Here is a 53,464-nt window from a genome sequence, read left to right on the forward strand (position 1 = left end):
ACGTTGAGCCTCTGAAGGTGAACGTTGAGCCTCTGAAGGTGAACGTTGAGCCTCTGAAGGTGAACGTTGAGCCTCTGAAGGTGAACGTTGAGCCTTTGAAGGTGAACGTTGAGCTTTTGAACTCGGAATTTTCAAAATTCTAAAACAACAAGTGAAAATTTTGTTTGAACTAAAATGAAATTTAAACTACATATCACCTTGACAGGACTACTCCCCACTCCCCACTATATGCACACCTTATCGATTCCCACCTGGATTATTCATGTTTCTAGCGTTATTGAGTGGATTGTCGCCATTTGGTTAATCTGGACTTACGGCGAACTCACTAATAACCGCAGCTGGTGGGGATTATCCCTTGCCATGTTACCAGCTTTAGTCAGCGCAATGTGTGCCTGTACCTGGCATTATTTCGAGAACGCCGAATCTCTGGAATGGCTGGTAACGCTTCAAGCTACCATGACTTTAGTTGGTAATTTTACACTTTGGGCAGCCGCGTATTTGATTTGGCGTTCTACCAAATCTGTTAACACTGTTGAACCAAAACCTATTAAATCAGAGCAATGATTTCTAAAGAAACCCTGTTTGCACTTTCACTGTTTCCCTATTTGGGTTTCTTGTGGTTTATCAGCCGCAGTCCACAAATGCCGCGTTTAGCGCTGTATGGATTTTACGGCACTCTCGTTTTTGTTGCCATTACCATCCCGGCGGGGATTTATGCTGTATTGCATTATGGCAAGTCTTTGGCCAATGTGGATTGGTTGCACGGTGGTGCAGAACTATTTTTGACGCTTTCTAACATCTTGCTTGTGCTGGGTTTTGGGCAAGCTGTAAGGCAATTAAAAATGAAAAATGAAAAATCGTAAATTCAGCTATAGCTAGCGTTTTGATTGCAATGAGGAAGAGTTAAATGGACGTAATTCCAGCGATTGATTTACTAGAAGGCCGCTGTGTGCGACTGTATCAGGGAGACTACGATCGCTCGCAAGTTTTTAGCGAAAATCCTGCTGATATTGCCAAACAGTGGGTAGATCAAGGTGCTACTAGATTGCATATAGTTGATTTAGACGGTGCGAAAGCAGGTAAAGTAGTAAACCTAAAAGCAATTGAAGCGATCGCTCAAGCAGTATCAGTACCGATTGAAATTGGTGGAGGATTGCGCGATCGCACCAGCGTGCAACAGGTATTCAATCTAGGCATACAGTGGGCAATTCTTGGAACCATCGCCGTAGAACAACCCCAGTTAGTCCAAGAACTGTGTGAAGAATTTCCCGAACAGATTATTATCGGTATTGATGCCCGTAATGGCCTAGTTGCAACTCGCGGCTGGTTAGAAACCTCGGAAGTTTTAGCAACTCAACTGGCTGTACAAATGCAAGAATTGGGTGCAGCCGCCATAATTTACACAGATATCCACCGGGATGGTACACTTACAGGCCCAAATTTAGAAGCTTTGCGAGAACTTGCAGCAGCAATTTCCATCCCGATAATTGCCTCTGGCGGGGTAAGTTCTATCACCGACTTGTTGAGTTTGTTAGCGTTAGAACCTCAAGGCGTGACTGGTGTGATTGTCGGACGTGCTTTGTATACTGGGGATATTTTACTCAAAGAAGCATTACGAGCGATCGGGCCTGGGCGGATTCAGGATATTCCACCGAATCTCGGTTTTTCTAGCTTTGCTTGACATTTTCTTGGCAAGACCGCTATCAAAATTTAGAATCACCCTGGTTGCGCTGGTGGGATAATCAGGGTAATTTGCTACATACAGGATGGGAGCGATGTCTCCGACGGGCTACGCCTACGCAACGCTTGGCTGCTAAACTGAGAGAATTAAATATTAACCCCGACCAGTTAGTTTAATTATTTTGGCAACTATCTTTAGATAGATAGGGTAAACACTACGCGATTTCTCATTAGAAATCCCTTGCTAGTGGGAAAAAATCTGTGTTTCATATTGAATTCATTTTGTCAAGGTGCAATTCCTTGTATAGTTTAATAAATCAGCAAGGCCCTCTATGGACTGAATCTATATTCATGCTTTCAGTAGATGCAGTTATGACTTTACAAATGTGATTATATATATGTTCTCAAACAATAAATAGTTGCTGTTGTTCAGATAAAAAAATCAGATTTTATCCGAGTTCAGTAACTTTGGTTTTTAGCAAATTGTTTGATGTTTTGAGAAGGTAAGACAATGAATAATATCCTAAAGCGCACACTTCTACCCAGCTTGATGGCTGCCAGTTTAGCTGGTGTCACCTTAGTTCCCGCAAAACCCGCTGCTGCCGATGACCAAGTACTAAGAGATGTAGGTATTGGGGCTGTTACCAATGTGGTAACAGGAGCTGTTAGGGGAAATGGTAGTGTATTAGGCAATGCTGTTAAGGGTAGTGTGACTGGCGCAGCCGTCAATAGTGCAAATGGTCTGAGAAGCACCCATAATCGCCGTCACCGGAACGCTGCTCAAGATGTCGGTGTCGGGGCAGGGACTAGTGCATTGACTGGTGTAATCACTGGCGATAGCAGAGATACCCTTGGCAATGCTGTTGATGGTGCTGCTGTAGGTGGAGCAATCCATCTATTAACCAATCACAAATAATTCCTAAATTCATCAACTGAAGTACTTTACCAACAGTTAACGCACTTATCTCTCCCTAACTCCTCTCCCTCCTAAAAGCAGCAACCTCCCTTCTCTATTAGAGAAGGGAGGTTGCTGGCTTATATTTATTTGAGATATATGCCACCGTTAGATCGGATGACGTTAGGTTTAATAGTAATCCTTAGCCCTTCAACGCCTTTCTAAAGTTTCGACGATAAGATTGATTTGTAATAAACAAAGCTGGCCATAGCAAAGATAAACCAATCCGATTGGTGAAAGTTGGATTAAAATTAGTTCGTCCAAACCCATTCCAAAACTTCCAAGCGCCGCCTCCGTAAACCACTATCAAGCCAATAAAAATTAAGGTACCCATTCCTATCAACTCCGTTAGTAACTGACAGAATTTAAGTTAAGTTTTGCCACACGAGGTAATCACCTCATAAGCAACACCGAGAAGGTATGACAAAACTCCCCAGTTTTTCATATCTAAGTAAGTTAAACACACATCTCTTATTCCAGTGTAGAATAGCCTCATGGATTGCAGCCAGTTGAAGCCTCATGGATTGCATTTTGTTGTCTCAACATTAGAAGTCTTGGTCTAAATGCACAAAGCCACAGTTGTTACTGAAAGCTTGCTGGAGTTCTAAAAAGCGATAAATTATGCTGAGACAAGACCAAAACTTCATCTAAAATTTAGAGGTTTTTGATTGATCGCTCTCAAAAACTGATAGAAACACCTTTGACTTTAAATGTTGCTACAAATGGGCAGCAGAAACATTTATTCTACTTATCATAACTTTCTGGTATACCTACTGGTGATAAACCTGCGATCGCTCGTAAGTTTTGGCAACGAATCAACTCAGTAAAATTGAAACTGGAACGCCCTTCAATTTTGGCTACCGCTTCAATTGCAGATAATAGGTGCTGTGCTGCTTCAGCTTCTGAATAACCGCGCCGTTGTGCGATCTTAATTGCGGCTGCATCGGCATTTAACTCTGACTCTTGAGATTTATTAGTGCGCCAGATCCTCCAAGCAGCGATCGCACTTAATCCCCCAGCTACGGCAACGCCCACCACATCTGACTGTGCTGCTTCCAAGAATCCGCCTAACAGCCCAGCTAACACCACACCTTGATAAATGTCGGGTTTAAACCACTTCACCCCCGTCAACCAGCTAACCATTTGCAACAGCAGCAAGTCTCGTTGCGGCTTTGGCAAGCGACGCCACAAATCAAAATTAATATATATCGGTCGCGCTTGGTTCCAGGGTTGGGGAAAGGAAGCATCAATCACTTTTGCTTGCTCTGGCTTACTGACGATTTTTGTCGTCATCCGACCCGAAGCAGGCATCACATCTAACAAACGGCGAATTTCAACATTTGGCTCCATAAATTTAATTATTAGCCATAATGTGCATAGTAACTAGGTGTGTAAAAAATAAAGTTTTCATGTTAACCTTTGATTTATGAGATGCTTTGGCAGTCTTGAATAAATTCAGAACGAGCCATAAAAATATTGATGAAGCAGTTTGATAGTGTGGCGGGATTTTATAGTATTCGTTTGCCGCCAAATTCAAAACTTCAAAGTTTTGGCTTGCCATTAAGACTATATTTGTTAACTACATGGACGCTTTTGCTACCCTCCCACCTGAATGGACAAATAAGGCAATACATGCATACAACTTTTGCTGTCCTAACTGCCACTCAAGTAGCCTAGAAGCTGAAAAAGTTTGGCTAAATCGGCGATCGCCTGTACTTACAGAAGACCGTCGTCGCAAATGGCAAGAGTTTTACTACTGTCACTGTGGTTCTGTGTGGTGGGCTTGGAGTAGCGATCGTCCCCCAAAAGATATATCCAATCAGCCAGATTATAATCCTACATAGCTAATTTTCTTTTTAAATAAAACCCCACCTAAAAGTGGGGTTTTGTTTATCTAATTCTGAGCTTTGCCAATTTTAGAAGGTGAAGGTAGTACGTAGAGTCCCTACGTATTCAGTGTCGTTAGCGTCGTTGTGCTCTGGATTGAAGATTACCAACAAACCAGGTGTTACCTGAATATTATCGGAAACCTTGTATTTGTAAAGACCCTCTAAGTGATAAGAAGTACTGTCGTCGAAGGTAGTATTGCCGGCGACATTTTTGATGCTACCACCAGTAACTCTGGGTGGTTGACCAAAGATGATACCTAAAACGTTGCCTTCTCCACCAAAGTCTTTCAAAGCAAGCGAGCCAGCCCAGTACCAAACATCTGCGTCTGTACCCGCATTAGCACCAGTAAGAGCATCAGCAGTTGTATAACCCCCCCAACCACTAATAGCCAAGGTAGAGCCTAGTTGGAAGGTAGCTTCTATACCGTAGTTATTGGATTCAGTGCGAGTACCAGCCCCAAAGGGATTATTGGCAAAGGCGCTACCTGTTCCTTGGAAGAGACTGTTAGCTGCATTACCAGCGAAGTAACTACGGGCGTAGGTGAGACCAATATTGAAGGCTTTGCTAGGTTTGAAAGTTAATTGACCGAAGATGGTGTTATCACCATCGAAAAGCCCATTATTAAGACCGGAATTATTAGCACCAAAGATGTTACCAGCACCACTTGAAGGTGCTAAATAAGCACCAGTCAAACTGATAGCTTTGTTGGGATTTAAAGTAACAGTCAAAGCAGCAGAATTTTGACCTTGACGGTAAATCGGGCTAAAACGTCCATAGCGAGAGAGCGCACCTCTAGCAGAGCTTGTAAAATCAGGGTTGAAGGTGTTTACGTTTTCGTATAATTCACCACCACTAGCGTCAACTTTGACACGCGCCGCGTCAGAAAAGTTGAAAGCGTAGTTGATTTTATCAATCACAACCGAGTTGCCGTTATCTCCATCAAAACTCAAACGGGTCATGTTAGTACCAGTACCGGTTGCAACACCACCAACAACGTTACCAACATTAGAAACGGTATTGTTAGCATTCAAACGGATTTGCAACTGGTCTGTACCAGTGAAACTGCTCAACAAGTTCAAACGAACGCGATCGCTAAAAGTGGTGTTAGAATTCAAGTCTTGAGTAGGAGCACCACCAGGAACTGCTCTAGTGTCGCCAAAAACATCAGACACGGCGAAAATTGCTTCTCCAACCAACTTGGTGGTAGTGGAGAACTGGTTAGCTTCCAACTCAGAAGTGCGGGCTTCTAGGCCATCAACACGACCACGCAGAGTTGCTAGTTCAGCAGCATATTCTTCTTGTAAGCGCTGTAAAGTAGCTAAATCTTGTTTGCTAACCAAATCGGCAGTAGCTGTAGCAATCAGTTCATTAACCCGGTCTAGACAGGCATTCAAACCTGCGGCAAATTCATAACGGGTTAAAGCACGGTTCCCACGATAAGTACTGTTAGGATAACCTGCAATACAGCCGTAGCGTTCAACTAGAGATTGTAAAGCTTGGAACGCCCAATCTGTAGGCTGCACATCCGAAAACTGAGAAACTGATGTTACCTGACTCATGTCGTTAGACTCTTGAGTTTCAGATAACTGACCAACATTTGTTACCTGTTCGTTGACTTCAGCAGCTAAGGCACTATTAGCAACGAAAAATGTAGCGGCTAATACAACCGGACTAACCTTAAAAAGATTCCAGAATCGTTTTTTCATGTTTTTAATTTCACTCACACCTACAATAATCCAGCCATGAGAAAATGCTTTAAGCACTTCTGTTTTGTGGATTTCACACACAATCACAGCAACGATTATACCTTTATCCTGTGATTATTACAAGCAATTAGTTAGCATACTGCTGAACTATAATTTTTAATTAATTTATTTGGTAAGCGCAAAATAATGCGGCGTTTGTGACGTAAAACTGTTCCTTCTTCCTCTAACTGTTGTAAGAGTCGGGTAACTGTTACTCGCGTAGTATTTAACACTTCAGCAATATCTTGATGGGTAACATTTAAATCAATAAGCTTGCCCTTATCTACGTCACGTCCAAATTTTTCACTTAACCATACTAAAAACTGCCATAAGCGTAGCGAAATTGGTTTTCGATGCACAATGCTTAATAGATCCTCTGCTTGTTGAATATGAGACAACAAAGCATTAATATCCTGATGCCACAAATGAGGTGGCACAATGCTTACTTCCACACCCGTGAGACATTCAATCTGGTAGGGCTTGACTCTAGACAAAGGATAGCCAATCAGATCCCCTAATCCCCAATAACCGAGAGTGATGAATGTTCCATCTTCACTCCACGTTAAGGTACGAACTGCACCGTATTCAATCCGCCAAAGCACGTCATTGTGAGGTGGAATTACCTCCCGACGGGTAAATATCTGCTGGGGTAGTTGTCTGCTGAAAGCAGAGCTATTTGACAAGGCAGAAGAGTTTAAAGTAGAACTTGTGGAATACATCATTAACCGTAACTACATAATTATCAGGGAATCTCGCTATTTACAATGATTAAGAAACTCTAATAATTTGTATTAAAAACTACCTGTATATCTGAAAGTCTATTCTTCTCAATCAGAGCTAGAGACTAACTCAAAATCTTCTAATGATAACAACTTTTGCTTAAGGTATTTATCAGTGAGATATAGCCAAAATTTTTAGTTGTTTATCTGTTACTTTAATTGTGTAAGTTTAAGAATAGGTAAGCTTTTAGTAAAATATTGAATTAACTTATTTTTAATTATTTGGTATTTTCTGAAAACCAAGTAAGTATGGAGGCGCAAATAATTATCAAGATAGTAGGGTGGAATGGCGCTTACTAAATCGCTGGATTTAGATCCCCCGACTTCTTGCAGACTCCTGGAGGGTAGAAGTCGAGGATCTGGGCGGCATCAATTAGGAGCGTTGACCGGTGACAATATATGCTACCCTTTGACCGATATTCGTAGCGTGATCTGCCATACGTTCCAGACAACGAATTGCCAGTGCCAGCAGTATAATTGGCTCGACTACACCAGGCACATCCCGTTGTTGGGCTAAAGTCTGATAAACGCGATCGTAGGCATCGTCTACAGTATCATCCAGATGCTTTAAACGGCGTCCACCGGCTTCATCAAAATCCCCCAAAGCCTTTAAGCTAGTTGCTAGCATCGCCTGCGCGTGAAGGGACATAGCTTCAATATCGGGCATTGACGTATGAGGCGCGTAAGGAAAAATTTTAATCGCAATCTCAGCTAAATCCTCAGCATAATCGCCAATGCGCTCTAAGTCTCGCACCAGCTGCATAAAGGCACTCAAGCAGCGCAAATCTGGAGCTGTAGGCGCTTGTAGCGTCATAATCGCCGTACAGTCTGATTCGATTTGACGATAAAAGCGATCAATCTTTTTATCTAATCGGGGGAGTTCCTCAGCTGCTGTTAAGTTACGAGCAAATAACGCTTGGTGGCTGAGGCGAAATGATTGTTCTACCAAGGCACCCATGCGTAATACATCCCGTTCTAAGCGCCTAATGGCGCGTGCGAGTTGTGGTCTTTGAGGATTGGGAGTATAATCGACAGCTTTCACACTTGTTGTCTCAAAGGTGAAGATATTACTAACTATAGTCTTGGCTTACGGAGTTTGCCATAACTTCCGAAAATTGGAGTTGCATCCACGCACCCCCAGTTTCTGGATGGTTCATCGCTTTGATTGAACCACCGTGGGCAATTACAATTTGCTCAACGATCGCTAATCCTAATCCATTGCCAACGATCGCTCCTATAGAGTTACTATCTTGGGGGGAATGAGTTCGCGCTTTATCTCCTCGATAAAATCGCTCAAAAACGTGGGGTAAATCTGCCTCCGAAAACCCAACTCCAGAATCAATAAGACTTATTTCCAAAATTGAGGATGCAGGATCGTTATCCTTTGTTGATAAGATTTTCGCTTCAACGTAAATGCTTGTACCAGGAGGACTGTACTTAATGCTATTGTCTAGCAAGTTGAGAAAAACCTGGTAAATCCGGGCTTTATCTGCCTTAATCCAAAGATTTTCTGGGCCAGAATAAGAAAAAGACAGATTTTGGCGTTGTGCTAAGGGTTCTAGTGTTTCCCAAACAGATGCAATGAGTGATCGCAATTCTACAGCTTTAGCTTGCAATTGCATATTTGGGTTTGCTTCCATTTGGGTCAGGTCTAACCAGCTTTGCACCAAGTTAATCAGCCGATCAACTTCTTGCATGAGGCGGTTAACCCAGCGATTTAAAGGTGGTTCTAAGCGGTTTTGTAAAGTTTCTACAACTAAGCGAATCGAAGTCAAGGGCGTTCTGAGTTCGTGTGCTAGATCGGAAAAAGAGCGATCGCGTGCTTGATTTATATCTAATAGGGGTTGACGATTTTCTAAAAAGACTCCCACTTGTCCATTGGGTAAAGGCAAGCTAGAAGCCCGCAAAGCTAGAGATTTGATTGTTGCCATCTCTGCTGCATCATCACAAGATGGATGAAATATCCATTCTCCCGTTTGTGGTTTTTGGCGATCGCGAGTTTGCTCAATTAAATGGTCAAGTTCGTAAGACCGTACCAACTCCAATAACAAGCGCACTTGTTCTGGTTGCCACCTTTGCAGATACAAAATTTCCTGCGCCTGTCGATTACACCACAGTAGTTGATTTTCCTCATCCACCTGCAAATATCCCACTGGGGCAAAATCTAGCAGGTCTTGATAAGTTTGCAACGACTGTTGCAAATCTTGCTGCTGCTGTTTCACCATCGCTATTTTCTGCTGCAACCCAGGAATCAGCAGCAGTCCCATCTTGTCAGAATGAGAGGTTAGCGGTCGGAATAAGCGCCCCAGGTAGCGGTTAAGTTGAACCTGTTGCCAAACCCAAAACCCAATGCCTACCGTTAAACCCAGAAAAAATCCCAATAAAAGCATTTGAGTTGTTAGTTTCTTGGTGACTACTAAAAACTAACAACTATCCCAACTAATTATCCAAACCTATAGCCAAAACCTCGTACAGTCACAATATATTCGGGATGACTGGGGTCTTGCTCTAATTTTTCGCGCAACCACCGAATGTGAACGTCTACAGTTTTACTATCGCCGACGAAATCTGGTCCCCAAACCTGATCGAGTAACTGTTCCCGTGACCATACCCGGCGAGCGTAACTCATAAACAGTTCCAGCAAGCGGAACTCTTTAGGAGAAAGACTCACTTCTTGACCGCGAACCAGCACCCGACATTCTTGAGGATTCAAAGTAACATCTTTGAATTTTAATACAGGTATTTGTGGTAAATTACTTAGGCGTTGGCGGCGGAGTAAAGCGCGACAACGAGCAACTAACTCGCGCATACTAAAGGGTTTGGTCAGGTAGTCATCTGCACCCACCTCTAACCCCAAAACACGGTCAGTTTCACTACCCTTAGCACTGAGCATTAAAATAGGTACTGGGTTGCCTTGATGACGCAGTAAACGGCAAATATCTAGCCCATTGATTTGCGGCAGCATCAAATCAAGAATGACCAGATCGAAGGGAAGTTCCCCTGAATTGGTTTCAAAACTTTTGAGATACTCTATAGCAGACCGCCCATCGCGAGCTGTTATCACCCCGTAGCCTTCTTCTTCCAGAGCTACAGCTAGCATTTCCTGAATTAATTCTTCATCTTCTACTACTAGAATACGGCTGGTTTGTCCAATGTCCGTTCTGGCAGAGTATTTGGTCGATTCACTGGTATACATTGATATCACAAAAGTCTAGGACTGTGCTTGTATCAATTAGGATTATTAAATCTATTATCTCGCCTTACTGCAACCACACTTCTACTAGGGTTAATTCTTTTAGATTTTCTTTACAAAAAGTAACATACACCACAGCAGTCTCCTAAATCATAAATAACTGTGCCTGCAAGCTTCTAAATAGTTTTTTTAATTAAGGACTTTAAATTTTCGATTCTGTCTTCACAAGATGGAAAGACATTATTGCATGAAGAATTATCTTGACAGAGGAAATTAATTTAGGTATATTTATTTTAGTACAAAAGTACTATCAAGACCTAAAGGGAAAACTATACCTGAAAAATAGAAAGACATATATGTGGAAAATTCGTACCCACTAAGTCTCAGATGTAGATCATTTCAGTATTTACACCGCGTTAAAAATGTTGATTCACAGGCTACTCTGATGTCTGCATAGGGTAGTCATTGGTATGGCTTGCTACCCAATAAATAATTTGCCTATTGAAGGGAGTTGGAAGATGACTACAGTTGGAGTCAAGGACAGCAAACAACAACTAATGCAAGCATTTCAACAAATTATTATCCAAAGAAAAAAACTTGAATCTAAAATAGCAACCAAACAAGAGGAAGCAGAAAAAGCAAAAAGTCAAGGAATTCTGCAAGCAGCTTCTGCATATACAGTTGATAGTATTGTCAAAGGTTTAGCTGATTTACAATTGGAGTTTGGCAGTATTCTCAACGGATTATCTGAAAAACTAACTCAGGAAAATTCCAAGTTAGATGAATTAAACCGAGCTATAGAAATTGAAACTCAACGCCTACAAGAACTGCAACAAATTAGAGTTGTAGCGGATACTCTAGACGTTTTAAGTCAAGAACACCAAGAAAAACTAAAAATTCTCGAACAAGATACTATTAGCAAAAGGGAAGTACTAGAGAAAGAAATTACAATTAGACGGAAAGAATGGCAAAAAGAGCAAGCAGAGTATGAAGAAAAACTCCAATCATACAATGATTCATTAACCAAAGATCGCCAGCAACAACAAGAAGAATTTCAGTATAAGTTACAAACTACTCGTAAACTCAATACAGACAGCTACGAAGGCATAAAGCGCCAACAACAAAGGGAAATACAAGAAAATTCTCAAAATAAAGAGAAAGATTGGGCAGAACGAGAAAAAATCTTCGCTGAACGCCAACCACTCTTTGCAGATTATCAACAAAAAGTAACTACATTTCCTAGCGAACTGGAAGAAGCCGTTAAGAAGGCTAGAGAAGAAGCAATTAAAGAAACAAGCCAAAAAGCTAAAATTGAGGCTGATTTATTTGAAAGAGAATGGGAATCTAATAAACAGAGCTATGAACAAAAAATTCAATCTCTGGAAGAAACAATTAAGAAACAATCTGAGCAAATAGAAGGCATTTCTGCTCAATTGCAAACTGCATTAAAACAAGCACAAGACTTAGCTATGAGGGCTTTTGGTAGTTCTAACCCTAAATAGTTGTGAGTTCGTAGCATCTTAATTATTTTTAATTCCTGAAGAGGAGGTTTGTTGTGGTGGGGAAAAAACCGACTGATAAGAATACTAAAGTAGAAATTCTTCAGGCGTATGAGGAGTTAGCAAAAGAAAAAGTAGCACTGAAATCAGAACTCGATAAAGTTGCCAAAGAAAACCAGTCTGGAACTAAAGAACAGCCTAAATTAGAACAAAAAACAGTTATGAATCAGCTTTCTAGTATCCAACAAAAAATGAACAATACAATTGAAAGCTTGGCGAAGGTTCAATTAGGTTTTGGCAGTGCTGCTAATGAATTATCGGAACAGCTAACCACAAAAGCCTCTAAACTAGAAGAAATTAGGCGAACTTTAGAAGAAGAAATCCAACAATTAATACAGCTGCATAATTTAGAAATTTCTGATGATATCTTGGATACTCTCATCCAAGCCTATGAAGATAATACTAAAGCTTATCAGGAAGAATATAGCCGACGTTCTGAAGTGTTATTCCAAGAAATACTAGAGCAAAGAAATACTTGGGTAAAAGAACAAGAGGAACAGCAAAGGGCGATAAAAGAACGCAATGAAAACTTAAATAAAACTCGGCAACGCGATGCAACAGAGTATAAGTATAATTTAGAACTCCAGCGACAACTGCAAAATGATGAATACGAACAAGGGCAGAAAGCGCTATATAAGCAACTGGAAGAATCACTACAAGAAACAGAAAAGCAGTGGGCTGAACGCGAGAAAGCAATTTCTGAGAGAGAGAAACAATTTGAAGAGTTAAAAGCCAAGGTAGAGGCTTTTCCAAAAGATAAAGAAGCAGCCATCAAAAAAGCTACAGAAGAAGGCAAAGGAATCGCCCACTACCAAGCTAAAGTAAAATCAGATTTATATTCTAAGGAAGTGGAAGGGCAAAAGCGTTTCTATGAACAAAGACTGCAATCTCTAGAACAAACTATTACTAATCAAGAGACACGGATTCAAAATCTTTCTAAACAACTTGAATCTGCTCTCAAACAAGTTCAGGATTTGGCAGTTAAAGCTATTGAAGGTACTTCAAATGTTAATTCTTATCAGGCAATCAAAGAAATAGCTTTAGAACAGGCAAAGACTCAAGCAAAAAATAAATAAGCTGATTTATTTTTGATAAAATTGCAGAAACTTAATTTAATTTAAGTCTCTGCAAGTAACTCTAATGCTTTTTATTCGGTTTTATTTGGTTTTTTGATATCTGGGGGAGGTTGTATTTTCTTCTTCTTTGTTGGGCTAGCCTGCGTTTGCTTTAATGCTTTGTTGGAATTTTGTTCTTGACTAGACATAATACTAAGTTTTGATATTTAAATTATTGGTATCTTTTATTACATCAATATATCATAGAAAATTTAAGTTTAACTAAAAAAAGTTAGTAAATAATATTACCCCTGTAGCAACCTTCACTTTTAACGGGATAAAGACAAATCTTAATAGGCATCTGGTAAAAAAGAGACTTAGCCCTGCTAAGTCTCTACAGCGGTTCGTTTCCTTATCTATATTTTTCACGACTCATTTAGGATTGCTATATTCTTGCCAAAGTACATAAGAACAGCAGGCTTAATATAATCATTTAAAGTTGGCGATACATTTGCCACAAAAAAACAATCTGGGGCTTTTGCTCCTTTTTCTGGTAGTTCAGTTGCTTCTGATTGATTAGTTATTTGTCACGTAGTGCTTCACGAGTGTAGGAGTTTGCGTGTAAACCCCAGTAGCTCCGCAAGTCGTCATAAACACTATCCGGGTCAGAGTGCATATTCTCAGCTTTAGCATAAGCCATAAACAGAGCATCTAAGGCTACCTCAACTTTCCTAGCAAGCCTAATTGCATCTTCCGAACTAATTTCTGTAGGAGCTTGACCTGCTAATTCTTTGATGGGATCGTAAATTTCTCGGAAAAAAGGATGGCGGTGATTGTATGTAATGATCGCTTTACCATTTAGATGAGCGATTTCAAAAAGTTCCTTCCCAGACCATCCTGAATCAAATATTGTAATGGGCAGATCATGTATTTTTTGTTTGACTTCTTCTGCTTTCTCTGGGTCTGTATCTGGGTTGACTCCGATATCATTTAGTAAATTGTTGACAATTTGGTTTGCTGTCTCTGGGTTAATATTCATGCCACCTTTGCCTTGAGGTGAGGTTTGCTCTGCTTGTTTGACAGCAGCATGAGCTGAATCGTGTGCATCTGAAACGTTTTGCTCTTGTGTTTCAGTATTAACCCAAAGTGCCTGTATATCTTTGAATGCTTTATTAATTGGTCGTTCCAAGAACTTACGCAATTCCTCACGGAGTTTCGATACTGGTTCAGCACCCCGCTTGACGTGTCGAACCTGTAAATACTCGTCTAAGGCAGCAGGGAAGCTAACTTCTACCCCAATAAAACGATATGGGTCATTATTATCAATCCTTCGTGGGAATAGTCGAGGGATGATGTCGTAATAAATTTCTCGACCATTTCGGAGTAGACTAACTCGCCCTTGATTATCGGGGATATTTAAGCCTTCAAACCTTTCATCTCTATGTTCTCTACCTCCAGGCCCCCGTTTTTTACGAAATTCCTTTGGATAGAGCGTGACAGTAACCTTTACCTCATGACCATCAATAGAAATTTCTTCAGGCTTTGTCTCCTGTATAATTTCTGCTCTAAGATCACGACCAAAGTTCTGTGTTACTCGCGGGTTCTCCAGTAGAAATAATGGGTCGTGAAGAGTAATACGAGATTGATTGATTTCAATATAAAGCCCTTGGTCAATAAACTTGCGATATGCACGAGCAAGAAATTTAATAAAGCCTATGCGGCGTTCATCAAGAGATGAACCATACTTACCACCTTCAGTCAGACGGTCAACTTTAGACCAAATAACCAATGTGCCGGACTCAAAGGCAGTACCTTTCTTTGGGTGTTGCATTAAGTCACTGTACTCAGGGGGATAAGCATCAAGAATGTCAGCCTGAATATAAACCTGCTGACCTGATGCAACCAGATCCAAATCAAGGTATGCATGGGATATTTGATTGCTACCCAAAGGTTGGGTATAAATGTCTATTCGTCTTGCCTGACTAATCGCAGCAAGCTTCATTCCTACACCAAATCGACCTAAACCATCACGCTGATTGTAGCGGGTCGAAAAACCAAGCGTTAATACATGAGGTAATGTATCATACGGTATTCCAATACCATCATCAGCAAACGCGATCGCTTTAATAGCTTTGGAAAACTTGGTTTTACTTTTGGCAGTCGTCGTAACTTCATTAGCTACAGTACCCTCTACAGTATGAATTCGGATAAATTGTGCTTTAGCTTCAATTGAGTTGTCAATGACTTCACCTCCTGCCGTTGCTAGGTCAAAGCCAGAATCACGCATACTTTCTAGGGCTTTATCGACCTGAATTAATTCTGCTGTGTTATTTTGAGGCGAAGTTACAGCTTGATTCATAATTTTCTTTTTCCTCTGATATTCAGATGACTAATTTTGTTAATTTCTGGCGAATTTTTAGTGATACCCTTCTATAATTTGGAAGGTTTGTAAAGTAGCTGATTCTGCCTGTTACTGCTGAAGAAGCTCAAACATTCGTATCCTCTTTCCAAAGAGCTTTGGCTCGTCTGCGAGCTTGACTGATCCGAACACGAGCTTGTTTAACAGTAAGACCAAGATGTATAGCTATGTCTTCTGCTTCATAACCCTGCATGAGGAGAGATAAGATAGTCCGGTAATTGCTGTTAGGAGGAGCGTTGTTTAACCAGTCTATTATGCCTAGAATGAACTCTACAGAATTTGCTGATGAGTCAGCTAGATTCTCAACAGATTGTTGGAGTTGAGTATCTTCTTCAGTATTTCTTACTTCAGCAATTGGGCAAATTTGGCTGCGGCGATGCATCACTTTTCTAGCATCGCTCAACGCATTTTTAATTAGATGATATGGCTTCCTTCTGGAGTGAGGATGACGAAGCAAAGTATCGATAGCTCTATCTACTCGCTCAGTCCAATAAGGACTGGAGTAGAAATAACGAGCATTCCGTTTCTGAAGAACTTCAACGGCATTAGCTGTGTTCTCGATCATAATTACAAACTCCTTGCTATGACCTTCTTTGGTCATGGCGTATTTGAATTGATCTTGGTTTATGTATTTGGTCATTCCTTGGTGTAGTCGCCATCAGGTCGATCACACCGAATGTGTCTTATTTTAGACGAGCGTGCGCTAGCCTATCCGTTAAATTAAGGGGTGTAAATCGGTAAAAAATTTCATATTCGGGAAAGTTTTCTTTTCAACCCTAGTCAACTTGCACCATCAAGGCTTGGTCTGCATAATCTTTGACTTACTTGTACAGGCTCTATATTAAATATTTATAGTAAACCGTATATAATCAATATTTTAAGTGTGATTATATACGTAATACTGCAAAAGACACGTAATAGAGATGTCTTATACCTAAACTACACAAAAGCTAGTGCTTACTAGATTAAAAAAAAATAACGTAAATAAGATTTGAAGCTTTCAAAAACTGGTGTTTAAATTTAGGCTCAATCAAGCTATGGGTGTGATCGCTTTCTCCTCATAACTGCTAACTCAAAGTTCTTTTCTTGCCCAATTGTCCAAGCTTAGTCCTTCAACTCTCAGCAAATCAGAATCATTGGAAACGAGAATTAAACCGCGTGCGATCGCTGTAGCCGCTATCAATATATCTTGCTCTTGGATAGTAAACCCTCTGCGTTGTAAGTCCACATATATTTCACATGCTAGTTCAATAATCTCTAAATCATCTATTAATATAATTTTATATACTTGACAAAATTTATTAAACTCAACTAACTGTCTAGTTGCATTGATAGCTAAAAGACCTCGTTTTACTTCATAGTAAGTTATGCAACTAATAAACACATCTTGTTTCAGACGCAGGACTTCCCGAAACTTCTGATCTACAATTACATTTCTCTTTAAAATGTAACTAACAATATTTGTATCTAATAAATAAGTCACTTTGTCTATTTTCGCTTTACTGCTTCATCGTACATTTTGATTTGCTCCGGTGTTAAATCGTTTAACGTACCTGAAACTGCCTCTAAAATTAAAATACTATCTATTCTATCTATCAAATCATCATCTTTAATTTCCCTCATTTCTTCTTGTGAGAATTGCCCAAATAGTTCAACTAACATTTGGCTCATTTCCAGTTGATTTAACTTTACCTCATATAAACTATTACCTTTAAATAAATTTTCCACAATTGGCGATATCCGATTGATAAGTTCTTGATGATAGCTAGAAACTTCTTGCATAACTTCCCCCCAATATTTAACTAATTACCTCAATTATAAACCAATACAGTTCAGAGGATGTTTGAAAAGTCCTCAAGCGTGTGTTTCACTACCCTGACTACCAAGAAACTGCTACGAGAGAATCAGAGTTTTGGGATTTGAGATCGCGCCCCTGAGTCATACTTGAGGCTCAAGCCAACCCTTTTCAAACAACCTCTTAGTTGAAGTTAAAACTCTTTGCCAAAATCAATTTTTTTGACGAACCGCAAAAGACGCAAAGAGAAGAAAAAAATGCTTAACTGAACCGTATTGAATTATAAACAATCTCACTCAGCGCCCCTTTGCATAAAAAAAGGTGGACTGAAAGGCCCACCCAATAGTATTTTGAGAATATTGTGTTGCTATTAACCCAACAATTGTTTAGCCTTAGCGAACACATTATCAACGCTAAAGCCAAACTTCTCTAAACAAACATTGCCTGGAGCCGAAGCACCAAAGCGATCGATACTAACGCAATCGCCTTCAGTACCCACGTATTTGTGCCAACCGAAACTGCTACCAGCTTCTACAGACAAACGCTTGGTGACAGCTTTCGGCAGAACGGACTCTTTATAAGCCGCATCCTGTGCTTCAAACAGTTCCCATGAAGGTAGCGAGACAACACGGACTTTCTTGCCTTCAGCCGTGAGTTTTTCGGCTGCGCCGACGGCGAGGCTCAGTTCTGAACCAGTTCCAATCAAAATAATATCAGGTGTACCTTCGCTATCCACCACGGTGTATCCACCCTTCGCCACGCCCTCAACCGATGTACCTGCCAAGTTGGGGACGTTTTGACGGGTAAACGCCAACAGAGACGGAGCGTTTTGCTTGGCTTTTTTGATCGCTATTTTATAAGCACCAGAGGTTTCGTTACCGTCTGCGGGACGAAACACGGTTAAATTAGGAATAGCTCGCAAGGAAGCCAGAGTTTCAATGGGTTGGTGCGTGGGACCATCTTCACCTTGTCCAATGGAATCGTGAGTCATCACCCAAATCACACCAGCTTGGGAAAGGGCGGATAAGCGGATGGCAGCACGCATATAGTCTGTGAAGATTAAGAAGGTAGCACCGTAGGGAATTAATCCTGAACTGTGCAATGCTATACCATTACAGATTGCGCCCATACCATGTTCCCGCACACCAAAGTGGATGTTGGGATTTTCGTAGTGCCCTTTTTGGAAGTCCCCCTTGCCCTTGACTTCGGTAAGGTTGGAGTGGGTTAAGTCAGCCGAACCACCAATCAATTCAGGTAAAACTGCCGCCAATTTGTTGAGGCAAGTTTCTGAGTGTTTGCGGGTGGGCAGTCCTTTGTCTTCGGGGGTGTAGGTGGGTAGTACCTTATCCCAGCCGTCGGGCAGTTTGCCGCTAATGTAGCGTTCAAATTCAGTCGCTTCTTGGGCATACTTAGCTTTGTAGTCAGCAAAGGTCTTGTTCCATTCGTCTTCGTAGCCTGCACCGCGTTCTACTGCTTTGCGCGTGTGGTTGAGGGCGTTTTCTGGAACTACGAAAGGTTCGTATTCCCAACCCAAATTCTTGCGAGTCAATTCTATTTCGTCTCCACCAAGGGCAGCGCCGTGAACACCAGCAGTGTTTGCTTTATTGGGGGAACCGTAACCAATAATGGTTGTTACTTTAATGAAAGAAGGCTTATCGGTAACAGCTTTGGCCGCTTCAATTGCTTTGGCGATCGCTTCTAAATCCGTGTTACCATCTTCGACGTGTTGGACGTGCCAGCCGTAAGCTTCAAACCGCTTGGAAACATCTTCCGTGAATGCCACATCTGTGGAACCGTCGATCGAAATGTGGTTGTCGTCGTACAGAGCGATGAGTTTGCCTAATCCCAAGTGTCCTGCAAAAGAACAAGCTTCACCAGAAATTCCTTCCATGTTGCAACCGTCACCCACAATCACGTAGGTGTAATGGTCAACAATCTTGGTATCGGGTTTGTTAAATTTAGCGGCCAGGTGCGCTTCGGCGATCGCTAAACCGACTCCATTGGCAATTCCTTGACCCAAGGGGCCAGTGGTGACTTCCACGCCTGGGGTCATGAAGTTTTCGGGGTGTCCAGGGGTTTTAGACTCCCATTGACGGAATTGCTTGATATCTTCAATGCTTACACTGTCATAGCCTGTCAAGTAAAGCAGGGCGTACTGCAACATCGAGCCATGACCGGCAGATAAGACAAAGCGATCGCGATTAAACCATTTGGGATTCTTGGGATTAAACTTCAAAAAGCGATCCCAGAGGACAAAAGCCATCGGAGCCGCGCCCATTGGTAGTCCTGGGTGTCCCGATTTTGCTTTTTCTACGGCATCAATAGCCAAGAAGCGGATCGAGTTAATAGCCAGTTCTTCGACGGACAATTCTTTGGCGGATTGGGTTGCAACAGTCATAATCTCTTGTTTTTAACGACGGGTTAGCACTCTTCGTAGCTTCTCTTGCTGGGGTTATTTTAGATTCCCCACAGTATCCTCATCATCCCACTCCCGCTTGTCGATGGACAAGCGGGATCTCCTGAGTTTCTGGTGATAAATCAAGCTGATAATTGGGTCATGCTGAACGCTTACTTTATATCAGAATGATATTTTTGATACTTTGGGCATGGAACAAGGGGCATGGGGCAAAGGAGCAGAGTCGGATCAAATTACTGAATTCTGAATTCTGACTCCTGACTTCTTTTAAACGTATTTCTTAAAGGCCAGTGTGACATTATGACCGCCAAACCCAAAGGAATTGGATATTGCCACCTCGACTTTTTGAGCGCGGCTAGAGTTAGGCACGTAATCTAAGTCACACTCAGGATCGGGATTTTCCAGATTAATTGTCGGTGGAATTTGGTCATTAGCGATCGCTAGTACTGTTGCGACTGCTTCAATACCTCCAGAACCGCCCAATAAATGACCTGTCATCGATTTGGTGGAGCTAATTGCCACCTTATGGGCATATTCTCCCAAGGCTTTTTTGATTGCTGAGGTTTCAGTTGAATCATTAGCTGGGGTACTAGTGCCGTGGGCGTTAATATAGCTAATTTGTTCGGGAGTTATACTGGCATCTTTGAGAGCCAGTTCGATCGCTCTAGCGGCTCCGAGTCCACCAGGTACGGGGGAGGTGATATGGTAAGCATCACAGGTCATGCCATAACCGATCATTTCCGCATAAATGTGAGCGCCGCGACTGATGGCGTGTTGCAGTTCTTCTAGAATTAAAATTCCTGAACCTTCACCCAAAACAAATCCGTTGCGATCGCGGTCAAAAGGACGGCAAGCATGAGCTGGGTCATCATTGCTAAAAGAGAGTGCCTTGCAGGCGGCGAACCCAGCTATCGACAATGGTGTGACAGCTGATTCCGTTCCCCCGCAAATCATCGCCTGGGCATATCCCCCTTGAATTAAGCGAAAAGCATCTCCAATGGCATTGGAACCAGCGGCACAGGCAGTTACAGGACAGGAGTTTGGCCCTTTAGCACCCGTGTGAATTGCCGTTAATCCTGCGGCCATATTGGCGATCATCATCGGAATCATGAATGGACTACAGCGATCGGGGCCACGGTTGAGGTAGATAGTTTGCTGGTCTTCTAATACCTTAATGCCACCAACGCCAGAACCGATCATCACACCTACCTGTTCTGCATTCAGTTCATTAATAACTAACTCCGCGTTAGCTAGAGCCTGTTTTGCTGCCGCAACCCCAAATTGGGAAAATCGATCCATGCGCTTGGCCTCTTTACGCTCCAAGTAATCATGCGGATCGAAGTTTTTCACCTCACCAGCAATCCGGCAATCATGGCGAGACGCATCAAATAATGTGATGTAGTCAATGCCATTGCGTCCACTCAATAATCCATTCCAATATTCTGTTGCTGTGTTACCTATAGGTGTAATCGCGCCAACACCAGTTACAACAACGCGTTTACGTGTATGATCTGTCATGATTCAGTTAAAAATGGCGAAAAAGCTAGCAGGCAAAAAATTTGAGGTTAGCGACTAGGTACTGGTGAGCCAGCGCGATCTTAAAGGTTTCCTTTACGAGCGACTGGCATCGGATTTGCTGACTTCAAGTGATTGTCGTTAACGTCAGGATTGGTGACATTAGCAGCGTCAGGCGAAGAGTGGCTAGATATTAGAGAAAAATCTCTCCAATCCCAATCCTCAATTCCAATCCTCAGTTAAGCTGAGGCGGTAACTTTGTTATCGATGTAATCTACTGCATCTTGAACCGATGTAATCTGCTCGGCAGCTTCATCAGGAATTTCGATATCAAATTCTTCTTCCAAGGCCATTACCAATTCAACGGTATCTAAGGAATCTGCTCCCAGGTCTTCCATAAACTTGGCTTGTGGTGTGACTTTATCTGGGGGATCAACACTCAGTTGTTCGATGACGATTTTCTTGACCTTTTCAAAAAGTTCCGCTTGGCTCATAAATAAAAGTCCTTAACCACTTGCTACGATCTGCTCTTTAGAGGAGACATTGTTTTGAGCATATACATCTTATCGTCAAGCGCGATCGCCCGCATACTTCCAAGGGTTTTTCTGTTAGAAAATCTCTCCCATTCCTAAAATAAATCGGGTAAGTTTTCTCTTAACACTTGAGCAGTGGAGCGTGCTACGCCATCGCCGATCTCGTGTAAATGCTTTGGTTTTTCAATTATTGCTAAAATTTTTTACAATGTCTCTATCGGTATTTAGAGCCTTGCTAGCAATTAAGAATATGTAGATGCTGCGACCCTTTAACCTAGACGCTTAAAAGGTAGCTAAACCTCAAACATCAGAATGATGCTAACAAGGAATGATAAAACAGTTATTGTTTAGAGCGATCGCTCTAACCCAAACATACTTCTATGCTACCTCAGACACTCAAATACGCTTACTTTCCCGGTTGTGTTGCCCAAGGGGCCTGTCGGGAACTTTACCAGTCAACTCAAGCGCTTACCCAAGCACTGGGCATTGAACTAGTTGAACTTAAAAAAGCTGCTTGCTGTGGCTCAGGCACATTTAAAGAAGATTCGCAACTGCTAGAAGATACAGTCAACGCCAGAAATATTGCCCTAGCAGAAGAATTAAATCTGCCCTTACTTACCCATTGCAGCACTTGTCAAGGTGTTATCGGTCATGTGAACGAACACCTGAAAGAATGTAAGACTTCTAACCCTGTTTACGTTGAACAGGTTAATGGCTTGCTAAATAAAGAAGGCTGTTCGCCTTATCGCGGCAGTACTGACGTTAAACATCTTCTTTACGCCTTAGTAACAGATTACGGTTTAGAGGAAATTACCAAACGTGTCACCCGGAAGTTAACTGGATTAAAATGTGCGGCTTTTTATGGCTGTTATCTCCTCCGCGCCCAAAAATCTATGCCTGATGACGACCCTTTCCAACCGGAAGCGATGGAAAATATGTTTCGGGCAGTGGGTGCAACACCAATTTATTATCGAGGGCGGACACAATGTTGTGGTTGGCCCCTTGCTAGTTATGCTACTACCCAATCTTTCAAGATGGCGGGGATGCATATTCAGGACGCTTTGACATCTGGTGCTGACTGTATAGTTACGCCTTGTCCACTGTGCCACTTAAATTTAGATTCGCGTCAGCCAGAAGTAGAAAAGGTGATTGAACAGAAGCTAGGTTTACCAGTGTTGCATTTACCCCAGTTGATTGCTTTGGCACTTGGGGTTAGTCCAAAAGAATTGGGTTTAGAACGCCACGTTGTTTCCACAAAGCCAGTGTTGGAAAAATTAGGATTTTAGTTTTAGGACTAGCCCTTCAATGTAATTGGTATAATCTCTTTTTCTCTCTGCGCCCTCCGCGTCTCTGCGGTTTAAAAGTCTTTTATTTAACCACAGAGGCACAGAGAACACATTAAGAGGTTAAAGAGAGTTTATTGAGCAAAATTTTACCCACCTTGAAAGGCTTAGTCCTAAGTTTATGGAGTACAAGGGGCTTAAGTCCCTTGTCCGGTTCATTGATTGGACTTTGGACAGTAATAATAGCTATTGGCAGCAGTCTACTATCGGTTCTGAAGCAATGTTATTCAAACCAACAGCTTGTAACATGGCAGCCCAATCAGTATGTTTTGGGTTTAGGCGGCGAAGTTCGGCTGAAGCAGTTAGGGAATCGTACCAAATACCATTAGTGGCATAAAGGGCAACGCGCTGTTTTGGTGTTGCTGTCTCTAACTGACTTTTCAGAACGGGGTTTTGTTCGACCCTTATAACCCAACCATTAACAAAAATAGGTGATTGTTGTAGATTACAGTAAGTATTAAAATACCAACGATAACGCTTGCCAATTTCTAATGGGGAAGTTGTCGATGGCAGAGAGAAACTAACAACCCCTGGCGTTTTAGATAGTGAAACAGGGCTTTGATATATAGTTTCTCCCGCTTCATTCTGTAGCACGAACTCTGCGGAAACTGTGGCAACATCATCAGGAACGTAAAACCAGAAAGTTGGATGAGAGGTAGTCGTTAATCCAAAGACTAATTCTGCATTGGGAAACTGATAAACCGGAACTAACGCTGTCAGTCGCTTTTTTTGGGATGTATCAAGTTGCTTGTCCATACTTTCGCAGCCGCGCTTTCCTCCGCCAACGCGATTACCGGGGGCATTAATGTCGTCTGGTGGAGGAGGTGCGTTAAAAATCAGCGATGGAAGAATTTCAGATTTTACGGGCTGTGCTTGGATTAGTGTGAAGTATGGCGATACCAAACTGATTGCAAAGGCAATTTTAAGCTGTCGAAGACCTAATTTCATTTCTCAAAGTTTTTATCTATTTTTATTAACAGGTATCCAATTTTATAGATATAAAATATTATTTTTTACGTTATCTGGAAAAGCCCACAAAAACCTAACCTCTTACCTCCTTTTCAATGGGTAAGGAGAAAATGAAAAGTGAGCTACACCCGTAGGGGCACGGCACTGCCGTGCCCCTACACTCGTGATGTAATGTTGTACTGCATCTGAATGGGAACCGCTATATATAGCAATTTTCGATTGAATGAGATACAAGAACCCCATCCCGCAAGCAAGAGATCCTTTGACTTACCCCAAATGGCATTTGACTTTCTCATTTGAGTAATTATAACTGCGATCGCTATGTAGCATTGGAAGTCCCCAAAACCGTTATTTTTCTCGGAGTAGTAGATTGATACTGCTATTACTGCTTTGAGAAACGCTGTAAATTAACACACTACTACCTGTAACAACCAGAGCCAGCGCCGCCGGAATTAGCGGTATCCAAATACCTTTCAGCAGTATAAAAAAGCTAATTGTGGATATAGCCCCAACTACAGCAACTCCGGCTATTCCTAAAAGCAAGGAATTACGAATGCGCCATGCTAATATTCCTCCAAAAACAGACCAGAAAAAGACCCACACAGCCTCACCCCAAACTGGCCAAACCCACAACAGGGTTCGCCTATCTAAAACTGCACTGAGAATTTGACTCACCATTTGAGCATGAACCATAACTCCTGGCATTTCCTGTTTACGATCGCTCGTGTAAGGGGTGAAAAAATAATCTCCGGCGCTTTGGTTAGTGATACCAATAAGTACGATCCGATTCTTTACGAGATTGGGATCGATCGCACCTCTGAGTAAATCTTTTAAGGTGATTTGCTCAACAGCCTTTAAGGGATCAAAGGAACGGTAGTTTAGCAATACTTGATAGCCCCAGTCATCCAGTTGTTGATAGCCACCTATATGCGATCGCAATCGCTTAAACACAACTTGGCCAATCTGCAAATCTTTTTTTCTGGTGTACTTGACAGAAATGCCCTCAGCCTCTAGATAACGAAATGCCAATTGAGCGCTGAAGGCGTAGGGCGTAGTACAAGGGGATGAGTCGCCTGGTTTGATCGCGATTAGATGGCGTCGGAGAATACCATCGCTGTCTTTGACAAAATCGCTAAAGCCTTGACGCGCTATCGGAATTTCTGGAGGGGGCGAAACGCCGGGTTCATTAATTTGGGGTTCGCTGACTTTGCAAATAGCAATGAAGCGATCGCTTTGCCGCATCCAATTAGCTAAAGGTGCTTCCTTAGAATCTACAGGGAAATCGCGATAAATATCTAAGCCAATCGCTCGCGGTTGATACTGCTCTAGTTTCTGCACCAAGAGAGCAAGGGCCCGATCTGAGAGCGACCCTTTTCGCTGCTGCTGTTCTGGAAGCTGAAAATCATCTTCAGCGATCGCCACTACCAAAAGGCGGCGATCTGGTTGTTCGCTAGGGCGCAGCCGCAGCAGTTGGTCAAAAGCTTTTAGTTCGGCAGCTTGTAGTAATCCCAGATGCCGCACCCCCATGACCAAAGCTGTTACAACCATACTTAAAACCAGCACAGTTTTAAGACGGCGCTTGCTGGGCAATGTTTGAGGCGATCGCTCTAGCGATTTTGAGCTTGATAAAGTTTTATCAACCCAATTTTGATTAAAAACAGCAGCATAAATCCGGTTATAAACTTTTAATAAACCCTGTTGCTTGACTACCAATCCTGATAACCGCAATTCCAATTGCTCAGAACTGCTACGTGCTGTGATTTGACCTGTTTGCAAAATTTGCTGATAAAGCTCCAGCAATTGCTGAGTGCGCTGATAAAAAATGCGATCGCGAATCGTCCTCAAATGCTCCGGTTCATCTTGAGATTCCCAGTTGTCAATTATTTGAGAACGTACCAGTTTCTCAACATACTCGGCTTCACCATCTGGTGGAATGGGAGAAGATGTAATAACTAACTGGCAAAGTTTCTGAGTCAGAAAAGGTTGACCACCACTCCAAGCTAATATCTCTTGCAACACTATCTGAGGATTACCGATACTTACTAATCCCTCAGTTAATGGTTGAGCTTCATGCCATTGGAAACCGTTTAGTTCAATTGCTCGACCAATGTTAAAAGGTGTCCGGTGTTTATCTTGAATCAAATCGTAGGGAGTTGTTACCCCTAAGAGTGCAAACGTAAGACGCTGATAAGCTGGATTATCAGCTCGTTTGTTATAGCAAGCCCGAATCAGAGCTAAAAAATCATCCTTGAAGTTTAATTGGAGAATGCTATCAATTTCGTCTACAAAAATCACAATTTTTTGAGACACTTCTAGTAGCAGCACTGACTCGATAAACTCACTTAGGCATTGTACTGGTGATAGTGCAGAGCGATCGCTCCACCAACTCAATACTTTAAATTTGGGAATGAAACTACGCACCAGCCTCCGCAGTATGCCCAAATACCACTCAGATGGAGTAATGTCTTGGCTACTAATTGCCGTAATATCGATAACACCACAGGCAATACCCTCTGCTTGCAGTTTACGCATTGTTTGCACTCGCAGGCTAGACTTGCCCATCTGCCGCGAGTTGAAGACATAACAAAATTCTCCAGCTTTTAGTGCATCATAAAAATCTTTGTCGGCTTGTCGTTGCACATAGCTTGGAGCATCAATTTGTAGACTTCCTCCGACTTGATATTTATAAGCCGAGTTTTCTGCTTTGCTCGTCCGATGCATCCTAATACTATTTTAAATTTTGGATTTTAGATTGGAAATTGCTTTCTGTATACGGGTTTCCTAAATTCTTCTGTTGCAATCATTTTTTCAATTGGTATAAGTAGCCCTTTTAAGGTATTCTATGAAATCTTAGTACAGTACTGCTTTGCATAAGTTCGTAGCTTTTTTAAACGCAAAGGGGAGGCAGCGCGTTGCGGGGGTTTCCACGACAGTCCGCTCAAGTAGGGAAACCCGCCCACACAGAATGTCTCCCCGTTGTAGCGACTGCTGTCGCGCAAAGTAAGGCAGAGTATTTTCAGGCGTCAATCGTTACAAATTAGGACAAAATACAGGTTTTGCTAAGTATAGCCGTAGTCACACAGGTTAGGACATAATGACAAGCATGAAAGCTAGGAATAGTAATACTTTTACCTCCTGCCTCCTGCCTCCTGCCTTCTGCCTTCTGCTATAAGTTGGTGCAATAAAACCAAACTGTGTAAAGAAAAGTAAATAAGGCTCAAACTCTTTCTCTCCCTGCTCCCTGCCCCCTGCCTTATCCCAACAATAATTATTTACGCCGATCTACTTATGGCGTGACTCGTAAATTAAGTTTCTGGCTTACAATTTAAGTTTTTGACTCGTAAATGAAATTTCTGAATCGCAAATTAAGTTTCTGAATCGTAAATGAAATTTCTGAATTGCAAATTAAGTTTCTGAATCGTATTTCAGCTTTACAACTCATAAACCTGTTTTTATCAACTTATTTCAGCAAACATACTCATATTTATCCAGTTTGTGAATTCTCATGCTTTTAAAGTTCTGTAGCTTCACTCAGGCTGCTACATTTGCTGTTGCGTATTGTAATAATATCTCAATAACTTCGTTGAAAATCCAAATAGGAAAACTTTATGACGCAACGCAAACGCAATTCCTCCGCACTCACCAAAGCTGAACGACGGATTGAAAGAATGCAGACGATTAATCCTGAGTTAGACTTTGGCAATGGGTTATCAATAACTAGTTATAACACTAGAATTCTGGAGATACGAGAGAAGCTAGCCGCTTACAATCAAGCACGAGCGATAGTGGATAAAACACAGAATGCATTACTAGAAGCAGAACGTGAGTTAAATAGTTATTCCGAGCAAATGCTACTGAGTGTTGCATCTCGCTATGGCAAAAATAGTGATGAGTATGGGATGGCTGGTGGAACGCGCAAATCTGACAGAAAGAAAGCACGTCCGGCGGTAAACCAAACACCCATATTTGCGAAGTAATTATCTGAACAAATATTTCCAGAAAAGTTCAGTCGTTCTTGGTAGAAACTAGAAAAAATTACACAAGGCGATTTTGAAAATATTGGCGGTACAAATTGCAGCGTGGCATCACCTTATTTTCATGACAATATACGATTAAACCCATACTGTGTAATTTAAAGGCTGAATCCGAGTCTAGTTCTATCGGTACTAAACTTTTTACAACCTGGCTAAAAGCTGCTGCTAAATTTGGATGAGGTTCGAGATTACACAAATGTCCTCGTAAATGGTCACTATAAATTCCCGCTTCAGTTGCGGCTGTTTGCAACAACTGCTCAAGTGTGATGTCTTGATGTTGAACGTGATAAAGAGCTAGCCGGACTAAATAGGGATGTCCTCCGATCGTGTTCATCAGTTTTTCGACCTGAGCATCAGTCCAATTTAGCCCTTGATGACGCTTAACTAAAATTTGAACTTGTTCGGGAGTAAACTCTTGTAATTCAATGCTCAACCCGACATTAAAGGGAGATTGATTGATATTTAGGGGAATATAAACTTCTTTGGAATGTACCAAAACTAAGCGGAGTTTTTGCCAGAGTTCGCTACTGCGATCGCCATACTTTGCATACTCATACCAAGCTCGTAACAAGTTAAAAAAATCTTCAGCAATGTCACGATATGGAAAAATGCAATCAACGCCATCCAAGCTAATTACTAATGGGCTGTCGATTTCTTCTAACAAACACTCTTCAAAGTAAGCGGTGGTTTTATCCTTACTGCCATAAATGCTCCAATAATCATCTAACTGATGAAGCTGCTTCAGTTTCCTCCCAACACTTTCACAAAACCAGCGCAAAAATGTATCCAAGCTGGTGAAAACTGCTTTATCTGCTAAATGAAAGCTTAAAGCCACTGTTTGACAGCCATGATTTCTAGCTTCATCAAGAATCCTTGCCATTAGCGAGGTTTTGCCCATCTGTCTAGATGCTTTGATCCGAATTAAAGCACCTGGCTGTAAAATCTCTTGAAAACAGCGATCTTCAATTGGAGGGCGTTCAACATAAAAGCCAGAAGTAAGAGGGACTTGACCTACCGGGAATTCTGCTTCTGCATTCAGTTGGGGTCGTTCATTAGTTAGTAATACTTCTTCATTTACTTCAAAACCTGAGTTGAGAGATATGATTTTCTCCCTTTTTAGTTGTGAATCAGATGACATCAGCTTTTGGGGCTGTAAAATAGCCTGCAATTGCTTTGATGACGCGGCAGTGCCGGAAAGCCGCTGCCGCTCTAATGCTGCCTGAAAATTCTTTTTACTAACCTTTTCACCAAATGCTGCTGACAACATCTGCCAAAGCTTTGGGCCAACATCATGCTGTAGGTATTCGGTAGTGTAGCCATGAATTTGGGCAATTTCGTCATATTTCTTTCCTTGCCAAGAGCTACGAAGTATTGTTACTTCAATATCTTTCAGATGTCTTTTTGTCTGGGCAAAAACTGCTGCATCTAAAATTTTGAATGCTGTTTCAAAGTCCATTGCTCAGAGATGAATAACAATTATTGATCTATTCAGCTACAGCCCGAATTATCAACTTTCCAGATTTTTCACCAAATTATATTCAAATGGCTGTAATTCATCGCTTGCCTGGATCGGCAAAGATTACTCACCTTAAATTTTCTTACCTAAGCTTAAATTGACCTCTTTTGCCGTTTAATTTTTGGGAATCAAACTCCTTAAATTATCCATATTTACGTTTCTGAGTTGAAAAGGCAATCTGGTAATAACAGCAACCGCAGTTATTGGGTTTTGGACAAATTTAGCTTTGTTGTTGAAGTGTCCAAACTCTAAACCAGGGAAATAATACACAAACTCATAAACAAATCAAAGGAGACTCAAAATTATGGCAATTATTAGTGGAACCATAACCCCTGCTGATGACAAAATTATAGCTAATGGGGACAACGATAAAATCGATGCTCTAGCGGGGAACGATACGGTTAATGGTGGTGCGGGTAACGACACTCTAATAGGCAACTTTGGTAATGATTCTTTATTTGGGGGACTTGGTAACGACTTCCTCGATGGTGGATTCAACAGAGATACCCTTGATGGTGGTGCGGGTAACGACACTCTCAACGGCGGCGATGACAATGACACTCTTATAGGTGGAACTGGAAACAATCGCGTTAATGGCGGTGCGGGTAAGGATATTCTCATCGCTCAAAACGGGAACTTTCCGGCTTTAGGTGATGTTGGCGATACCCTGATTGGCGGTGCAGATGAGGACGAGCTGCGTGTTGAGGGAGCCTCAAATTATTTCTTGAACAATAATCAGCTGTTTGTCGGTAATTTGACCCATCAATTTTCTGAGGTTGAGAATGTCAGGCTCACTGGTACTTCAGGTAATGACACGATTAATGCGTCTCAAGCTCTGTTGTCAGGGCGAACCTTTCTTTTTGGTGGTGCAGGTAATGACACCATCATAGGTAGCCGTGGTCTTGACCAGATCAACGGTGGTGATGGTAATGACAGCATTGTAGGAGGAACGGGATTTAACTTTCTCCGTGGCAATAATGGCAATGACACCCTTATCGGTGGAAATGACGACAATAATTTTAATGGTGGGGAAGGGTCTGACATCCTCCAAGGTGGAGCCGGGAGGGATAGTTTTTCTGATAGTGCCTTTGATGGAGCGGGTGACGATCAATACATCGGGGCAGGAGGTGAAGATTTCCTATTCATACAGGGCGACAATAACTTTGAGCTATTCTCATTTGCCAATGACCCAAACAAAAGCCAACTCAAAGGTGGCAAGTTTGGCCCTGGGGCCAATCTCGATGATTCAGCCACAGGTACTGATACCCTCCAAGGTATTGAAGATGTCACTATCCAAGGAGGAGATGGCAGCAATCGCATAGATGCCAGTCGCGCCAACCAAAATGTCAACGTAGTTCTTGATGGTCGCGATGGCGGTGATATCTTGCTAGGTGGTAGCGGTAACGATGTGCTATCGGGTGGACTTGGCAACGATCGCCTTGACGCAGGTGCAGGTAACGATCGCCTAAATGGTGACTCTGGCAATGATATTCTTTTTGGAGGTAAGGGGAATGATACCCTCTCTGGTGGTGGTAACTTTAATAGCGGAGAGATAGATGTTTTAACAGGAGGAGTTCTATTTCAAGGGGTTCAATCTGTTGATACGTTCAGCCTAAATGACTCCTATCGGCAAGCTGGTCATGCTATTATCACAGATTTTTCTCTACTAGATGGAGATAAGATCAATCTTCGCGGTTCTGCTAGCGATTACACATTCGTACAGCAAAATTTCAATACTAATAATAGTATTAGTAGTGGTATTTTTTCAAATGACTCATCTATCTTAGATACGGTCATCTTCTTCGGAGCGCCCGCTTTCGGTGACGTGATTGCTGTCGCTGAAGATGTCAGTTTGAGTGCGCTCACTCCTGGAATTACATTTACTACCTAACGTTTTTAGTAATTAGCGATCGCTAATTTTCCCGGTTAGGAATGTATTTGCCACACCCAAATCAAATTCATCTAAACCTTCACCAGACTCCCACCACCAATCTGAGTAGTGGTGGGAGAAATAGAGGTTTAGATGAAGTTAATCATTGCTATTTTTGAATTTACGTTGCAATTGTTTTAATGATTGATACATATCTGGCAGGCGACCATAAACAGCAGATACCTTGAGATATAGTTTGTAAGGTAGGGCTGGAGTTCCGCAGACAACTTCTCCTGGTGCAACATCGTTGTGAATTCCAGTTTGAGCAGATGTCATCGACCCATCTCCCATCTTTACTTGATTGACTATTCCTGTTTGTCCAGCTAAAATCACGCGATTTCCCAGTTGAACACCTCCCGCCAAACCAACCTGACCTGCGATCGCACAGCCAGAACCGATTTTGCAACCGTGACCTATTTGCACTAAGCTGTCAATTACTGTATTGCGACCTACCCGTGTTTCTCCGACGGCTGGGCGGTCAATGCCACTGTTGCAACCAACTTCCACGCCATCTTCTAAAACTGTATAGCCTGATTGTTCCATTTTGAACCAACCAGTCCGGGTAGGAACAAAACCAAAGCCTTCTGCACCAATGACAGCACCACTGTGAATGACGCAATCTGCACCGATGTGGGTACGTTCATGGATGGTACAGTTGGCGTGTAAGGTGGTGCGATCGCCAATTTTGGCATCTGGATAAATCACCACATTGGGATGAATGATTGCACCATCGCCAATTTCTACCCCTTGTTGAATCACAGCATGGGGGCCAATATAAACATCACTACCAACTTTTGCGGTGGAGTGAATCACAGCGGTGGGATGAATTTCTGGGACGGGGCGATATGGTTGGTAAAAAAGTGCGATCGCTTTGGCAAACAATAATCGCGGATCTGAGGTTGCTATCCAGACAATACCTCTTTCTTGTGCAAGTGCCTGCAATTTTTCGTCCTGCGGCAAAATTAAAGCACTAGCATTGGTATTGCCAACAAAAGACCCAAATTTTGCACCTTCTACGTAACCGATCGTACCGTTGGTAGCTTCATCAATGGCTGCTACCCCTGTAATTTCTGGGTCTTGGTCTGGGTTGCTAGTCAAGCTATGATTGGTGGCCGCGTCACCAAATTGACGGAGGATTTCGCTGAATTTCATTGTTGGGTGTGTTCAAAATTGATCTACAATCGCAAGATAATTTTCCCTCTTTATGCTCCAATACAGTAATTTTGTAGACGCATAGCGGTGAGGCAATTAGACTGTTCCTAAATTCACTTTAGGTTGGATTACTTTACTGACATTCTTCTGTTGATGGCTCTCGCGAGCTTACTTTCACTGAATCTTGTCTCAATAGCGTCTTGAGGCGTTGATTATCTTCGGTAGCGATCGTTTCACCATAATGATGAAGTTGAAAAAGCTGGCAATAACGGTTTTGTTTGGCGCAAATCAAGCAGCCATAGGCATGATTGCCGTTACTACCGCATAGCCGATGTCCCATTACCGGGCCGAGAGAAGTATTTTGCTCGTTAGCGACAGTGCTGAGAATTGAGCGCAGTTTTGACTCGAACTCCAATGACAAGTATTGCTTAAGTCCTGGTTGTGTACGATCCCATTCTGGAACGATTAATTCTTGTTTTAACAGACTCGCTTCAATCTCTTCAGACATCACAAGCCCAGACAGAATAACGTGACGGGAAACATGGGGCAATAGTGTCCGTGCTAATTGCCACATTAAAGCTTCATCAAACCACTCTTCAACCAGTGGACGCAGATACCAACAACAGGGAATGCCAAGGTTTACTAAATCTTGCAGCAACTCTACCCGGCTCTGAATTGAGGCTTGCTCATAGCCTGGTTTCAAGGGTGGTAGACTAACAAAGACAGTGACTCGAAGTGAATGAGGCCGCTCTAAAGTTGTTTTGAGGCGCTTTAGAAAAGATTGACCAGGATGGACTTTGGTGGTGATGTAGACTATGTTGGCAGCTTTCCGGTCAATCAGTGCATCCAGAATTGATAATACACGTTCTCGATGGACTGAAATAAAAGGGTCAGAGTAATCGCATAGTGAAATCGGAAAACCCTTTTGTCCCTCCTGGGTAGCAAAAATGTAGTCTAGCAAAAGATCGAGCAGGTCAACTGGAGCTGAGACATCCTGAAAATTTTGTGGATAATGATGCCATTCACGGTCTTGATGACAGACACAATAGGCACATTCAATCGGGCAACGATTCTGAGCGTTTGGCAAAAATGGATTAAGGCTAAAGTATTTGACAGCACGCTCCTTATCAGGAATACCAAGTACTGGAAAGCCATGCAGCATATACTGGCTTCCCTGCAACCTAATTTCAGACGCAGTATTTTTATCAGTGTTCATACATTATTGATGAAAAAAGTAATACACCCAGAAAAATTTGTCTTCTCTAGGGTGGCTGGTGTGAATGTAGAGTGGCAAGGTGGGAAATGCTGGAGGATTAGTATGAATTTTGATAAGTAAATATAGTTAAGTAGCGATCGCTTGTTCCTAAAGAATTGGTAAATGAGTGAGGTTAACACGGAGAAAAATCTCCGCGTCTTTGTGTCACTCCAAATCTATCAATTTTGGATCGGCAGACTATTCGTGGCTAGTCGCCATTGCCACGCCTGCTAAATACCCGGTTGTCCAAGCACTTTGGAAATTAAACCCACCGGTAACGCCATCAATATCTAAGATTTCTCCGGCAAAATAAAGACCAGGAACTAACCTACTTTCCATTGTCTTGAAGTTGACTTCTTTAAGCTTGACGCCGCCACAGGTAACAAATTCTTCTTTGAAGGCTCCTTTACCGTTGATTAAGTATTGTCCTTGAGTAAGTTCTTGCACCAGTTGATTTAAGGTTTTACTAGATATTTCTGCCCAACGGTCTTCTGTGGTAATGCCTACACGGGCAATGATATATTGCCAGAGACGATGGGGTAGGTCAACTCCGCGATGCAATGCGATCGCTTTTTTTCCCCATTCATCTTTAACTGCTAAAACTTTTTCTCGCACTTGTTCTTGGTGCAAATCAGGCAGCCAATTAATCAATAATCTGGCTTGGTAGCGGCTTTCGTGTAAAACTCTCGCACCCCAAGCCGAAAGCTTCAAAACAGCCGGGCCACTCAAACCCCAGTGGGTAATTAGCAATGGCCCAGTTTGTTGTAATTGGGATTTTTCGCCCGCAGATAAACGCAATTGGGCAGGGTTAACGCTAACTCCAGCTAATTCCCGCAATTTTTGATCGACAATGTTGAAGGTAAATAACGAGGGTACTGGCGGTTCAATTTGATGACCTAACTCTCGGACAATTTTATAACCCGCAAGGCTGCTACCGGTCGCCAGAAGTAGGCGATCGAATTTAATCGTCTCTCCCGACTTCAGAAGAACATCAAACCCCCCGTCTGCTGCGGTTCGTTTCACCGAAGTTACAGGTGTACCGATACGAAGTTTTACCCCAGATGTCGCCACCGCTTTAATTAGACATTCCACAATGGTTTCTGAAGTATTGGTGACAGGAAACATCCGGCCGTCAGCTTCCGTTTTGAGATAGACTCCACCAGCAGCAAACCAAGCTACTGTATCTTGAGGCCCAAATCGAGTCAAAGCACCCCGCAAAGCTTTTGCACCTCTGGGGTAATTTTGCACTAACTCCTCCGGCTCAAAGCAAGCGTGAGTGACGTTGCAGCGCCCGCCACCAGAAATTAGCACTTTCGCTAGGGGTTGACGACTGGCTTCGAGTAAAATAACTTGGGCAGCAGGATTGGCTTTAGCACAAGCGATCGCGCCAAAAAATCCTGCTGCCCCACCCCCAATAACTACAATTTGTAACGGTAGCAAGTTCTAAAATTTCTCAATAGCAGGTACTTTACTAGGCTAGCCGTTATCTTCACTCTTCATCTGGTTCAAATTGATCTTTTGTAACACCACAAACCGGACATACCCAATCATCTGGTATATTTTCAAAAGCTGTTCCTGGCGCTATTCCGCTATCTTCATCGCCTACTTCTGGGTCATATTCATAGCCACAAACAGTACATATATACTTTGCCATGTTCCTTTCCCCTCGTAAATTGTTGGCATTGCTTCCCTATTAAATACTTTTGGCAGTGAGTCAAAATAGGCAAGCTACAATTCTTAAACAAGACTACGGTATGAAAATCAAACCGCTTCGCAAAGTCATTAGTCCAAAAGAAACCACGCCCCTTGTGAGCGTAGTTTGAATTAGTCCGATATCATTATTTTTTTCACCCACAAGAAGCGAGGTATGTACCAAAAACTCTTGTATCTTAGAGGTTGTTTGAAAAGTGGTCGGCTGTGATATTAGGCACTTATTGATCCCCCCTAGCCCCCCTTAAAAAGGGGGGAAACGGAATCAAAGTCCCCCTTTTTAAGGGGAGCCACTGCGGTCTTGGGGTCTCCCCAAGTGGAGCACGTGGCGTGGATTTAGGGGGATCTAAAAGTATTTGATACATCACTAAGGACTTTTCAAACATCCTCTTTGACTAATAACCAATGACCAATGACCAATGACAAATGACAAATGACAAATGACCAATGACAAATGACAAATGACTAAAAACGCCACCATGTCCTTTGGGCGTAACTGATAATTCCGATCGCGATCGCCCCAAGTAGCAGTAGCCAAATAATTCCACCTGGGATAAAAGTGAGAATACCAATACCTCTGAGTACCCAGACGGCAACGCTAATGCCGAGAAGTATACCAAAAATCTGGATTAATCTACGATTTAAAGAAGATTGACTCACCTAATTTTCCTCTCAACTCAACAGACATTACACTTGATCTTGATAATTAAAATATGAAGTTACGATGAAGTTGTAGTTTCATTATAAATAACACGTAAAAACCGAGAGATACTATCCAAACGTTAGGGTAAGGTACTTGATGTTAAATCGTGTTTGTGCCATTCTAGCTGTTAACAACGCAGTTTTTCATCTACGATAATTACTTTGACAAAACTCACTGGAGTATTAATTATGTTAATTGTGATAAGAAACACAGTTTTTACAGTAAAGTAACTGAAATGATTAGCAAAAAATCATCCTTTCCGGAAAAAATAAGTATTAAACTGGAACTAATTTAATAATGGGTTGGATCTAAATCAAGTTTTATGGCTTGTAGTTTCAACTTTATTTAGGTGGATGAGTTGAGGAGTAACTTAAATCATTATGTCTACGTCTTATATATCAGATTCAATTATTGCAGGTTCAGATATGGCTTGGAGTCAAGACAAGCAAAAGTTGCTGGTACAGGGTGAAATTTTGGTAGAAACGCGATCGCACAAGATGTCAGGTGGTTCAGTCACAGCTTGGATGTATTTGCCGATGGTGCGATCGCACGTTTGGCAGCAATTAACTGATTATCCCCGTTGGGTACAATATTTTCCCGATATCACCAAGAGTGAGGTAGTACATAAAGGTGAAGTCAAACGTCTGTATCAAGCAGCACAAAAAGCCTTCTTCTTTTTCACGGCTCAAGTGGAAATTTACCTCAATGTTGTAGAAGTGCTGGGTCAGCAAATCCAATTTCGCATGGTAAATGGGACTTTTGAGGATTTTGACGCCAATTTAGAACTAAAAGATTGTGGTAATGGCACAATACTTGCTTATACTGTGCAAGCGACACCTCTAATTCCGATTCCATCTATTTTTATTCAACAAGCGATGAATTTTGAGTTGCCTGCAAATATGCGTAAAATGCGACAAGTTATGTGTAAGACTCAATAAAAAATTCCGGCATTACTGATAGAATTTTCACTTTACCTCTAGATAATTCAAAAACCCGCTCTCTGTCAGAAAACGGGTTTTTGTGTGTGATTTATGAGGTGCAATTATCCGATAAAGACTTCAACTGGTAAACGGCTAAACGACAACCTTTCATTTTGCACATCTACAAAGATGGTGTTGCCGTCGTTGAATTCGCCGCGCAAGATGGATTTAGCAATTTGAGTTTCTAACTCTCGCTGAATCGCCCGCTTCAGTGGACGCGCCCCATATACTGGGTCATAGCCTACCTCTGCTAAAAAGTCAAGTGCAGCATCTGAGAGTTTGAGAGATATTTTGCGATCGCCCAATCTTTGCCGCAATCTTTCCACTTGCAATAGCACAATTTGCCGCAATTCCTTCTTATCTAAGCCGTGGAAGATGATGATTTCGTCAATCCGGTTCAGGAATTCTGGACGGAAGCTATTCCGCATCGCTTCCATGACTCGACGGCGCATTTCGTCGTAGTGGGCATTATCCCCAGCGATATCAAGAATGTACTGCGAACCGATGTTGCTAGTCATGATGATAATAGCGTTCTTGAAATCCACCTTATGACCTTGGGCATCAGTGACGCGTCCATCATCAAGAATTTGCAAGAAGATATTAAATACATCGGGGTGTGCTTTCTCGATTTCGTCGAAGAGAATCACTGAGTAAGGACGGCGGCGAATCGCTTCTGTAAGTTGTCCGCCTTCTTCGTAACCAACGTATCCTGGAGGCGCACCAATTAAGCGAGAGACGGCGTGTTTCTCCATGTACTCAGACATATCGATTCGCACTAACGCATCTTCACTATCGAACATATACGCCGCCAGCGCTTTTGCCAACTCGGTTTTACCCACACCCGTAGGCCCAAGGAAAATAAAGCTAGCAATGGGACGATTGGGATCGGCTAATCCAGCGCGCGATCGCTGAATTGCATCCGCTACCGCTGTGACTGCTTCTTCTTGTCCAACTACCCGGCGGTGCAGTTCATCTTCTAAATGCAACAGTTTTTCTTTCTCCGATTCCACCAACTTGCTGATCGGAATTCCTGTCCATTTAGAAATAATTTCAGCAATATCACCTTCTGTAACTTCTTCCCGTAATAGTGATTTACCACTTCTTTGAGTACTTGCCAATTCAGCTTCTATTGCTTCCAATTGACGATGCAAACTAGTTAAAGTGCCGTATTTCAACTCAGCAGCACGGTTAAGGTCGTAGTCGCGTTCTGCTTGCTGAATCTCTAAATTGACCTGTTCAATCTCTTTTTTAACAGACTGAATTTTGTCAATGATATCTTTTTCTGATTGCCATTGAGTATTCAGTGTTTTTTGTTCTTCTTTGAGATCGGCAATTTCTTTTTCCAGTCTTCCTAGACGTTCACGAGAAGCTGCATCGCTTTCTTTTTGCAGCGAAAGCTTCTCCATTTCCAATTGCAGAATTTTGCGATCGATTTCGTCGAGTTCTTCTGGTTTGGAGGTAATCTCCATTTTCAGTCTGGCGGCGGCTTCATCTACCAAGTCAATTGCTTTATCAGGGAGGAAGCGATCGCTAATATATCGACTCGACAAAACGGCGGCTGCAACTAAAGCACTATCAGAAATCTTCACCCCGTGGTGGTTTTCATAACGTTCTCTCAACCCGCGCAAAATTGAAATACTATCTTCTACACTGGGCTGATCGACATAAACTTGCTGGAAACGTCTTTCTAGTGCGGCATCTTTTTCGATATGTTTGCGGTATTCATCCAAGGTTGTCGCCCCAATACAGCGCAATTCGCCCCGCGCCAACATTGGTTTTAACAAGTTACTAGCATCCATCGCGCCTTGGGTTGCACCAGCGCCGACAACAGTGTGAATTTCATCAATAAATAAAACAATCTTGCCAGTAGATTCAGTAACTTCCTTTAATACGGCTTTCAGACGTTCTTCAAATTCACCCCGGAATTTTGCCCCTGCAATCAAAGCACCCATATCTAAAGCAATTAGCTTGCAGTCTTTGAGGGATTGAGGTACATCGCCTGCGATAATGCGCTGTGCTAATCCTTCGGCGATCGCAGTTTTACCAACACCTGGTTCACCAATTAGCACAGGATTATTCTTGGTACGGCGAGAGAGAATTTGCACAGTCCGACGAATCTCATCATCCCGCCCAATCACTGGATCGAGTTGGCCTTTACGCGCGGCTTCTGTAAGGTCACGCCCGTATTTTTCCAGTGCTTCGTATTTGCCTTCTGGATTTTGGTCGGTCACTTTTTGACTCCCACGAATTTGTTTAATAATATTTTTTAGCTTGCCTTCGTCTAAACCAAATTCTTGGAATAAACCTTTGCCAAAACGGTCATCTTTAGCGTAAGCCAACAATAAGTGTTCAATTGAAATATATTCGTCTTCAAACTCTTTGCGATATCCGTTTGCTCGATCTAGTAGTGTATCTAAGCTACGTCCCAAGTAGACAGAACTGCTGCTACCGGATACTTTGGGTTGACGTTGGAAAAATTGTTCAGTGCGATCGCGCAGTTTTTGAAGATTAACACCTGCCTTGGTGAGAATGCCAGTTGCTAGACCATCTTGTTCTAACAGCGCTTTCATCAGGTGTTCGCTTTCTATCTGCTGCTGTTGATATTGTTTCACAATATCCGGGGTATGGGTGATCGCTTCCCAGGCTTTTTCCGTAAATTGGTTAGGATCGGTAGGTTGCATAGGCTTTTTCAGGAAGTAGAGGCGCAGTAGCTTGTCAGAGGCTACCACCAGAACACCAAGTAAAAATAATTTCTGCTGTCAATAGATATTGTAAGAACAGGATAGCGATCGCCTAGATCGGTGTTCACATCTTGAAAAAGTGGTATTTTCCCCTAGTTCCGATTTTCCTATGTGCGATTCTCAAGCTTTTAGCCATGTACTGAGATGCTTCGCTGTGCTAACTATGAGAGCAAAAAAAAAGCTGATGCACTGACTCCTGAAGAAGAAGCTGAATATGTAGGTATCTCCGAATTAGAGCGAATATTTACCTTAATTAACGCTCAACTAGCGGCGAAAAGTAAATGGTGTCCGAACAAACTCGAAGACTTGTAAGAAAACGATCTGAATATCTCTGCGAATACTGTCATTCTCCAGAATACTTGAGTCCAGACCGTTTTACAATTGACCATATCATGCCGCAGTCTCGGCGATTCCTGCCATGTGAAAATAGCTATGTCACAGTGGAATATATACGTGAATAAACTTTGTATACGCTTCCACACTTCAACTGACAACTGACAAATGACAAAAAAGCAAAAATTCCCTTACTTACTCGCTTCTAAGTGGACAGCACAGCAAAAAGTGGACGGATGGAGACACTTCCAAGTTGTCAATCGTAAAAATCAAGGTAAGTGGGTTTACGCTGAAATGGTGGCTGCTTGCGATCCCAAAATTCGTTTCTGGATAAATGCCAAATTATTACAAGATAGCTCCCAGTGGCAAGCTGGCTGGCAAACATTACAGGAAATCCAGGAAATTGAAACTGAGGTGTCCTGATTTGCCTCGTTCCCAGTCAGAAACTGGGAATGCCCATTAGTGGGCTGACACCGAAAAATTTTAATCAAATTAGAAATTCTCTGGGAATTTAATAATTTTTTACAAAATCACACTAACTTACTCTCAAGCAGCAATTAAAGGGTCTTAGCTATCGACTAAAAACTGGCAACTTATCTGCGATACCTTCGGTGAGCTACGCTAACGCAAATTCCAGTAGTATTTCCAGCATCAGGCTGCATATACTTCTCTTTCCCCTTGAGTCTGCGCCCCAATGCATTGAAAACACGTTGTCTGACCATCAGCTAATTCTATGAAAAGCATTCAAAAAAGCCGATTTAAGTTTTTTGTATTTTGTAACTATTTTTATAAAAATAAGTAATAAAAACATTTTAAAGATGAATTTTTGATCTAAATAAGACTTTTAAGCTAATTAAACCTGAAATAGCCCTAATTAAGTTCTAATTCATCGAATAAGACCGTTTTAGAAATTAAGAGCCACTTTCTTTTCTATGTAATTTGCCCAATAATGACATTCACATACCTCACGCATCGCCATCTCAGGAAAGGTGAAGGCAAATGTTTGAGCCACAAGTTTGACAAAAAGCTATGAGAGGCAAACAAAAGTGAAACTAGCAGTCTACGGAAAAGGTGGTATCGGTAAATCCACAACTAGCTGTAACATATCAGTCGCCCTAGCTAAACGTGGCAAGAAAGTGCTGCAAATTGGTTGCGACCCCAAACATGACAGTACCTTTACCCTGACTGGGTTTTTGATTCCGACAATTATCGACACCCTTCAAGAAAAGGACTATCACTACGAAGATGTCTGGCCAGAAGATGTAATTTATAAAGGCTACGGCGGTGTTGATTGCGTAGAAGCTGGTGGGCCACCTGCGGGTGCTGGATGCGGTGGCTACGTAGTCGGCGAAACCGTAAAATTACTTAAAGAACTCAACGCCTTTGATGAGTACGATGTAATTCTTTTTGACGTTCTGGGTGACGTAGTTTGCGGTGGTTTTGCAGCACCACTCAACTATGCAGATTACTGCCTGATTGTTACAGACAACGGCTTTGATGCTTTATTTGCTGCCAATCGGATTGCTGCTTCAGTCCGCGAAAAAGCAAGAACTCACCCACTGCGTTTAGCTGGGTTAATTGGCAATCGCACCTCCAAGCGCGACTTGATTGAAAAATATATAGAAGCTGTGCCCATGCCAGTTTTGGAAGTTTTACCTTTGATTGAAGATATCCGTGTTTCTCGTGTTAAAGGTAAGACATTGTTTGAGATGGCAGAGCAAGATCCTTCCCTAGACTACGTTTGCGACTACTATCTCAACATCGCCGACCAAATTCTGGCGCGTCCCGAAGGTGTTGTACCTAATGATTCACCAGATCGGGAATTGTTCTCTTTGTTATCTGATTTTTATCTAAATCCGGGTAAACCCCAGGTTCCTAATTCAGAAGAGGAACTAGACTTGATGATTGTATAAATCACAAGTTCTCAGGATGGGGGACAATAATATGGCATTCTTTCACAGCTTTACGGATTCAATAAAGCAAAAGTGGTTGCAATTTTTCCAGAATAATCGAGACTGGATTACCCTCCACATGGAAGTGGAATCGGTGTACACCCCTGATGGTGGGAAGCGACCACCTTCTTACCTCATCCTGGGAGTTCTTAACGCCCTAGAACCAAAGCTAGCGCAGTTAATGTTGCCCTTTGCCAAACTCAATCCTGACGCCGATACCCTAATTGAGGTGCTGGATTTGCATTTTGACCCAGATTTAGCTCTCGGTAATCGCTTCGTCGTCAACCCAGAAGTAGAGAGATACGTAGAAACACCAGCAGATGTCATTGATGAAAAGCCTGAAGATGAAACTTTGACACATTCTCATACAAATGGCTTTGTGTCGGTGGCGGTAGTAGACGTTCAAGAGTTTGCAATCGTGGATTCTGAGGATGAAAGCCTGGGAATCAGCGAGTTGGAGGAAACGGAAAATGGCTTTGGTGATATTTCCTTAACCAACGAACACGATTCAAAAGATGAGTCTCTTCAAATCTCTAGTTTAGAAGCAGATGAGTTTGGAGAAATTGCCTTCGATTCAACAGCTGCAATGGAAGTAAAGCTGGATGAAGACGAAGAAGAGGCGCTTGGAGATAGTCCGCTAAATGAGAATGCGTTTAAAGACGTGTTGTCAGATGTCTGGGGTGATGAAACAGCTTTACAAAAGGCTGAAGAAAATAATGATTTTTTGGGGGAAGAACTGCCAGCAGGCGTTTTTGACGAATCAGAAATTGCCCGTCTCTTCCCCAACGCTTAATTATTGCCGTTCTTCGCAATTTTAAGTTTTAGATTTGGGGTTTTGGATTAGAAATTAGGGAAATTGTCGTTAGACAGAGGATACTTTTGTTGTCCCAGCCTTCAATCCAAAATTATCAATCTAAAATCTGAAATTGGTCGATCTGCCATTAAATATCAAGGGGAGAAAAAACCAAAATGACTGTCGCTCAACAACCAGAAGCTTTAAACTTTGAATGTGAAACCGGGAATTACCATACCTTTTGCCCAATTAGCTGCGTGGCGTGGTTATATCAAAAAATTGAAGATAGCTTCTTTTTGGTGATTGGGACAAAAACTTGTGGCTACTTCCTGCAAAATGCGATGGGGGTAATGATTTTTGCTGAACCCCGCTATGCAATGGCAGAGTTGGAAGAGGGCGATATTTCGGCACAACTGAATGATTATGAAGAGTTAAAGCGGTTGTGCTTGCAGATTAAACGCGATCGCAATCCTAGTGTAATTGTCTGGATTGGCACTTGCACTACCGAAATTATCAAAACCGATTTGGAAGGTTTAGCACCAAAACTGGAATCCGAAATCGGTATTCCTATTGTTGTAGCGCGGGCAAATGGTCTAGATTACGCCTTCACCCAAGGGGAAGACACTGTATTAGCAGCAATGGCTAACCGTTGTCCTGATAAGGCTCCGGTGGCGGAAACAGAGAAAAATGAACGCAATGCGATCGCTAAATTGCTCAACTTTGGTAAGAAAAAAGAAGATGTCGCCCAAGAAGAATCTGAGTACGTAGATCATCCACCCTTAGTTCTCTTTGGCTCCCTTCCCGACCCTGTGGTTACTCAGTTAACCTTGGAACTGAAGAAACAAGGCATCAAAGTTTCCGGCTGGCTACCTGCGAAGCGCTTCACTGAATTGCCAGTACTGGAAGAAGGGTATTATGTCGCTGGTGTCAACCCCTTCCTCAGCCGCACAGCTACCACCTTAATGCGCCGCCGCAAGTGTAAACTCATTGGCGCACCCTTCCCCATTGGCCCCGATGGTACCCGCGCTTGGATTGAGAAAATCTGCTCGGTGTTTGGTATTACTCCCAAAGGTTTGGATGAACGCGAAGCACAAATTTGGGCAGGCTTGGAAGATTATGTGAAACTAATTCGCGGTAAGTCTGTATTCTTCATGGGTGATAACTTGCTGGAAATCTCCCAAGCACGATTCTTAATCCGTTGTGGGATGACTGTTCACGAAATCGGCATTCCCTACATGGATAAGCGCTATCAAGCTGCTGAGTTGGCGCTACTGGAGAAAACTTGCCAGGAAATGAATTCACCCCTACCAAAAATTGTGGAGAAGCCGGATAATTACAATCAACTTCAGCGAATTTATGAGTTGAAACCAGACTTGGTAATTACTGGTATGGCTCACGCTAACCCATTGGAAGCACGGGGTATTAATACTAAGTGGTCTGTGGAGTTTACTTTTGCTCAAATTCACGGCTTTACGAATGCGCGTGACATATTAGAGTTGGTGACTCGTCCGCTACGTCGGAATAATAATTTGAAAGATTTGGGTTGGGATAAGTTGGTGCGAGAAGAAGCGAAAATTTAGATTTAGGTTTGGATTGAGCAACAGCATATAATTAGGGCGAACCCAAAAAGTTCGCCTTTTTTGTCTCACGCATTCGCCTTTAGGCGTTCCCGCACGGTAGGCACAGAGGTGCAAAAGAAGATCGCCTAAAAATAGTTACAATCACGTGGGTATGGCTGAATAGACAGGATAATTGAGGAGATAATCTGAATGCCTGAAATTTGTCGTTTTTTAGGGATTATCATTACTATGTACTATAACGACCATCCGCCCCCTCATTTCCATGTCCGCTACAATAAGCAAAAGGCAATTATTGATATAGAAACCTTATCAGTTTTAGAAGGTAAACTCACTCCTAGAGTTCTTGGTTTAATAATTGAATGGGCAGCTATGCACAAATCAGAACTTAGAGAAAACTGGCAACTGGCAAGACAAAATAATCCCTTAGAAAAAATTCAACCATTAGAGTGAATTATGCTTAAAGACATTATAGAAGTTATTCCTCACGATAACTATCAACTCTATTTGAAGTTTGAAGACGGAAAAGAAGGTATTGTTGATATTAACCAGTTAATCGAATTTACAGGAATTTTTGAACTTTTAAAAGATTTTAACTATTTTAAAACTGTTAAACTTAACGCTGAATGGGGAACAATTTACTGGGATAATGGTGCAGATTTAGACCCAGATGTTCTTTATTCTGTGGTTACTAACCAATCTATTCCCACATATAGAAATCTAGAGGAATATAAAAAAAATTGGAATTAAAACGCAAGCAATTCCAGAAGTTGATGATTTATTAAAGTTTAGTCATTTTTTTCAGTAACTAAATTAGATGATGTAGCAGGTTGCTTAAAATATCCAGGAAAAGCTAAAACTATTGAGGATATGGATAATGCAATTCGCCAAGGTTTAGAGGAATCGTAGCGTTTTTAAACGCAGAGGGACACGGAGTAAGCGCAGAGGGGCGCAGACTCTTGCGAGATTTAATTCGCTACGAATAAATGAAATACTATATTTAGTTCACATAGAAGGCTGTAACTCTAGAGGTTTGGATGGGATTATATACATTAATTCTGCGCCGTCTGGTTTAATTTCTGTAGACGGAGTTAATTTAAGCCAGTCATGAAAGCTGATTCCTAATTGGGATATTGCTTGTACTTCTGTTTGATATGCTTCAAAACGAAAGTTGGTTTCAATCATAGATTCCATTACTTTAAATACTTGGGGAAGACGTTTGTAAGCTTCTTGCTTCAAATCATCTTGACTTGGGCCAAACCAACCTCCTTGAACCTCAACGCGAGTTAAAATTGCAGATGGCAGTGAATCTAACCATTTGTTAGGGTCTTGCGCCATCTTAAATAAATTCTCTCTTTGTAAATCAAACACAGCATTTTCATCCCAAATTGGGTCAATCCATTGGTAAATTCGTGTTAGTCTTCGCAAATCAATCTGACCTTTGAATTGGGGATGTAAGTATGCTGCTGGGTTAGAAGTGAGCAAAAGGTCAACATATTTTTGAATACGAGAACGAATAACTCTAGCCCCTTCTTGGAAGCGGCGAAGTGCTGTATCATGTTCCTCTAATTCTAAATAGCAACGTGCTTCAGCTAGATAGGCTAAAGATAAAGTCAGCAGATATTCATCAGCAATTTGGCTTTTTTGTTCAATTTCGATATCAGTATATTCCGTATAAATATGCTCTGCTTCTAAGAAACGATTAATAGCTTGTAAGGCGCTGCTTCTACGATTTTCAGATTTAGTCATCGTGAAGGCATTAACTGCTAATTCAATTGCAGCACGAAAATTAGCATAGAAACTAAGGTCGATTTTGCGGTTGACTTTGTTTAATAGTTCTTCCGCTTGTTTTAAGCGTTTTTCTAGCTCATTGAGACGCTGTGCTATTATAGCAAAGCTCATTACTGAAACACCAAGACTAAGTACACTAGCCGCAGTAGTTACTTGCAAAAAACCTTGAGTTAATTGCAGATTTTGCCCAATTTCTCCTAACTGATTTTCAATCCCATCTAAACGCCCATTTACATCGGCGAATCCTTTTCCTGAAATAGTTGCATTAGCGACTGTTCCAATCAGATTTACTCCTGAAACAGCTATGTTACCCAAACTTACTTGTTCAACTCCACCTAAACGCCCGTTTACATCAGCTAGTCCTTTTCCTGTAACAGCTGCATTAGCTCCTGAAGCCACAAGATTTGCACCTGAAAAAACAAGGTTAAGTAAATTGTTAGGGGAACTAGTTGGCGTTGGGACTAAATCTCTTAACCAAGCAACAACTTGTTTTGTTGCAGCACACTGAATTACACCACCATTGCGTACAAATATGCCGCTAGCTAATCCCTTTACAATGTGAGGAGCAAGTGCAAAAGTTAATGTCAGTGCGTCCATAATCTTCTCCTAGTAAACCATTAACAGCCTGATGTCTTACAGCAAGACGATTCTACACAGCGAATACCTGCGTTTTACTCAGTATTCCCAAATTGAGTTGTAGTTTGTGTAAAAGCGATCGCACTTTTTAACCAGAAGATGCAGAGCGATCGCAGATACAATCGTTGAACGCGGCTTGAAACCCGCCCTCAAGCAATAAATCGTAGATGAGAGAGCGATCGCAATTTTTAATAAATTTAACTAACTAACAGCAAAATCTGTATATTTACGCACAGAGGGTAATTGAAAACCTAAAACAATATCTTCTTTTGGGACACCTAATTCAACCAACTCATTAGCAATTCCTACCTCTGTTCCATCTTGCTGAATCCAGATTTTTTCGTTAATAATATCTACATGGAGAACAGGCCCATATATGCGGTCTTGCTCGCGCCAACCTACATAAACTAATTGATAACGATCGTGTTCTGTATCAAAAGTTGTCTGTGCTTGAATACGATTATCCCAAACAGTATTAGCGTGTTGTTCAAGCAAATTCTTAATATATTTTCGATATTCTTCTAGCTTTGCCATTCTGCGATCGCCTCATGTTCAATATTATAAATTAGTAAACAAAGCTGATTAGTTTTAATTACAGATTGGATAAATGGAAGGATAAAAAACTCATTGTAAACAGTACTAGGAACCACTAAATCTAAAGTGCGATTAGCTTCTTGTTTTTGTAAACCAATTCGGTAAATGATAAATTCTCCTAATGCAGCATAAATTTCTGTGATTTTTGACGGACTTAGAAAACTTTTAATTTCAACAGCTATTTTTTGTCCTTATTTTTCGGCTGCAATAACTTTTTAGGCTTCTAAATCAACATATAATTCAAGGGTTCCTGCCTGGAGAGCATAAGGATCGTGAGTAATTAACCAGTCATCTTTCTCAAGTGCTGTTTTAACAACTGTATGAAAAGCATCTTTAGCAGACACAAGTTTAATTCCAATTTATGGCGGTGCTTGATTTAAGAATTTCCATTTTATTAATACATTGACAACCTAAGGAAACTTTTTTTTAACTAAATTTAATATAGTTCTGTTTCTTCTCGCCTGTCTACTTACTCCAGATGCAGAGGAGAAGAGGATTGAATGAACCGCAGATGAAAGAGCGATCGCCCCATCCCCCAATAACTTCGATAAAATCACTATGGTGCTAGTTAACCCTCCCTAAATCTAATGAAAAGCGATCGCTCCCCTTCCCAACCTTCCCTTCAACGTCCTGAACTACTTGCGCCAGCAGGTAATTGGGACTGTGCTAAAGCTGCTGTGGAAAATGGGGCAGATGCTATTTACTTCGGTTTGGATCGGTTTAACGCCAGAATGCGGGCACAAAATTTTACTGAGGCGGACTTACCCCAATTGATGACATTCTTGCACCGTCGGGGTGTAAAGGGTTATGTCACTGTCAACACCCTAATATTTCCCAAAGAACTAGCAGAAGCACAGCAATATCTCCGCACAATTATTGCAGCAGGTGTGGATGCAGCGATCGTTCAAGATATTGGTATATGCCGTCTTATCCGTCATCTTTCCCCCGATTTTCCCATCCATGCTTCCACGCAAATGACGATTACCAGTGCGGCTGGGGTAGAATTTGCCAAGTCTCTTGGCTGTCAATTGGTGGTATTGGCGCGTGAATGTTCTCTCAAAGAAATCAATAAAATTCAGCAGCAGATTGCCCAACAAGAAACCTCGCTGCCCTTGGAAGTTTTTGTTCACGGTGCTTTGTGCGTGGCGTATTCCGGTCAGTGTTTGACTAGTGAGGCTTTAGGCGGACGTTCTGCTAACCGAGGTGAATGTGCCCAAGCTTGCCGGATGCCCTACGATTTAATCGCCGACGGGGAAGTTGTGAATTTAAAAGAACGCAAATATTTACTCAGTCCTCAAGACCTAGCAGGGTTAGATGTTTTGCCAGATTTGGTGAAGTCAGGAGTAACCTGTCTCAAAATTGAAGGTCGTCTGAAAGCTCCAGAGTATGTTGCTAATGTCACCCGTGTTTATCGGCAAGCTTTGGATAGTGTAATGACGGAATTGGAAAGACCTAACCCCTTAACCCCTTTGCCTACAAGGGAAGGGGGGAGAGGTCAATCAGACCAAGAACACTACAACCTAGAAATGGCATTTTCTCGCGGACTTTACACGGGCTGGTTTGGCGGGATTAATAATCAGGAACTTGTTCACGCCCGCTTTGGTAAAAAACGTGGGGTTTATCTAGGTGAAGTCACCCGCATTCACAACGAACAGGTAACAGTCAAACTGGAAGCACCTGTCAAGCCAGGGGATGGAATTGTATTTGACTGCGGTCATCCAGAGGCGAAGGAAGAAGGCGGCCGAGTTTATGGGGTGGTTTCCAAAGGTAAGGAAAGTGTGCTGACCTTTGGTAGAAATGACCTGAACTTACGCCGAGTGCATATAGGCGATCGCATTTGGAAAACCAACGATCCAGAACTCGATAAGCAACTACGTCAGAGTTTTGCTGGCGAGAATCCCCAATTTCAGCGTCCCATTGATATGGAAATTTATGGAGAAGTTGGTCAGCCACTGATTGCGATCGCCCGCGATCGACTCGGTAATATTGTACAGGTAGAATCTGCAATTTCTCTGGTGGAGGCGCACACTAAACCTTTAGATACAGAGCGTTTACAAGAACAATTCGGTCGTCTCGGTAACACACCTTTCTGTTTGGGAACGCTAACCAACCACGTTAGCGGTGCTATTATCCTACCCGTAAGTGAATTGAACCGGATGCGGCGGGAAATCGTAACACAGTTGGACGAATTGCGGAGTCAACCCAAACGCTGGCAATTACGTTCTGATGTCTCTTTCCAAAACTTACTCCCCTCATCTCCCACCCTGCGGGAAGCTAAAGCTACGTGTCCTTCACTCATCGTCCTAGTACGAAATCTCAAGCAACTCCAAGCAGCACTCCAAGCAGGAATCCAAACACTTTACTGCGAATTTGAAGACCCCCGCGCCTATCGAGAAGCGGTGCAAATGGGGCGCCAGCAACAGCAAAAAAACAAAGCAGACAATTCCTCACTTTTAACTGATAACTCAGCACTCCTAACTCCTAACTCCCCACTCCCCACCATCTGGGTTGCACCACCCCGAATTACCAAGCCTGGAGAAAATTGGATTTTGCGGCAAGTACGTGCCTGTGAAGCAGATGGCTATCTGATACGGAACTATGACCAATTGCAATTCTTTGCAGCAGACCATTGTATCGGAGATTTTTCGCTCAACGTTGTTAATCCCTTAACAGCAGACTACTTTCAGCAACACTTTGGTTTAGAACGGCTGACGGCATCCTATGACCTGAATATTACCCAACTACAAGACCTGCTCACCAGTTGTCCACCCCAGTGGTTTGAAGTGACAATCCATCAGCATATACCGATGTTTCACATGGAGCATTGTGTTTTTTGTGCCTTTCTCTCGATGGGTACAGATTACACCAACTGTGGACGACCTTGTGAAAAGCAGGAAGTGAAATTAAAAGACCGTGTAGGTAGCGAACACGTTCTCAAAGCAGATGTAGGCTGTCGTAATACTGTATTTAACGGCACTGCTCAAACCGGAGCCGAATACGTACAGCGCCTCATAGAACTGGGATTACGTCACTTTCGTATCGAATTTGTGAATGAAACACCAGAGCAAGTGAGTAAAACAATACATTTTTATACTCAATTATTGCAAGGCGAGATTACAGGTTCTCAACTATGGCAAGAGTTGAAGTTGCAAAATCAATTAGGCGTGACTCGTGGCCCTATGGGAGTGTCTGCATTGCGGTCATAATTGATTTTCTGGACGCCCAGCTTGAAAAATCTGTTCGGCGGTCAAGTTTAATTCTGGGAATGTAGGGGATAGTATCCTGCTTATCAGCGAACTATCATCTGGAAAAATCTGGAAGACCGCTCTTATGGGTTCCTATCAATGATAATTTTAAGCATTGGGAACCCCTAAAAATCGAAGTTTATGAACGCAGCCGACGACAAAACGATTGTTCGCGAGTATTTCAATTCCACAGGGTTTGACCGTTGGAAGCGAATCTACGGCGATGGCGAAGTCAACAAAGTCCAATTAGACATCCGCAATGGACACCAGCAAACTGTGGATACAGTTCTCGGTTGGCTGAAGGCTGATAACAATTTACCACAGCTATCAATCTGTGATGCTGGGTGTGGTGTCGGTAGTCTCAGCATTCCCCTGGCGGTAGATGGTACCAAAGTCTATGCCACCGATATTTCAGAAAAAATGGTAAAAGAAGGCAGGGATAGAGCAAAGCAAACTTTGGGAAATGCCGAAAATCCCACTTTTGCCGTGCAGGATTTGGAATCATTGAATGGTAGCTACCATACCGTTATTTGCCTAGATGTTCTCATCCATTACCCTCAAGAAAAAGCCGATGAGATGATATCTCACCTCTGTTCTTTGGCACAGTCGCGGATAATTCTCAGTTTTGCGCCGAAGACCTGCGCCTTGAGTATACTCAAAAAAATTGGCAGTTTCTTTCCTGGGCCAAGTAAAGCCACTCGTGCATATTTGCATCGTGAGGCTGATGTGGTGAAAATCTTGGAAAGTAATGGCTTTTCATTGCAACGACGGGCAATGACGAAGACTCGCTTCTATTTTTCTCGCCTACTGGAAGCTACACGCAATTAAGGTTAAAATTTAAAATCGCAGCAAAGGTATAATAAACATTTTGCTGCGATTTGACAATCTCAAACCTGAGATATGGTAGATATTGCCGTTGGCATCAAGCTTTGTTTTTTCTTTAAATAAGCGTTGTTCCGCTCTGCATAATCATACATTCTTACAAAGTTAGGACTTATGCACAGGTAACGGAAAACGAACCACAGAGAAGCCAGTGCGTTGGGCGGGTTCCCCGACTTGAAGCAACTGGCGCGACGCAGAGGTCACGGAGAAATGAGAGTTTGAGAGGGTTTTTGCGTAAGTCCTAAAAGTAAGCGATCGCAGCTGCTCCCAAGAGAATAGTGAAAGCAAATAACCACATTTACGTTTTATTCAGATAAAACTTCTTCTTTGAAGCTTCAACAGAGGATATCAAACTTCTGGGGATGCTGACTCCAAGGGTTTTATAAGTGTATTTAATTTCTTATTTATCTAGTTTCTCTAATTCCTTAATTTCAGATCATAACGCATGACATTGTATTAACCAACGCTGTACTAATTAAGCAATGTAGGTAAAAAAATATTGTGTAAAAGCTAAAAAACTGTCGCCGAGAGTAGATTGATATATTGGAACCTTTATGAAAGTCAGGTTAAAATCGCAAGCAAAGTGTAAATCTGAAGCGAAACTATGAAAACTGCTGAAAAATTAGCTGCCGGTTGGCTACTGACACTCGGATTCATGTTTGTAACTCTATCAGCAACAGCGGCATTAGAAAAATTTGCTACACGTAAAGCCATCATAATACCCACGGGTGAGTATGAGTTTAACGCACCAAATGCTACTTATGAAGATAATAATGCTGCTGTTGGTGGTCTAATTTTTGGTGTCCCTACCCTAACACTGGGCACATGGTTAGCATTGGGATTGTACCGTCAAAGTCGGCAGGAGAAAAAGGCAATTAATCAACAAGTTAGCGATCGCCTACAATCGATTTTTTATGAGATGCTACAAGAAAATCACGGGCGCGTAACTGTTTTAGGTTTTGCCATGCAGTCACAACTACCCGCAGCCCACGCCAGACAATATTTAGATGAAAAAGCTAAAGAATTCAATGCAAACTTTAAGGTGAACGAAGAAGGGGCTGTATCATATCATTTTGATGTCTAATTATCATTTGTCCTTTGTCATTTGTTATTTACTAATGACCAATGACCAATGACCAATGACGATCTTCAACTTACGGCTAGGTCTAATGACGCAGATTTTTTTGAGCGTAGCTGCCATTTTAGGCGGTTTGTCAGTTGCTGCTGGTGCTTTTGCTTCCCATGCCTTGCAAGAAAAGATTAGTGAGCGATCGCTAGAAATTTTTGAAACTGCCGCTCGTTACCAAATGTATCATGCTCTAGCACTTTTTTTAGTAGCAATACTAATTAGTCGTACCGAGTCCCCTCAACCTACTCTTATCGCCAGTGGATGGCTGTTTATCATTGGCATTGCTATTTTCTCAGGTAGCTTGTACGCCCTTAGCTTAACCGGTATTAAATCCTTGGGAGCGATCGCACCACTAGGCGGCACAGCCTTTCTTGCAGGTTGGGGTGCTTTAGCTTTTGCTGCTTGGAATTTGAAGTTGTAAAAAAGTTAGGAGTTAAGAGTTTTTAACTCCTAACTCCATTTTTTAGAAGCTCATTTACCCCATTGTTACAGCATACTTTATACAAGTATGCCACAAGATTTTTATGAAAAAATTAATGGCAGTACTTACTCAGAACACATTTTTGCATTGTTATAGCAGCCGCCAGGCTGGTTAGGACGCTGTACCAAGAACATCTTCCATAGCACTGCGAAGACAGTCAAATTGAATTAACTGTTTACGAATT

49 protein-coding genes and 2 pseudogenes are annotated in these 53,464 nt (G+C 42.1%); 25 read left to right on the forward strand and 26 right to left on the reverse strand.

Annotation, left to right across the window (positions count from 1 at the left end; all coding sequences use genetic code 11):
• Positions 1-228 precede the first annotated feature (228 nt).
• The 5 genes from V7K41_RS08425 (at position 229) to V7K41_RS08445 (ending at position 2,596) form a co-directional block, all read left to right on the forward strand.
• Positions 229-564, forward strand: a complete 336-nt coding sequence (locus V7K41_RS08425) for a DUF2499 domain-containing protein (protein WP_334847260.1) — start codon at positions 229-231, stop codon at positions 562-564.
• A complete protein-coding gene (locus tag V7K41_RS08430; protein ID WP_334847198.1) occupies positions 561-863 on the forward strand; it encodes a DUF3593 domain-containing protein in 303 nt (100 codons plus the stop codon). The genes V7K41_RS08425 and V7K41_RS08430 overlap by 4 nt, the downstream gene beginning before the upstream one ends.
• A gap of 44 nt (positions 864-907) precedes the next feature.
• On the forward strand, positions 908-1,681 hold the full coding sequence (gene hisA / locus V7K41_RS08435) for a 1-(5-phosphoribosyl)-5-[(5-phosphoribosylamino)methylideneamino]imidazole-4-carboxamide isomerase (RefSeq protein WP_334847199.1): 774 nt from the start codon (positions 908-910) through the stop codon (positions 1,679-1,681).
• The gene (locus tag V7K41_RS08440; protein ID WP_334847200.1) at positions 1,678-1,857 is read left to right on the forward strand and encodes a hypothetical protein; all 180 of its coding nucleotides are present in this window, start codon (positions 1,678-1,680) and stop codon (positions 1,855-1,857) included. Before hisA ends, V7K41_RS08440 begins: the two co-directional genes overlap by 4 nt.
• A gap of 334 nt (positions 1,858-2,191) precedes the next feature.
• Positions 2,192-2,596: a hypothetical protein gene (locus tag V7K41_RS08445; RefSeq protein WP_334847201.1), complete on the forward strand. Its 405-nt coding sequence runs from the start codon at positions 2,192-2,194 to the stop codon at positions 2,594-2,596.
• A 181-nt stretch (positions 2,597-2,777) separates the two neighbouring features.
• Here V7K41_RS08445 and V7K41_RS08450 read toward each other — a convergent pair whose 3' ends face one another.
• Both V7K41_RS08450 and V7K41_RS08455 read right to left on the reverse strand, forming a co-directional pair.
• The gene (locus tag V7K41_RS08450) at positions 2,778-2,969 is read right to left on the reverse strand and encodes a hypothetical protein (protein ID WP_292872983.1); all 192 of its coding nucleotides are present in this window, start codon (positions 2,967-2,969) and stop codon (positions 2,778-2,780) included.
• Positions 2,970-3,379: 410 nt separating this feature from the next.
• On the reverse strand, positions 3,380-3,985 hold the full coding sequence (locus V7K41_RS08455) for a DUF3318 domain-containing protein (RefSeq protein ID WP_292872981.1): 606 nt from the start codon (positions 3,983-3,985) through the stop codon (positions 3,380-3,382).
• Between the two features lie 233 nt (positions 3,986-4,218).
• Here V7K41_RS08455 and V7K41_RS08460 point away from each other — a divergent pair, with 233 nt between their 5' ends.
• On the forward strand, positions 4,219-4,479 hold the full coding sequence (locus tag V7K41_RS08460; RefSeq protein ID WP_104906465.1) for a hypothetical protein: 261 nt from the start codon (positions 4,219-4,221) through the stop codon (positions 4,477-4,479).
• Between the two features lie 72 nt (positions 4,480-4,551).
• Here V7K41_RS08460 and V7K41_RS08465 read toward each other — a convergent pair whose 3' ends face one another.
• The 5 genes from V7K41_RS08465 to V7K41_RS08485 form a co-directional block, all read right to left on the reverse strand.
• A complete protein-coding gene (locus tag V7K41_RS08465; RefSeq protein ID WP_334847262.1) occupies positions 4,552-6,231 on the reverse strand; it encodes an iron uptake porin in 1,680 nt (559 codons plus the stop codon).
• A gap of 131 nt (positions 6,232-6,362) precedes the next feature.
• The gene (locus tag V7K41_RS08470; RefSeq protein WP_334847202.1) at positions 6,363-6,992 is read right to left on the reverse strand and encodes a Crp/Fnr family transcriptional regulator; all 630 of its coding nucleotides are present in this window, start codon (positions 6,990-6,992) and stop codon (positions 6,363-6,365) included.
• Positions 6,993-7,422: 430 nt separating this feature from the next.
• Positions 7,423-8,091 carry a phosphate signaling complex protein PhoU gene (gene phoU / locus V7K41_RS08475; RefSeq protein ID WP_104906467.1) on the reverse strand — a complete coding sequence of 223 codons (669 nt, stop codon included), beginning with the start codon at positions 8,089-8,091 and terminating at the stop codon, positions 7,423-7,425.
• 28 nt (positions 8,092-8,119) lie between these two features.
• Complete coding sequence (locus V7K41_RS08480) at positions 8,120-9,439, reverse strand: PAS domain-containing sensor histidine kinase (RefSeq protein WP_334847206.1); 1,320 nt, start codon at positions 9,437-9,439, stop codon at positions 8,120-8,122.
• Positions 9,440-9,492: 53 nt separating this feature from the next.
• Positions 9,493-10,245: a response regulator transcription factor gene (locus V7K41_RS08485; RefSeq protein WP_334847208.1), complete on the reverse strand. Its 753-nt coding sequence runs from the start codon at positions 10,243-10,245 to the stop codon at positions 9,493-9,495.
• A 515-nt stretch (positions 10,246-10,760) separates the two neighbouring features.
• On the opposite strand from V7K41_RS08485, the gene V7K41_RS08490 reads away from it, so the two are divergent.
• A complete protein-coding gene (locus V7K41_RS08490; protein WP_334847209.1) occupies positions 10,761-11,744 on the forward strand; it encodes a hypothetical protein in 984 nt (327 codons plus the stop codon).
• A gap of 53 nt (positions 11,745-11,797) precedes the next feature.
• Positions 11,798-12,877, forward strand: a complete 1,080-nt coding sequence (locus V7K41_RS08495; protein ID WP_334847211.1) for a hypothetical protein — start codon at positions 11,798-11,800, stop codon at positions 12,875-12,877.
• Between the two features lie 559 nt (positions 12,878-13,436).
• Here V7K41_RS08495 and V7K41_RS08500 read toward each other — a convergent pair.
• From V7K41_RS08500 to V7K41_RS08530, 7 genes are all read right to left on the reverse strand, one after another.
• Positions 13,437-15,215: an ATP-binding protein gene (locus tag V7K41_RS08500; RefSeq protein WP_334847213.1), complete on the reverse strand. Its 1,779-nt coding sequence runs from the start codon at positions 15,213-15,215 to the stop codon at positions 13,437-13,439.
• 127 nt (positions 15,216-15,342) lie between these two features.
• A complete protein-coding gene (locus tag V7K41_RS08505) occupies positions 15,343-15,840 on the reverse strand; it encodes a hypothetical protein (RefSeq protein ID WP_334847215.1) in 498 nt (165 codons plus the stop codon).
• Positions 15,841-16,347: 507 nt separating this feature from the next.
• Positions 16,348-16,758, reverse strand: coding sequence for a type II toxin-antitoxin system VapC family toxin (locus V7K41_RS08510; protein ID WP_334847216.1), 411 nt, complete (start codon positions 16,756-16,758; stop codon positions 16,348-16,350).
• 5 nt (positions 16,759-16,763) lie between these two features.
• Positions 16,764-17,057, reverse strand: coding sequence for a hypothetical protein (locus V7K41_RS08515; RefSeq protein ID WP_334847218.1), 294 nt, complete (start codon positions 17,055-17,057; stop codon positions 16,764-16,766).
• Between the two features lie 383 nt (positions 17,058-17,440).
• Complete coding sequence (gene tkt / locus V7K41_RS08520) at positions 17,441-19,468, reverse strand: transketolase (RefSeq protein WP_334847220.1); 2,028 nt, start codon at positions 19,466-19,468, stop codon at positions 17,441-17,443.
• Between the two features lie 285 nt (positions 19,469-19,753).
• Positions 19,754-21,004: a beta-ketoacyl-ACP synthase II gene (gene fabF / locus V7K41_RS08525; protein WP_334847222.1), complete on the reverse strand. Its 1,251-nt coding sequence runs from the start codon at positions 21,002-21,004 to the stop codon at positions 19,754-19,756.
• Between the two features lie 236 nt (positions 21,005-21,240).
• Positions 21,241-21,495: an acyl carrier protein gene (locus V7K41_RS08530; RefSeq protein WP_292872965.1), complete on the reverse strand. Its 255-nt coding sequence runs from the start codon at positions 21,493-21,495 to the stop codon at positions 21,241-21,243.
• Between the two features lie 419 nt (positions 21,496-21,914).
• Here V7K41_RS08530 and V7K41_RS08535 point away from each other — a divergent pair, with 419 nt between their 5' ends.
• Positions 21,915-22,820 carry a CoB--CoM heterodisulfide reductase iron-sulfur subunit B family protein gene (locus tag V7K41_RS08535; protein ID WP_334847224.1) on the forward strand — a complete coding sequence of 302 codons (906 nt, stop codon included), beginning with the start codon at positions 21,915-21,917 and terminating at the stop codon, positions 22,818-22,820.
• 243 nt (positions 22,821-23,063) lie between these two features.
• Here the strand turns inward: V7K41_RS08535 and V7K41_RS08540 are convergent, their stop codons facing one another.
• Entirely contained in the window at positions 23,064-23,825 is a 762-nt protein-coding gene (locus tag V7K41_RS08540; protein ID WP_334847226.1) for a DUF928 domain-containing protein, read from the reverse strand.
• A 369-nt stretch (positions 23,826-24,194) separates the two neighbouring features.
• Entirely contained in the window at positions 24,195-26,567 is a 2,373-nt protein-coding gene (locus V7K41_RS08545) for a CHASE2 domain-containing protein (protein ID WP_334847227.1), read from the reverse strand.
• A gap of 887 nt (positions 26,568-27,454) precedes the next feature.
• On the opposite strand from V7K41_RS08545, the gene V7K41_RS08550 reads away from it, so the two are divergent.
• On the forward strand, positions 27,455-27,823 hold the full coding sequence (locus V7K41_RS08550) for a hypothetical protein (protein ID WP_334847229.1): 369 nt from the start codon (positions 27,455-27,457) through the stop codon (positions 27,821-27,823).
• 58 nt (positions 27,824-27,881) lie between these two features.
• Here the strand turns inward: V7K41_RS08550 and V7K41_RS08555 are convergent, their stop codons facing one another.
• On the reverse strand, positions 27,882-29,336 hold the full coding sequence (locus tag V7K41_RS08555) for an AAA-like domain-containing protein (protein WP_334847231.1): 1,455 nt from the start codon (positions 29,334-29,336) through the stop codon (positions 27,882-27,884).
• 364 nt (positions 29,337-29,700) lie between these two features.
• Between V7K41_RS08555 and V7K41_RS08560 the strand changes: the two genes are divergently transcribed.
• Entirely contained in the window at positions 29,701-31,287 is a 1,587-nt protein-coding gene (locus tag V7K41_RS08560) for a calcium-binding protein (protein WP_334847233.1), read from the forward strand.
• Between the two features lie 138 nt (positions 31,288-31,425).
• On the opposite strand, the gene lpxD is transcribed toward V7K41_RS08560, so the two are convergent.
• The 5 genes from lpxD to V7K41_RS08585 all read right to left on the reverse strand — a co-directional run bounded on the left by lpxD (position 31,426) and on the right by V7K41_RS08585 (position 36,103).
• Positions 31,426-32,478 carry a UDP-3-O-(3-hydroxymyristoyl)glucosamine N-acyltransferase gene (gene lpxD, locus V7K41_RS08565; RefSeq protein WP_334847235.1) on the reverse strand — a complete coding sequence of 351 codons (1,053 nt, stop codon included), beginning with the start codon at positions 32,476-32,478 and terminating at the stop codon, positions 31,426-31,428.
• 133 nt (positions 32,479-32,611) lie between these two features.
• On the reverse strand, positions 32,612-33,694 hold the full coding sequence (locus V7K41_RS08570) for a hypothetical protein (RefSeq protein WP_334847236.1): 1,083 nt from the start codon (positions 33,692-33,694) through the stop codon (positions 32,612-32,614).
• Between the two features lie 237 nt (positions 33,695-33,931).
• The gene (locus V7K41_RS08575; protein WP_334847238.1) at positions 33,932-35,173 is read right to left on the reverse strand and encodes an NAD(P)/FAD-dependent oxidoreductase; all 1,242 of its coding nucleotides are present in this window, start codon (positions 35,171-35,173) and stop codon (positions 33,932-33,934) included.
• A 49-nt stretch (positions 35,174-35,222) separates the two neighbouring features.
• Positions 35,223-35,387 (reverse strand): rubredoxin, encoded by a 165-nt coding sequence (gene rd, locus V7K41_RS08580; protein WP_334847240.1) that lies wholly within the window; start codon positions 35,385-35,387, stop codon positions 35,223-35,225.
• 521 nt (positions 35,388-35,908) lie between these two features.
• On the reverse strand, positions 35,909-36,103 hold the full coding sequence (locus V7K41_RS08585) for a hypothetical protein (RefSeq protein WP_289799327.1): 195 nt from the start codon (positions 36,101-36,103) through the stop codon (positions 35,909-35,911).
• A 423-nt stretch (positions 36,104-36,526) separates the two neighbouring features.
• Between V7K41_RS08585 and V7K41_RS08590 the strand changes: the two genes are divergently transcribed.
• Entirely contained in the window at positions 36,527-37,084 is a 558-nt protein-coding gene (locus tag V7K41_RS08590; protein ID WP_334847241.1) for an SRPBCC family protein, read from the forward strand.
• A gap of 104 nt (positions 37,085-37,188) precedes the next feature.
• Here the strand turns inward: V7K41_RS08590 and clpB are convergent, their stop codons facing one another.
• Positions 37,189-39,807, reverse strand: coding sequence for an ATP-dependent chaperone ClpB (clpB, locus tag V7K41_RS08595; RefSeq protein ID WP_334847242.1), 2,619 nt, complete (start codon positions 39,805-39,807; stop codon positions 37,189-37,191).
• Positions 39,808-40,011: 204 nt separating this feature from the next.
• On the opposite strand from clpB, the gene V7K41_RS08600 reads away from it, so the two are divergent.
• The 9 genes and pseudogenes from V7K41_RS08600 to V7K41_RS08640 all read left to right on the forward strand — a co-directional run.
• Complete coding sequence (locus V7K41_RS08600; RefSeq protein ID WP_334847244.1) at positions 40,012-40,179, forward strand: hypothetical protein; 168 nt, start codon at positions 40,012-40,014, stop codon at positions 40,177-40,179.
• Entirely contained in the window at positions 40,149-40,328 is a 180-nt protein-coding gene (locus tag V7K41_RS08605) for an HNH endonuclease (protein WP_334847246.1), read from the forward strand. The genes V7K41_RS08600 and V7K41_RS08605 overlap by 31 nt, the downstream gene beginning before the upstream one ends.
• Before the next feature lie 40 nt (positions 40,329-40,368).
• Positions 40,369-40,623: a TIGR02450 family Trp-rich protein gene (locus V7K41_RS08610; protein WP_334847247.1), complete on the forward strand. Its 255-nt coding sequence runs from the start codon at positions 40,369-40,371 to the stop codon at positions 40,621-40,623.
• A gap of 623 nt (positions 40,624-41,246) precedes the next feature.
• Entirely contained in the window at positions 41,247-42,113 is an 867-nt protein-coding gene (bchL, locus tag V7K41_RS08615) for a ferredoxin:protochlorophyllide reductase (ATP-dependent) iron-sulfur ATP-binding protein (protein ID WP_292774821.1), read from the forward strand.
• 31 nt (positions 42,114-42,144) lie between these two features.
• Positions 42,145-42,945 (forward strand): DUF5331 domain-containing protein, encoded by an 801-nt coding sequence (locus V7K41_RS08620; protein ID WP_334847249.1) that lies wholly within the window; start codon positions 42,145-42,147, stop codon positions 42,943-42,945.
• A 176-nt stretch (positions 42,946-43,121) separates the two neighbouring features.
• The gene (locus V7K41_RS08625; protein ID WP_334847250.1) at positions 43,122-44,525 is read left to right on the forward strand and encodes a ferredoxin:protochlorophyllide reductase (ATP-dependent) subunit N; all 1,404 of its coding nucleotides are present in this window, start codon (positions 43,122-43,124) and stop codon (positions 44,523-44,525) included.
• A gap of 189 nt (positions 44,526-44,714) precedes the next feature.
• Positions 44,715-44,975, forward strand: coding sequence for a DUF4160 domain-containing protein (locus tag V7K41_RS08630; protein ID WP_334847251.1), 261 nt, complete (start codon positions 44,715-44,717; stop codon positions 44,973-44,975).
• A gap of 3 nt (positions 44,976-44,978) precedes the next feature.
• Complete coding sequence (locus V7K41_RS08635; RefSeq protein ID WP_334847252.1) at positions 44,979-45,272, forward strand: DUF2442 domain-containing protein; 294 nt, start codon at positions 44,979-44,981, stop codon at positions 45,270-45,272.
• Positions 45,273-45,320: 48 nt separating this feature from the next.
• Positions 45,321-45,431 (forward strand): annotated as a pseudogene (locus V7K41_RS08640) (AbrB/MazE/SpoVT family DNA-binding domain-containing protein); the annotation flags it as partial.
• A 96-nt stretch (positions 45,432-45,527) separates the two neighbouring features.
• On the opposite strand, the gene V7K41_RS08645 reads toward V7K41_RS08640, so the two are convergent.
• From V7K41_RS08645 to V7K41_RS08655, 3 genes and pseudogenes are all read right to left on the reverse strand, one after another.
• Positions 45,528-46,910, reverse strand: coding sequence for a hypothetical protein (locus V7K41_RS08645; protein ID WP_334847253.1), 1,383 nt, complete (start codon positions 46,908-46,910; stop codon positions 45,528-45,530).
• Positions 46,911-47,150: 240 nt separating this feature from the next.
• Positions 47,151-47,483, reverse strand: a complete 333-nt coding sequence (locus tag V7K41_RS08650; protein WP_334847255.1) for a XisI protein — start codon at positions 47,481-47,483, stop codon at positions 47,151-47,153.
• A pseudogene (locus tag V7K41_RS08655) lies at positions 47,471-47,887 on the reverse strand (XisH family protein). Before V7K41_RS08655 ends, V7K41_RS08650 begins: the two are co-directional and overlap by 13 nt.
• Before the next feature lie 243 nt (positions 47,888-48,130).
• Here V7K41_RS08655 and V7K41_RS08660 point away from each other — a divergent pair.
• From V7K41_RS08660 to V7K41_RS08675, 4 genes are all read left to right on the forward strand, one after another.
• Positions 48,131-50,749, forward strand: coding sequence for a U32 family peptidase (locus V7K41_RS08660; RefSeq protein WP_334847257.1), 2,619 nt, complete (start codon positions 48,131-48,133; stop codon positions 50,747-50,749).
• A gap of 180 nt (positions 50,750-50,929) precedes the next feature.
• The gene (bchM, locus tag V7K41_RS08665; protein WP_292856992.1) at positions 50,930-51,616 is read left to right on the forward strand and encodes a magnesium protoporphyrin IX methyltransferase; all 687 of its coding nucleotides are present in this window, start codon (positions 50,930-50,932) and stop codon (positions 51,614-51,616) included.
• A gap of 658 nt (positions 51,617-52,274) precedes the next feature.
• Positions 52,275-52,754 carry a hypothetical protein gene (locus V7K41_RS08670; RefSeq protein WP_334847259.1) on the forward strand — a complete coding sequence of 160 codons (480 nt, stop codon included), beginning with the start codon at positions 52,275-52,277 and terminating at the stop codon, positions 52,752-52,754.
• A gap of 85 nt (positions 52,755-52,839) precedes the next feature.
• Positions 52,840-53,220 carry a DUF423 domain-containing protein gene (locus V7K41_RS08675; protein WP_334847264.1) on the forward strand — a complete coding sequence of 127 codons (381 nt, stop codon included), beginning with the start codon at positions 52,840-52,842 and terminating at the stop codon, positions 53,218-53,220.
• The last annotated feature ends 244 nt before the right edge of the window (positions 53,221-53,464 follow it).

Origin of the sequence: Nostoc sp. (assembly GCF_036917415.1) — a bacterium.
GTDB lineage: Bacteria > Cyanobacteriota > Cyanobacteriia > Cyanobacteriales > Nostocaceae > Nostoc.

Coding starts and splice junctions, on each gene's coding strand:
- V7K41_RS08490 (WP_334847209.1), top strand. CDS start 10,761: ATGACTACAGTTGGAGTCAAGGACAGCAAACAACAACTAATGCAAGCA.
- V7K41_RS08465 (WP_334847262.1), bottom strand. CDS start 6,231: ATGAAAAAACGATTCTGGAATCTTTTTAAGGTTAGTCCGGTTGTATTA.
- V7K41_RS08540 (WP_334847226.1), bottom strand. CDS start 23,825: ATGAAATTAGGTCTTCGACAGCTTAAAATTGCCTTTGCAATCAGTTTG.
- V7K41_RS08610 (WP_334847247.1), top strand. CDS start 40,369: ATGACAAAAAAGCAAAAATTCCCTTACTTACTCGCTTCTAAGTGGACA.
- V7K41_RS08550 (WP_334847229.1), top strand. CDS start 27,455: ATGACGCAACGCAAACGCAATTCCTCCGCACTCACCAAAGCTGAACGA.
- V7K41_RS08555 (WP_334847231.1), bottom strand. CDS start 29,336: ATGGACTTTGAAACAGCATTCAAAATTTTAGATGCAGCAGTTTTTGCC.
- V7K41_RS08660 (WP_334847257.1), top strand. CDS start 48,131: ATGAAAAGCGATCGCTCCCCTTCCCAACCTTCCCTTCAACGTCCTGAA.
- V7K41_RS08480 (WP_334847206.1), bottom strand. CDS start 9,439: ATGCTTTTATTGGGATTTTTTCTGGGTTTAACGGTAGGCATTGGGTTT.
- bchM (WP_292856992.1), top strand. CDS start 50,930: ATGAACGCAGCCGACGACAAAACGATTGTTCGCGAGTATTTCAATTCC.
- V7K41_RS08485 (WP_334847208.1), bottom strand. CDS start 10,245: ATGTATACCAGTGAATCGACCAAATACTCTGCCAGAACGGACATTGGA.
- tkt (WP_334847220.1), bottom strand. CDS start 19,468: ATGACTGTTGCAACCCAATCCGCCAAAGAATTGTCCGTCGAAGAACTG.
- V7K41_RS08675 (WP_334847264.1), top strand. CDS start 52,840: ATGACGCAGATTTTTTTGAGCGTAGCTGCCATTTTAGGCGGTTTGTCA.
- V7K41_RS08500 (WP_334847213.1), bottom strand. CDS start 15,215: ATGAATCAAGCTGTAACTTCGCCTCAAAATAACACAGCAGAATTAATT.
- V7K41_RS08650 (WP_334847255.1), bottom strand. CDS start 47,483: ATGGCAAAGCTAGAAGAATATCGAAAATATATTAAGAATTTGCTTGAA.
- V7K41_RS08445 (WP_334847201.1), top strand. CDS start 2,192: ATGAATAATATCCTAAAGCGCACACTTCTACCCAGCTTGATGGCTGCC.
- V7K41_RS08505 (WP_334847215.1), bottom strand. CDS start 15,840: ATGATCGAGAACACAGCTAATGCCGTTGAAGTTCTTCAGAAACGGAAT.
- V7K41_RS08630 (WP_334847251.1), top strand. CDS start 44,715: ATGCCTGAAATTTGTCGTTTTTTAGGGATTATCATTACTATGTACTAT.
- V7K41_RS08590 (WP_334847241.1), top strand. CDS start 36,527: ATGTCTACGTCTTATATATCAGATTCAATTATTGCAGGTTCAGATATG.
- V7K41_RS08545 (WP_334847227.1), bottom strand. CDS start 26,567: ATGCATCGGACGAGCAAAGCAGAAAACTCGGCTTATAAATATCAAGTC.
- V7K41_RS08450 (WP_292872983.1), bottom strand. CDS start 2,969: ATGGGTACCTTAATTTTTATTGGCTTGATAGTGGTTTACGGAGGCGGC.
- fabF (WP_334847222.1), bottom strand. CDS start 21,004: ATGACAGATCATACACGTAAACGCGTTGTTGTAACTGGTGTTGGCGCG.
- V7K41_RS08600 (WP_334847244.1), top strand. CDS start 40,012: ATGCTTCGCTGTGCTAACTATGAGAGCAAAAAAAAAGCTGATGCACTG.
- V7K41_RS08460 (WP_104906465.1), top strand. CDS start 4,219: ATGGACGCTTTTGCTACCCTCCCACCTGAATGGACAAATAAGGCAATA.
- V7K41_RS08605 (WP_334847246.1), top strand. CDS start 40,149: ATGGTGTCCGAACAAACTCGAAGACTTGTAAGAAAACGATCTGAATAT.
- V7K41_RS08645 (WP_334847253.1), bottom strand. CDS start 46,910: ATGGACGCACTGACATTAACTTTTGCACTTGCTCCTCACATTGTAAAG.
- V7K41_RS08515 (WP_334847218.1), bottom strand. CDS start 17,057: ATGCAAGAAGTTTCTAGCTATCATCAAGAACTTATCAATCGGATATCG.
- V7K41_RS08560 (WP_334847233.1), top strand. CDS start 29,701: ATGGCAATTATTAGTGGAACCATAACCCCTGCTGATGACAAAATTATA.
- V7K41_RS08455 (WP_292872981.1), bottom strand. CDS start 3,985: ATGGAGCCAAATGTTGAAATTCGCCGTTTGTTAGATGTGATGCCTGCT.
- V7K41_RS08620 (WP_334847249.1), top strand. CDS start 42,145: ATGGCATTCTTTCACAGCTTTACGGATTCAATAAAGCAAAAGTGGTTG.
- V7K41_RS08535 (WP_334847224.1), top strand. CDS start 21,915: ATGCTACCTCAGACACTCAAATACGCTTACTTTCCCGGTTGTGTTGCC.
- V7K41_RS08635 (WP_334847252.1), top strand. CDS start 44,979: ATGCTTAAAGACATTATAGAAGTTATTCCTCACGATAACTATCAACTC.
- V7K41_RS08430 (WP_334847198.1), top strand. CDS start 561: ATGATTTCTAAAGAAACCCTGTTTGCACTTTCACTGTTTCCCTATTTG.
- V7K41_RS08625 (WP_334847250.1), top strand. CDS start 43,122: ATGACTGTCGCTCAACAACCAGAAGCTTTAAACTTTGAATGTGAAACC.
- V7K41_RS08530 (WP_292872965.1), bottom strand. CDS start 21,495: ATGAGCCAAGCGGAACTTTTTGAAAAGGTCAAGAAAATCGTCATCGAA.
- clpB (WP_334847242.1), bottom strand. CDS start 39,807: ATGCAACCTACCGATCCTAACCAATTTACGGAAAAAGCCTGGGAAGCG.
- V7K41_RS08570 (WP_334847236.1), bottom strand. CDS start 33,694: ATGAACACTGATAAAAATACTGCGTCTGAAATTAGGTTGCAGGGAAGC.
- rd (WP_334847240.1), bottom strand. CDS start 35,387: ATGGCAAAGTATATATGTACTGTTTGTGGCTATGAATATGACCCAGAA.
- V7K41_RS08670 (WP_334847259.1), top strand. CDS start 52,275: ATGAAAACTGCTGAAAAATTAGCTGCCGGTTGGCTACTGACACTCGGA.
- V7K41_RS08470 (WP_334847202.1), bottom strand. CDS start 6,992: ATGATGTATTCCACAAGTTCTACTTTAAACTCTTCTGCCTTGTCAAAT.
- lpxD (WP_334847235.1), bottom strand. CDS start 32,478: ATGAAATTCAGCGAAATCCTCCGTCAATTTGGTGACGCGGCCACCAAT.
- V7K41_RS08425 (WP_334847260.1), top strand. CDS start 229: ATGCACACCTTATCGATTCCCACCTGGATTATTCATGTTTCTAGCGTT.
- hisA (WP_334847199.1), top strand. CDS start 908: ATGGACGTAATTCCAGCGATTGATTTACTAGAAGGCCGCTGTGTGCGA.